This window comes from Cupriavidus sp. BIS7, from assembly GCF_000292345.1.
In the GTDB taxonomy this organism is placed as follows: domain Bacteria; phylum Pseudomonadota; class Gammaproteobacteria; order Burkholderiales; family Burkholderiaceae; genus Cupriavidus.
The window spans coordinates 55551-113031 of record NZ_ALOU01000069.1 but is presented as its reverse complement, the minus strand read 5'-3'; the positions used below and the strand labels follow the sequence as shown (position 1 = coordinate 113031).

51 protein-coding genes and 1 tRNA gene (2 of these 52 only partly in view) are annotated in these 57481 nt (G+C 61.6%); 32 read left to right on the top strand and 20 right to left on the bottom strand.

Features of this window, described 5'->3' with window-relative positions; genetic code table 11:
* From pyrR to B552_RS0122200, 4 genes are all read left to right on the top strand, one after another.
* Nucleotides 1-496 carry the 3' portion of a bifunctional pyr operon transcriptional regulator/uracil phosphoribosyltransferase PyrR gene (gene pyrR / locus B552_RS0122215; RefSeq protein ID WP_019451261.1) on the top strand. It extends 29 nt beyond the left edge of the window, so the window shows 496 of its 525 coding nt (coding positions 30-525); its start codon lies beyond the left edge, outside the window; its stop codon occupies nt 494-496.
* A gap of 63 nt (nt 497-559) precedes the next feature.
* Entirely contained in the window at nt 560-1531 is a 972-nt protein-coding gene (locus tag B552_RS0122210) for an aspartate carbamoyltransferase catalytic subunit (protein WP_019451260.1), read from the top strand.
* Between the two features lie 40 nt (nt 1532-1571).
* The gene (locus B552_RS0122205; protein WP_035880187.1) at nt 1572-2846 is read left to right on the top strand and encodes a dihydroorotase; all 1275 of its coding nucleotides are present in this window, start codon (nt 1572-1574) and stop codon (nt 2844-2846) included.
* A 43-nt stretch (nt 2847-2889) separates the two neighbouring features.
* A complete protein-coding gene (locus B552_RS0122200; RefSeq protein ID WP_019451258.1) occupies nt 2890-3726 on the top strand; it encodes a lysophospholipid acyltransferase family protein in 837 nt (278 codons plus the stop codon).
* Between the two features lie 146 nt (nt 3727-3872).
* Here B552_RS0122200 and B552_RS0122195 read toward each other — a convergent pair whose 3' ends face one another.
* Nucleotides 3873-4733, bottom strand: a complete 861-nt coding sequence (locus tag B552_RS0122195) for a symmetrical bis(5'-nucleosyl)-tetraphosphatase (RefSeq protein WP_019451257.1) — start codon at nt 4731-4733, stop codon at nt 3873-3875.
* Nucleotides 4734-4954: 221 nt separating this feature from the next.
* On the opposite strand from B552_RS0122195, the gene rfbB reads away from it, so the two are divergent.
* The 17 genes from rfbB (at nt 4955) to B552_RS0122110 (ending at nt 23411) form a co-directional block, all read left to right on the top strand.
* A complete protein-coding gene (gene rfbB, locus B552_RS0122190; protein WP_019451256.1) occupies nt 4955-6019 on the top strand; it encodes a dTDP-glucose 4,6-dehydratase in 1065 nt (354 codons plus the stop codon).
* Nucleotides 6009-6926 (top strand): dTDP-4-dehydrorhamnose reductase, encoded by a 918-nt coding sequence (gene rfbD, locus B552_RS0122185; RefSeq protein ID WP_026035932.1) that lies wholly within the window; start codon nt 6009-6011, stop codon nt 6924-6926. The genes rfbB and rfbD overlap by 11 nt, the downstream gene beginning before the upstream one ends.
* Before the next feature lie 9 nt (nt 6927-6935).
* Nucleotides 6936-7814, top strand: coding sequence for a glucose-1-phosphate thymidylyltransferase RfbA (gene rfbA / locus B552_RS0122180; RefSeq protein WP_019451254.1), 879 nt, complete (start codon nt 6936-6938; stop codon nt 7812-7814).
* Nucleotides 7811-8365, top strand: coding sequence for a dTDP-4-dehydrorhamnose 3,5-epimerase (rfbC, locus tag B552_RS0122175; protein ID WP_019451253.1), 555 nt, complete (start codon nt 7811-7813; stop codon nt 8363-8365). The genes rfbA and rfbC overlap by 4 nt, the downstream gene beginning before the upstream one ends.
* 58 nt (nt 8366-8423) lie before the next feature.
* Nucleotides 8424-9701, top strand: coding sequence for a Vi polysaccharide biosynthesis UDP-N-acetylglucosamine C-6 dehydrogenase TviB (tviB, locus tag B552_RS0122170; RefSeq protein WP_019451252.1), 1278 nt, complete (start codon nt 8424-8426; stop codon nt 9699-9701).
* A gap of 46 nt (nt 9702-9747) precedes the next feature.
* Nucleotides 9748-10803 carry an NAD-dependent epimerase/dehydratase family protein gene (locus B552_RS0122165; RefSeq protein ID WP_019451251.1) on the top strand — a complete coding sequence of 352 codons (1056 nt, stop codon included), beginning with the start codon at nt 9748-9750 and terminating at the stop codon, nt 10801-10803.
* Nucleotides 10804-10843: 40 nt separating this feature from the next.
* Entirely contained in the window at nt 10844-12109 is a 1266-nt protein-coding gene (locus tag B552_RS27805; RefSeq protein ID WP_019451250.1) for a lipid II flippase MurJ, read from the top strand.
* Entirely contained in the window at nt 12106-13182 is a 1077-nt protein-coding gene (locus B552_RS27800; RefSeq protein ID WP_019451249.1) for a glycosyltransferase family 4 protein, read from the top strand. The genes B552_RS27805 and B552_RS27800 overlap by 4 nt, the downstream gene beginning before the upstream one ends.
* Before the next feature lie 100 nt (nt 13183-13282).
* A complete protein-coding gene (asnB, locus tag B552_RS0122150; protein WP_026035931.1) occupies nt 13283-15217 on the top strand; it encodes an asparagine synthase (glutamine-hydrolyzing) in 1935 nt (644 codons plus the stop codon).
* Nucleotide 15218: 1 nt separating this feature from the next.
* On the top strand, nt 15219-16334 hold the full coding sequence (locus tag B552_RS0122145) for a glycosyltransferase family 1 protein (RefSeq protein ID WP_019451247.1): 1116 nt from the start codon (nt 15219-15221) through the stop codon (nt 16332-16334).
* Between the two features lie 123 nt (nt 16335-16457).
* Complete coding sequence (locus B552_RS0122140) at nt 16458-17327, top strand: SDR family oxidoreductase (protein ID WP_019451246.1); 870 nt, start codon at nt 16458-16460, stop codon at nt 17325-17327.
* A gap of 25 nt (nt 17328-17352) precedes the next feature.
* Nucleotides 17353-18396, top strand: coding sequence for a polysaccharide biosynthesis protein (locus tag B552_RS0122135; protein WP_019451245.1), 1044 nt, complete (start codon nt 17353-17355; stop codon nt 18394-18396).
* Between the two features lie 4 nt (nt 18397-18400).
* On the top strand, nt 18401-19531 hold the full coding sequence (gene wecB / locus B552_RS0122130) for a UDP-N-acetylglucosamine 2-epimerase (non-hydrolyzing) (RefSeq protein ID WP_019451244.1): 1131 nt from the start codon (nt 18401-18403) through the stop codon (nt 19529-19531).
* Nucleotides 19532-19542: 11 nt separating this feature from the next.
* Nucleotides 19543-20781: a glycosyltransferase family 4 protein gene (locus B552_RS0122125; protein ID WP_019451243.1), complete on the top strand. Its 1239-nt coding sequence runs from the start codon at nt 19543-19545 to the stop codon at nt 20779-20781.
* 286 nt (nt 20782-21067) lie between these two features.
* On the top strand, nt 21068-21628 hold the full coding sequence (locus B552_RS0122120; protein ID WP_026035929.1) for a sugar transferase: 561 nt from the start codon (nt 21068-21070) through the stop codon (nt 21626-21628).
* Nucleotides 21629-21640: 12 nt separating this feature from the next.
* Nucleotides 21641-22222, top strand: coding sequence for a NeuD/PglB/VioB family sugar acetyltransferase (locus tag B552_RS0122115; protein ID WP_026035928.1), 582 nt, complete (start codon nt 21641-21643; stop codon nt 22220-22222).
* Between the two features lie 97 nt (nt 22223-22319).
* Nucleotides 22320-23411 carry a glycosyltransferase gene (locus B552_RS0122110; protein WP_019451240.1) on the top strand — a complete coding sequence of 364 codons (1092 nt, stop codon included), beginning with the start codon at nt 22320-22322 and terminating at the stop codon, nt 23409-23411.
* Between the two features lie 154 nt (nt 23412-23565).
* Here B552_RS0122110 and B552_RS0122105 read toward each other — a convergent pair whose 3' ends face one another.
* From B552_RS0122105 to B552_RS0122075, 7 genes are all read right to left on the bottom strand, one after another.
* Nucleotides 23566-25656 (bottom strand): acyltransferase family protein, encoded by a 2091-nt coding sequence (locus B552_RS0122105; RefSeq protein WP_019451239.1) that lies wholly within the window; start codon nt 25654-25656, stop codon nt 23566-23568.
* Nucleotides 25657-26342: 686 nt separating this feature from the next.
* Nucleotides 26343-27170 (bottom strand): GNVR domain-containing protein, encoded by an 828-nt coding sequence (locus B552_RS0122100; protein WP_019451238.1) that lies wholly within the window; start codon nt 27168-27170, stop codon nt 26343-26345.
* Between the two features lie 85 nt (nt 27171-27255).
* Nucleotides 27256-28392: a glycosyltransferase family 4 protein gene (locus B552_RS0122095; protein ID WP_019451237.1), complete on the bottom strand. Its 1137-nt coding sequence runs from the start codon at nt 28390-28392 to the stop codon at nt 27256-27258.
* Nucleotides 28389-29639, bottom strand: a complete 1251-nt coding sequence (locus B552_RS0122090) for an oligosaccharide flippase family protein (protein WP_019451236.1) — start codon at nt 29637-29639, stop codon at nt 28389-28391. The genes B552_RS0122095 and B552_RS0122090 overlap by 4 nt, the downstream gene beginning before the upstream one ends.
* Complete coding sequence (locus B552_RS0122085; protein ID WP_019451235.1) at nt 29639-30793, bottom strand: glycosyltransferase; 1155 nt, start codon at nt 30791-30793, stop codon at nt 29639-29641. Before B552_RS0122085 ends, B552_RS0122090 begins: the two co-directional genes overlap by 1 nt.
* Complete coding sequence (locus B552_RS0122080) at nt 30793-32121, bottom strand: exopolysaccharide biosynthesis polyprenyl glycosylphosphotransferase (RefSeq protein ID WP_019451234.1); 1329 nt, start codon at nt 32119-32121, stop codon at nt 30793-30795. The genes B552_RS0122085 and B552_RS0122080 overlap by 1 nt, the downstream gene beginning before the upstream one ends.
* Before the next feature lies 1 nt (nt 32122).
* Complete coding sequence (locus B552_RS0122075; protein ID WP_019451233.1) at nt 32123-33316, bottom strand: glycosyltransferase family 4 protein; 1194 nt, start codon at nt 33314-33316, stop codon at nt 32123-32125.
* Between the two features lie 210 nt (nt 33317-33526).
* Between B552_RS0122075 and B552_RS0122070 the strand changes: the two genes are divergently transcribed.
* The 5 genes from B552_RS0122070 to B552_RS0122050 all read left to right on the top strand — a co-directional run bounded on the left by B552_RS0122070 (nt 33527) and on the right by B552_RS0122050 (nt 39637).
* Nucleotides 33527-34912, top strand: a complete 1386-nt coding sequence (locus tag B552_RS0122070; protein ID WP_019451232.1) for a phosphomannomutase/phosphoglucomutase — start codon at nt 33527-33529, stop codon at nt 34910-34912.
* On the top strand, nt 34893-35984 hold the full coding sequence (waaC, locus tag B552_RS0122065; RefSeq protein WP_026035927.1) for a lipopolysaccharide heptosyltransferase I: 1092 nt from the start codon (nt 34893-34895) through the stop codon (nt 35982-35984). Before B552_RS0122070 ends, waaC begins: the two co-directional genes overlap by 20 nt.
* Entirely contained in the window at nt 35984-37258 is a 1275-nt protein-coding gene (gene waaA, locus B552_RS0122060; protein ID WP_019451230.1) for a lipid IV(A) 3-deoxy-D-manno-octulosonic acid transferase, read from the top strand. Before waaC ends, waaA begins: the two co-directional genes overlap by 1 nt.
* Nucleotides 37259-37467: 209 nt before the next feature.
* The gene (locus B552_RS0122055) at nt 37468-38250 is read left to right on the top strand and encodes an META and DUF4377 domain-containing protein (protein WP_035880174.1); all 783 of its coding nucleotides are present in this window, start codon (nt 37468-37470) and stop codon (nt 38248-38250) included.
* Nucleotides 38251-38374: 124 nt separating this feature from the next.
* Entirely contained in the window at nt 38375-39637 is a 1263-nt protein-coding gene (locus B552_RS0122050) for an O-antigen ligase family protein (RefSeq protein WP_035880173.1), read from the top strand.
* Between the two features lie 276 nt (nt 39638-39913).
* On the opposite strand, the gene B552_RS0122045 is transcribed toward B552_RS0122050, so the two are convergent.
* The 6 genes from B552_RS0122045 to B552_RS0122020 all read right to left on the bottom strand — a co-directional run bounded on the left by B552_RS0122045 (nt 39914) and on the right by B552_RS0122020 (nt 46194).
* Complete coding sequence (locus tag B552_RS0122045) at nt 39914-41266, bottom strand: O-antigen polymerase (protein ID WP_019451227.1); 1353 nt, start codon at nt 41264-41266, stop codon at nt 39914-39916.
* A 14-nt stretch (nt 41267-41280) separates the two neighbouring features.
* Nucleotides 41281-42135: a 2OG-Fe(II) oxygenase gene (locus B552_RS0122040; protein WP_019451226.1), complete on the bottom strand. Its 855-nt coding sequence runs from the start codon at nt 42133-42135 to the stop codon at nt 41281-41283.
* A gap of 437 nt (nt 42136-42572) precedes the next feature.
* Nucleotides 42573-44054, bottom strand: coding sequence for a TolC family outer membrane protein (locus B552_RS0122035; protein ID WP_019451225.1), 1482 nt, complete (start codon nt 44052-44054; stop codon nt 42573-42575).
* Nucleotides 44055-44194: 140 nt separating this feature from the next.
* On the bottom strand, nt 44195-44518 hold the full coding sequence (locus tag B552_RS0122030) for a rhodanese-like domain-containing protein (RefSeq protein WP_019451224.1): 324 nt from the start codon (nt 44516-44518) through the stop codon (nt 44195-44197).
* A gap of 13 nt (nt 44519-44531) precedes the next feature.
* Complete coding sequence (locus B552_RS0122025) at nt 44532-45185, bottom strand: protein-L-isoaspartate O-methyltransferase (protein WP_019451223.1); 654 nt, start codon at nt 45183-45185, stop codon at nt 44532-44534.
* 244 nt (nt 45186-45429) lie between these two features.
* Nucleotides 45430-46194, bottom strand: coding sequence for a TetR/AcrR family transcriptional regulator (locus B552_RS0122020; RefSeq protein ID WP_019451222.1), 765 nt, complete (start codon nt 46192-46194; stop codon nt 45430-45432).
* 262 nt (nt 46195-46456) lie between these two features.
* On the opposite strand from B552_RS0122020, the gene B552_RS0122015 reads away from it, so the two are divergent.
* From B552_RS0122015 to B552_RS0122005, 3 genes are all read left to right on the top strand, one after another.
* On the top strand, nt 46457-46756 hold the full coding sequence (locus B552_RS0122015) for a zinc/iron-chelating domain-containing protein (protein ID WP_019451221.1): 300 nt from the start codon (nt 46457-46459) through the stop codon (nt 46754-46756).
* A gap of 13 nt (nt 46757-46769) precedes the next feature.
* Nucleotides 46770-47336, top strand: a complete 567-nt coding sequence (locus tag B552_RS0122010) for a DUF1439 domain-containing protein (protein ID WP_019451220.1) — start codon at nt 46770-46772, stop codon at nt 47334-47336.
* A gap of 84 nt (nt 47337-47420) precedes the next feature.
* Entirely contained in the window at nt 47421-48302 is an 882-nt protein-coding gene (locus B552_RS0122005; protein ID WP_019451219.1) for an undecaprenyl-diphosphate phosphatase, read from the top strand.
* A 99-nt stretch (nt 48303-48401) separates the two neighbouring features.
* Here B552_RS0122005 and trmB read toward each other — a convergent pair whose 3' ends face one another.
* Nucleotides 48402-49190, bottom strand: a complete 789-nt coding sequence (trmB, locus tag B552_RS0122000; RefSeq protein WP_019451218.1) for a tRNA (guanosine(46)-N7)-methyltransferase TrmB — start codon at nt 49188-49190, stop codon at nt 48402-48404.
* Nucleotides 49191-49265: 75 nt separating this feature from the next.
* A tRNA-Gly gene (locus tag B552_RS0121995) sits at nt 49266-49340 on the bottom strand.
* A gap of 175 nt (nt 49341-49515) precedes the next feature.
* Between B552_RS0121995 and B552_RS0121990 the strand changes: the two genes are divergently transcribed.
* A complete protein-coding gene (locus B552_RS0121990) occupies nt 49516-49905 on the top strand; it encodes a DUF5594 family protein (RefSeq protein ID WP_019451217.1) in 390 nt (129 codons plus the stop codon).
* 32 nt (nt 49906-49937) lie between these two features.
* Here B552_RS0121990 and B552_RS0121985 read toward each other — a convergent pair whose 3' ends face one another.
* Nucleotides 49938-50831 (bottom strand): aldose epimerase, encoded by an 894-nt coding sequence (locus tag B552_RS0121985; RefSeq protein WP_026035925.1) that lies wholly within the window; start codon nt 50829-50831, stop codon nt 49938-49940.
* A gap of 98 nt (nt 50832-50929) precedes the next feature.
* Entirely contained in the window at nt 50930-52162 is a 1233-nt protein-coding gene (phaZ, locus tag B552_RS0121980) for a polyhydroxyalkanoate depolymerase (protein WP_019451215.1), read from the bottom strand.
* 271 nt (nt 52163-52433) lie between these two features.
* On the opposite strand from phaZ, the gene B552_RS0121975 reads away from it, so the two are divergent.
* A complete protein-coding gene (locus B552_RS0121975) occupies nt 52434-53090 on the top strand; it encodes a glutathione S-transferase family protein (RefSeq protein ID WP_019451214.1) in 657 nt (218 codons plus the stop codon).
* Here B552_RS0121975 and B552_RS0121970 read toward each other — a convergent pair.
* Nucleotides 53087-55096, bottom strand: coding sequence for an acetoacetate--CoA ligase (locus B552_RS0121970; protein WP_019451213.1), 2010 nt, complete (start codon nt 55094-55096; stop codon nt 53087-53089). The genes B552_RS0121975 and B552_RS0121970 overlap by 4 nt on opposite strands.
* A gap of 81 nt (nt 55097-55177) precedes the next feature.
* Nucleotides 55178-56701 (bottom strand): 4-hydroxy-3-polyprenylbenzoate decarboxylase, encoded by a 1524-nt coding sequence (ubiD, locus tag B552_RS0121965; protein WP_019451212.1) that lies wholly within the window; start codon nt 56699-56701, stop codon nt 55178-55180.
* A gap of 647 nt (nt 56702-57348) precedes the next feature.
* Here ubiD and B552_RS0121960 point away from each other — a divergent pair.
* Nucleotides 57349-57481, top strand: partial view of a lytic transglycosylase domain-containing protein gene (locus tag B552_RS0121960; RefSeq protein WP_026035924.1) — the 5' portion only. The gene runs 932 nt beyond the window's last position; only the first 133 of its 1065 coding nucleotides appear in the window; it begins with the start codon at nt 57349-57351; its stop codon lies off the right edge, out of view.

Below are 57481 nucleotides of genomic sequence, written 5' to 3'. Positions count from 1 at the left end.
GGCGCTGTATCACGCGCTGCGCGACCAGGCCCAGGCCCTGATGCCCTCCAGCGAACGTTCGCGCTGGTCTGTCGCCGGCATTTATTCCGGAGGCGCCTGGATTGCCGAGCGGCTGGCGGCCGACCTGAAGCTCGATGGCCATGGCGTGATCAACGTGGCATTTCACCGCGACGACTACGCCAAGAAGGGCCTGCACAGCCAGGCGCAGTCGACCACGCTGCCGTTCGAAGTGCAGGATCGCAACATCCTGCTGATCGACGACGTGCTGGCCACGGGCCGCACGATCCGCGCCGCCGTCAACGAACTGTTCGACTACGGCCGCCCGGCCCGCGTGGCGCTGGCCGTGCTGGCAGACCGCGGTGGCCGCGAACTGCCGATTGCCGCCGACTTCGCCGCCGTCACCGTGGACCTGCCGCGGGACAAAACGCTGGTGCTGTCGCGCCAGGGCGAGGGCGCAGCCACCCGCTTTGCCTTTGCCACCGAAGCCCGCACCTGATTCGATTCGCACCGCCAGCCCGCCCGCACGCAACACCCAGATAGAACCCGCGCCCGACCTGCCATGACCAAGACGTTCCGCAACCCACAGCTCACCAAGAACGGCGAGCTGAAACACCTGCTGTCCATCGAGGGGCTGTCGCGTGACATGGTCACGCACATCCTCGATACCGCCAGCCAGTTCGTCTCGCTCTCCGACTCCGACCGCGATGTCAAGAAGGTGCCATTGCTACGCGGCAAGAGCGTGTTCAACCTGTTCTTCGAGAACTCCACGCGCACGCGCACCACGTTCGAGATCGCCGCCAAGCGACTGTCGGCAGATGTGCTGAACCTGAACATCAATGCATCGTCCACGAGCAAGGGCGAATCGCTGCTCGACACGATCAACAACTTGTCGGCCATGTCGGCAGACATGTTCGTGGTGCGCCACGCCAGTTCCGGTGCGCCGTACCTGATCGCCGAACACGTGGCCCCGCACGTGCACGTGATCAACGCCGGCGACGGCCGCCACGCGCATCCGACGCAGGGCCTGCTGGACATGTACACGATCCGGCATTTCAAGAAGGATTTCACCAACCTGACGGTGGCAATCGTCGGCGACATCCTGCACTCGCGCGTGGCCCGGTCGGATATCCACGCACTGACCACGCTGGGCGTGCCCGAAGTGCGCGCAATCGGCCCGCGCACGCTGTTGCCGACCGGCCTGGAGCAGATGGGTGTACGGGTCTTCCACAACATGGAAGAGGGCCTGAAGGGCGTGGACGTGGTGATCATGCTGCGCCTGCAGAACGAGCGGATGAGCGGCGCGCTGCTGCCGTCGGCGCAGGAATACTTCAAGGCGTACGGCCTGACGCCGGAGCGCCTGGCGCTGGCCAAGCCCGATGCCATCGTGATGCACCCGGGCCCGATGAACCGTGGCGTGGAAATCGACTCCGCAGTGGCCGACGGCCCGCAATCGGTGATCCTGAACCAGGTCACGTTCGGCATTGCCGTGCGCATGGCCGTGATGGGCATTGTTGCAGGAAATAATGATTGAGCCGGACCCGGATACAACGAACAGCACACACCGACAGAACATGAAGATCCATATCCAGGGTGGCCGCCTGATCGATCCGGCCGCAAACGTCGACGCCGAACAGGACCTGTACATTGCCGCGGGCAAGGTCGTCGGCGTAGGCCGGGCGCCAGCCGATTTCAACGCCAACAAGACCATCGACGCACGCGGCATGATCGTGTGCCCGGGCCTGGTCGACCTGTCCGCGCGCCTGCGCGAGCCGGGCTACGAGTACAAGGCAACGCTGGAATCCGAGGTGGCCGCCGCTACGGCCGGTGGCGTGACCAGCCTGGTCTGCCCGCCCGATACCGATCCGGTGCTGGACGAACCGGGCCTGGTGGAAATGCTCAAGTTCCGCGCCCACAAGCTGAACCAGACGCATGTGTACCCGCTGGGTGCACTGACAGTGGGCCTGAAAGGCGAGGCGCTGACCGAAATGGGCCAGCTCACCGAGGCCGGTTGCGTCGGCTTCAGCCAGGCCGAGGCACCGATTCACGACACCAAGGTGTTGCAACGGGCGATGCAGTACGCGCAGACGTTCGGTTTCACGCTCTGGCTGCGCCCCGAGGACCCGTTCCTCGGTGGCGGCGTGGCCGCCAGCGGCCCGATGGCATCGCGCCTGGGGCTGTCCGGCGTGTCCGTGATCGCCGAAACCGTACGCCTGCATACGATCTTCGAACTGATGCGCACCACGGGCGCACGCGTGCACCTGTGCCGCCTGTCGTCCGCGGCTGGCCTGCAACTGGTGCGTCAGGCTCGCAAGGAAGGCCTGCCGGTGACCTGCGATGTGAACATCCACCATGTTTCGCTGACCGACATGGACATCGGCTTTTTCAACAGCCAGATGCGTTTCACGCCGCCGCTGCGCGGCGCCCGCGACCGTGACGCAATCGTCGCCGCCCTGGCGGACGGCACCATCGACGCGCTGTGCTCGGACCACACCCCGGTGGACGACGACGAGAAACTGCTGCCGTTCGCGGAAGCATCTCCGGGCGCCACTGGCCTGGAACTGCTGCTGCCGCTGACGCTGCGCTGGGCCAGCGAACATAAGGTGCCTTTAGCGAAGGCGCTGGCCCGCATCACCAGCGAGCCAGCACGCGTGATCGGCCTGAACGCCGGATCGCTGACCACCGGCAGCGTTGCCGATGTCTGCATCTTCGATCCGAAACAGGTCTGGAAGGTGGAACGCAGCGCGCTGAAGAGCCAGGGCAAGAACTCGCCATGGCTGGGCTACGAAATGGAAGGGCGCGTGCGCACGACGCTGGTCTGTGGCCAGGTTGTGTACGAGCAGCGCTGAAAAGCTCCGGCAATTCCACCTTCAGAACATTCGGGGCCCCACGATGATCTGGTTACGCAAGGCGCGGCTGGTATTCCATTTCGTACGCGGCCTGCTGGTCTGCGCCACTGTATTCCCGTGGGCGAGCGCTCACCTGCGCGAGCGCCTGATCCGCGAGTGGTCCCGCAAACTGCTGGCCATTTGCGGCATCGAAGTGGAAGTCCAGGGCCAGACGCCGGGACAGGCTGCCCCTAAGGGCGCCATGCTCGTGTCGAACCATATCTCGTGGCTCGATATCTACGTCATCCACAGCTGGCAACCCGTTCGTTTCGTCGCCAAGTCGGAGATCCGAAGCTGGCCCATAGTCGGCTGGCTCTGCGACAAAACGGGAACGATCTTTATCGAACGCGGCCGCAAGCGCGACGCTCACCGCGTGCTGCATCACATTACCGAGGTGATGCAGCAGGGCGACCTGGTGTGCGTGTTTCCCGAGGGCACGACCACCGATGGCAGCAAGGTGCTGCCGTTCCACGCCAACCTGATGCAGGCCCCGGTAGCGGGCCACCTTCCCGTGCAGCCGGTGGGCCTGACATATTTGGACGCCGCAACAGGCAAGCCGACGCTGGCGCCGGCCTATATCGACGATATCTCGCTGGTGCAGTGCCTGAACGCGATTCTGAAGTCGCCGCCGATCAAGGCGAGGCTGGTGATTGGGCCGCAGTTGGTGGCCGGAGCGGCCGGAAGACGGGAGTTGGCGGAGGCGGCGAGGGGGGTGGTGGTGCATCTTTTAGACGGTGCGCATGACGCGGCTCGAGGCACAGCCGATTCGCTTCATATACTGTCTGCCGCGGTCGCGGCGCCGATCGGAATGGGTGATGCCGTGTCGCCTGCGGGTCGCTGACCAATTCGATGCATGGCGGTCGCGGCACCGGGCTGGATGCAGGCGCGAAAGGGCAAGCGTTCGGTCCCGGGGCTTGCCGAGCCGGGCGTGCAACTCTAAAAGGTCGCTGTCGCATCGATACCCCCCCGGTTTCCCGGGGGTAATTTTCAAGTACGGGGGTCCTGGTACTGCGGGCAGTCGACCTGAACGACCGTGCGTTCGTCGGGCCGGGCGGCCAACTTCACAGCGGTCAGCTTGCCTCCCCAGACACAGCCCGTATCGAGCGCAACCAGATTCGGGCGAATCACCAATCCAAGCGTCGACCAATGTCCGCACACCATGGTCACATCGCCGGTACGCCGCTCGGGGGCGTCAAACCACGGCGTGACGCCGGACGGCGCGTCGTCCAGGCCTTCCTTAGTCTTTAGGTCCATGACCCCATCCGCGGAGCAGAAGCGCAACCGGGTGAGCGCGTTGACGATGACCCGATGTCGCTCGATGCCAACCAGATCGTCGCGCCAGCGATCGGCGGCATTGCCGAACACGCCTGCGAGGAACGCCTGCCAGTTGGGCCCCTGCAATTCGGCTTCAACTTCCCGTGCAAGGCTGATGACCTGATCCGGGCTCCACTGCGGCAACACGCCGGCATGCACGATCAGGAAATCGTCTTCGCGGATAGCCAGGGGCTGATGGCGCAGCCAGGTGAGCAGTGTTTCGCAATCCGGCGCACGCAGGATGTCGTCGAACGTATCTGATTTGCCCTTCTTGCGAACGCCAGCGGCGACGGCAAGCAGGTGGATGTCGTGATTGCCCAGCACCGTGCGCACCCGGTCGCCCATGGCCATGATCGTGCGAAGCGTCTCGAGCGAGGCGGGTCCGCGATTGACCAAGTCGCCTACCAAACGGAGCGGCGCATCTTGTGGCAGGTGCTCCAGTAGCTCATGAAGCGAGGGCGCGCAGCCTTGAAGGTCACCGATGGCGATGGATGTGATGCATGAGTGGTGTCTGTCGGCTACGGAAAATTGCATGGTTTTCCAGACATTTGCGATGGATTTCCGGTTAGATTGTGTAAATAGTTACACGGCGCTACAAAAAGTTGAGTGAAGGTCTCGGGAGCTGACTGCGGGTCAGATAGAATACCGCCACTTCAAGAAAGACTTAAAAATGAACCGCTTGTCCTGAGGGTACAAGCGGCGCGGTGGTTTTTGTTGGGAACGCGGACACGTAGATAGGTAAAGGGAGTAAGAGTTTGTCGCACATTCTTGTCACTGGCGGAGCGGGGTTCATCGGCGCCAATTTCGTGCTCAACTGGCTGGCCCAGCCGGGATCGGACAGCGTCGTCAATGTCGACAAGCTGACATACGCGGGCAATCGCAAGACGTTGTCGTCGCTGGACGGCGATGCCCGCCACGTGTTCTCGCAGACTGATATCTGCGATCGAGACACCCTCGACCGGTTGCTGGCCGAGTACAAGCCGCGCGCGGTTGTGCACTTTGCCGCGGAAAGCCATGTGGATCGATCTATCCTCGGTCCGGCCGAATTCATTCAGACCAATATCATTGGCACCTTTACGCTGCTCGAAGCCGTGCGCGCCTATTGGGGCGGCGTGGAAGGTCCCGCCAAGGCGGAATTCCGCTTCCTGCACGTTTCCACTGACGAGGTGTTCGGTTCGCTGGGTCCAGCCGACCCGCAATTCTCCGAAACCACCGCATACGCGCCGAACAGCCCGTATTCGGCTTCGAAGGCCGCTTCCGATCATCTGGTCCGAGCGTATCACCATACGTACGGTCTGCCGGTCCTGACGACCAACTGCTCCAACAACTACGGCCCGTATCACTTCCCCGAGAAGCTGATTCCCCTGATGATCACCAATGCGCTCACGGGCAAGGCGCTGCCGGTTTATGGCGATGGCCAGAACGTGCGTGACTGGCTATATGTCGGCGATCATTGCAGTGCCATTCGCGAGGTGCTGGCGCGCGGCCGTCTGGGCGAAACCTACAACGTCGGGGGCTGGAACGAAATGACCAATCTGGACGTCGTGCACACGATCTGCGATCTGCTCGATCAGCTCAAGCCCAAGACCAACGGATCCTACCGCGACCAGATCAGCTTTGTGAAGGATCGCCCAGGCCATGATCGCCGCTACGCGATCGATGCCCGCAAGCTGGAGCGCGAACTGGGCTGGAAGCCGGCCGAGACCTTCGAGAGCGGTTTGCGCAAGACGGTCCAGTGGTACCTCGACAATCAGCCTTGGGTGCAGGATGTGATGTCAGGTGAATACCGCAACTGGGTAGCCAAGCACTATGCGGACTGAGGCGACCAAGACTCCCATCCTGCTCGTGACGGGCTGTAACGGACAGCTTGGATTTGAGCTTCAGCGCAGTCTGGCCCCGCTCGGATGCGTCGTTGCCTTGGATCGAGCGACTTGCGACTTGACAAGTCCTGACGAGCTTCGCCGGATCGTGCGCGAGCTCAGGCCCGACGTGATCGTCAATGCGGCGGCCTATACGGCCGTGGACAAGGCGGAATCCGATGTCGAGACAGCCTTCAACGTCAACGGTAGCGCGCCTGGCGTGCTTGCCGAGGAAGCCAGGTTGCTTGGGAGCCTGTTGGTGCATTACTCCACCGACTACGTTTTCGACGGAAGCGGCGATGTTCCCTACGCAGAGACAGACGCAGTGGGGCCACAGTCCGTGTATGGCAAGAGCAAGCTGGCAGGTGAGCAGACTGTCATGGCTTCAGGCGCGCCGGCGATTGTGTTGCGCACTTGCTGGGTCGCGGGTGCCCACGGCGGCAACTTCGCCAAGACGATGCTGAAGCTCGGACGTGAGCGTGACTGTCTGCGTGTCATTGCAGACCAGTTCGGCGCACCCACCACGGCCGCCTTGATTGCAGATGTGACAGCGCAGATCGTTGCGCGATTCTGGCTGTTTGGCGAGCGCAGCGCCTTTCCTGGCGGGATCTATCATCTGGCCGCCGCAGGCGAGACGACGTGGCACGGTTATGCGACGGAAGTGCTCGGCTATGCGGCTCACAAAGGCGTCGCGCTCAAGGTGAACCCCGCCGATATCGAGCCGATTCCGGCCACTGCCTATCCTTTGCCGGCGCCGCGGCCGTTGAATTCCCGACTGGATACGCGCAAGTTGCGCGAGACCTTTGGCGTTCATCTTCCGGACTGGAAGCAGGGCATCCGGCATCTCCTCGACCAGATCCTCTCCTGACACCTCACCATGCGTAAAGGCATCATCCTTGCCGGTGGCTCCGGCACCCGGCTTTATCCGATCACCCGATCCGTGTCGAAACAGCTTCTGCCTGTTTATGACAAGCCGATGATCTACTATCCGCTGTCAACGCTCATGCTGGCGGGGATTCGTGACATCCTTATTATCTCCACGCCGGAGGATACGCCCCGTTTTTCCGATATGCTCGGTGACGGCAGCAACTGGGGCATCAACCTCCAATATGCGGTTCAGCCTTCGCCAGACGGGCTGGCCCAGGCATTCATCATTGGCCGTGATTTTGTCGGGAATGATCCGTCAACGCTGATCCTCGGCGACAACATTTTCTTCGGGCATGATCTGGTGCGTCAGCTTGTGCGATCGTCGGGGCAAGACAAAGGCGCTACGGTCTTTGCCTATCACGTGCATGATCCGGAACGCTATGGAGTAGTGGAGTTCGACGAGAATTTTCGTGCGCTGTCGCTCGAGGAAAAGCCGCTGGCGCCGCGATCGAACTATGCTGTAACGGGCCTCTATTTCTACGATAATCAGGTCTGCGATATTGCTGCTGACATTAAACCGTCGGCGCGCGGCGAACTCGAGATCACCGACGTGAACAAGCGGTATCTGGAGATGAACCAGCTCGAGGTCGAGATCATGGGGCGCGGCTATGCCTGGTTGGATACCGGCACGCATGACTCCTTGCTCGAAGCGGCCAGCTTCATCGCCACGCTGCAGAATCGCCAGGGTCTCATGGTGGCGTGTCCGGAGGAGATTGCCTATCGCAGCCAATGGATCAGCGCCGAACAGGTGGAGCGACTTGCAAGGCCGCTGGTCAAGAACGCCTACGGCAAGTATCTGCAGCAGATCATCTCGGAATTCATCAAATGAGCCTGAGTATTATTCGCACGGCGATCCCCGATGTGATGATTATCGAACCGAGGGTTTTCGGTGATGCGCGGGGGTTCTTCCTGGAGAGTTTTAACCAGAAAGCATTTGCCGAAGCCACGGGTCTGGATCTGGAGTTCGTGCAGGACAATCACAGCCGCAGCGGCAAAGGCGTGCTGCGGGGCCTGCATTATCAGATCCAACAGCCACAGGGCAAGCTGGTGCGGGTGGTTCGCGGCCGGGTGTTCGACGTGGCCGTGGACGTACGCAAGCAATCGGTGACCTTTGGCAAATGGGTTGGCGTGGAGCTCAGTGAAGATAATCACCGACAGTTCTGGGTGCCGCCAGGTTTTGCCCATGGGTTCGTGGTCTTGTCCGAGACGGCGGATTTCCTCTACAAGACTACTGATTACTACGCACCTCAGTTCGAGCGGACTATCGCCTGGAATGATCCGGAGATTGGGATCGAATGGCCGCAAATGGACGTGGCCCCTTTGTTGTCCGCCAAGGACCAACTCGGTGTCAGTATTTCCACAGCCGAACTGTTCGAATAAACCGGTCGAGCTGGATGATTGTCCGGCTCGCTAACGTTGTTGCTCCTCTTTGTCACGCATGAACCTGAATCAAGCAAAAATTGCAGTCATCGGTCTGGGCTATGTCGGCTTGCCCCTGGCGGTGGAGTTTGGCAAGAAGCGTCCGGTAATTGGCTTTGACATCAATGCGGCCCGCATCGCCGAGCTGAAATCCGGTCAGGACGGCACGCTGGAGGTCAGTCCCGAGGAGCTTGCCGAGGCGTCTCAGCTGGACTACAGCCACGACCTCGAAGCCTTGCGGGATTGCCAAGTCTTCATCGTCACCGTGCCGACGCCCGTTGACAAGGCCAATCGCCCCGACATGACGCCGCTGGTGAAGGCCAGCGAGACCGTTGGTCGTGTCATGCAACAAGGCGCGGTAGTCATTTACGAATCGACGGTATATCCCGGTGCCACGGAAGAAGTATGCGTTCCCGTACTCGAGAGGTTCAGCGGGAAGTCGTTCAATAAGGATTTCTTCTGCGGGTACAGCCCGGAGCGTATCAATCCGGGTGATAAACAGCACCGCCTTCCGACGATCAGGAAAGTGACCAGTGGCAGCACGCCGGAAGTGGCGGAAGCCGTGGATCAACTGTACGCGCAGATCATTACGGCCGGTACGCACAAGGCCAGCAGCATCAAGGTGGCGGAAGCCGCCAAGGTCATCGAGAACACACAGCGCGATGTGAACATCGCACTGATGAACGAACTCAGTTTGATTTTTCACAGACTTGGCATCGACACGCTCGAAGTACTCGAAGCGGCCGGTACCAAATGGAATTTCCTGCCGTTCCGTCCCGGCTTGGTGGGGGGGCACTGCATTGGCGTGGATCCTTACTACCTGACACACAAGGCGCAGGAAGTAGGCTATCACCCTGAAGTCATTCTTGCGGGGCGTCGAATCAACGACAACATGGCATCCCATGTCGCGGACGAGACCGTCAAACTCATGCTGCGCAAGAACCAGCCAGTGCTAGGCAGCAGAATCCTGGTCTTGGGCATTACGTTCAAGGAGAACTGCCCAGACGTACGCAATACCAAGGTTGTGGACATCGTGACCGCCTTGCGCGGTTATAACGCTGAGGTGGATGTCTATGACCCATGGATCAATCTGGCCGATGCGGAGCACGAGTACGGCCTGAAGTGCCTGGAGGCGCTGCCATCGGCTGGGACTTACGCGGCGATTGTGCTCGCGGTGGGCCACCGCGAGTTCGTTGCCATGGGCGAACAGGGAATCATGTCGCTCGGCGTGCCGGGTGCGGTGCTTTTCGATGTCAAGGGCATCCTTCCCTACGGCGCGGCGGATGGGCGTCTGTAAGACGTCCTCGATCAGTTCAATCCGTGACATTCGAGATGGCAATGCAATGACGACCCCCTTCGAACAATTGAAGCTCCGCCTGACCGGCGAATCGCATACCTGGCTGGTGACTGGTGTCGCCGGCTTTATCGGCAGCAACCTGCTGGAGGCGCTGCTAGAACTAAATCAGCGTGTGGTGGGCCTGGATAATTTCGCGACTGGCCATCAACGCAATCTCGATGAAGTGCGGGAGGCCGTACTGCCTGTGCAATGGGAAAATTTCCAGTTCATCCGTGGGGATATCCGCGAGCTGGATGACTGCCGGCGGGCCATGAGTTTCGTGTCGCCGGAGTCCGGAGCGACGTATCCGGTCGAATATGTGTTGCACGAGGCCGCGCTTGGTTCCGTCCCTCGCAGCCTGCTGGATCCCATTACCACGAATGGCGTTAACATCGATGGATTCCTGAACATGCTTGTCGCATCGCGCGATGCGCAAGTGAAGAACTTCGTCTACGCCGCGAGTAGCAGCACTTACGGTGATCACCCCGGGTTGCCGAAGGTTGAGGACCGGATCGGCAAGCCGCTGAGTCCTTATGCCGTCACGAAGTATGTCAACGAGCTTTATGCGGACGTTTTTGCTCGTTCCTATGAATTCAACACCATTGGCTTGCGCTATTTCAACGTCTTCGGGAAGCGCCAGGACCCGGAAGGCGCCTATGCAGCGGTGATCCCGAAATGGACTGCGGCCTTGATCAAGGGGGAAGAGGTTTTCATCAATGGCGATGGCGAAACCAGTCGCGATTTCTGCTATGTGAGGAATGTCGTGCAGATTAATCTGCTGGCCGCAATGACGGAGAACAGCGAAAGCCTGAACCAGGTCTACAACGTCGCGGTTGGCGATCGCACAACGCTTAATACGCTGTACGGCTTGTTGAAGGAGAACCTGCAGGCGCACGGCGTGGGCGAGAGTGCCAAGCCGGTCTATCGGGACTTCCGCGCCGGTGATGTTCGTCACAGTCAGGCTGATATCACCAAGGCTCGCCAGTTGCTGGGGTATGCACCGACACACCCTCTGCGTGATGGCATCGTCGAAGCCATGCCCTGGTACGTGGCATTGGTTTGAGCAACGGCGGAGGCAAGTCTTGAGGCGTGCTCTGTGGCTCATGGTCATTACCGCGTTGAACACTGGTGCGCTCTTCGTGTACCAGTGGTTTGTCGTCACTCAACTGGGCGCCGGAAACGGAACGGATGCGCTCTTTGCGGGCATGGTCATGCCCCAGCTTGTCCTGAACGTCGTGAGCGGATCGCTGGGATACGTACTGATACCCATGCTGGCCGTGGTCGACAAGGAGGTGCGGTCATCGGCGATCTGGTCGTTCGCAGTTGCGCTGGCGCTTATCTTCGGCGGGCTTGCCGTGGTGCTCTGGGTGCTTGCGCCCTGGTGGGTGCCGCTGTCCGTGCCGGGCTTCGATGCAGTGGCAGTCCAGCAAACCGTGACACTCACGCGCATCCAGTTGATGGGAATGATATTCGCCGGACTGGGCGCTCCATTCAACGCTGCCTATCAGGCCGAGCACCGTTTCATCTATCCGTCCTTCATGGCGTTCCTGGCAAGCGTGCTGGCCCTGTGTTTCGTGGTGCTTTTCCTGGGGCATGCCGGAGTGGAAATCGCTGCGTGGGGTCTCATGCTGCGCGCAGTTTTTCAGTTCGTTTTCCAGGTCCCGGTGGGTTTCCCATTTGCGGCGCCTAACTTCCGGGACAAGAATTTCCGTGAGGCTCTGCGCAAACTCAAGCCTTTGATTGCAGGCACCGTCTACTACAAAACCGACCAATTGCTGGACCGGTTCCTGGCGTCGATGACGCCGAGCGGTTCGCTGTCGTTGCTGCATCTGGCCCAGCAGGTCTACGCTGCAGGCAACCTCGTGCTTACCAACGCCATTGCCATGCCATTGACACCGCGGTTGGCGAAACACGCGGACCATCGTGATTGGGGCAGCTTCCGGCGCGAAGTGTTGCGAACGCTCCTAATCCTGGGTGGGCTGGGGCTGCTGGTTTTCGCGCTGATTGTTTTTCCTGGCCGCTATGTCTTGGAGCTGGTGTTCGCGCACGGAAACTTCAAGATCGAAGCGGTCGATCGGCTCTGGGAAATCATGCTGGCGCTAGGCATGGTGTGGTTGTCGGGGCTTACCGGGCAGGTCCTGTCCACCAGCTTCTATGCGATGTCGGATACGCGCACGCCGACGAAGATCGGGGTAATCGGGTTCACGCTTGGCATCGGGCTGAAGATCGTTGGTCTGATGCTCGGTGGTGTAATCGGCGTGGCCATCGGCTCAGGCATCTATATGGTTTTCAATTCCGTCGTGTCTTATATCCTGCTGTTTCGGCGGCTGGATGCGCCGGCGAATCTGTCACATGAGGGGCAGCAATGAAAATCGCCGCGCTGACCAGTGGCTTGAATGTTCCTTCTGCAAGGTTTCGAGTCAGGCAATACTTGCCCGCCCTGCGCAGGGGCGGCCTCGATGTGACCGAGTATTGCCCGCGTATCAGTCAGGCCGCACGGCTGCCAGGCAAGCTTGGGCAGGTGCGTGTGCGCTATTTTCCTCCGCTGCTTGTCGGGCAGGCCGTCACCAATTTTGTGTGCCGGATTCCCGGCATCGTTGGGAGCTTCAGGGCGGATGTCACTTGGCTTGAGCGAAATTTTGTCCCGGGCCTCGATGATTTGAGCCGGATAGTTCATACGCCTCTGGTGCTCGATATCGACGATGCCATTTGGCTCTATAACCCTTTGGGCGCGAAAACTGTGGGCCGGCTGGTGAGTCGGGCGGAGATGGTACTCGCCGGCAACCAGTATCTGGCGGACTGGTGCTCGCAGTTCTGCGAGAACATCAGAATCATCCCGACCGCGATCGATACGGAGCGATTTCGCCCACGTGAACAGGTCAAGCGCGATGGGGCGCCCTTCGTGGTGGGTTGGACTGGTACATCTGGAAATTTCCGGTTCCTGGAGATGATCGAGCCGGCATTGTCGGCGTTCTTTCGCGACGTGCCGACAGCACGATTCCTGGTCGTCGCCGACAAGCGGCCGCATCTGCCGGCGTTGCCGCAGGACCGGATCGACTTCGTGCCTTGGAGTGCGTCCGCCGAGCATCTGCTGGTGCAGGACATGGATGTCGGCCTGATGCCGATCGATGACACCGATCTTTCTCGGGGAAAGTGCAGCTTCAAGATGCTTCAGTACATGGCCGCGGGGGTGCCGGTAGTGGCTTCGCCATTCGGCATGAACGGCGAAGTATTTGCTGCGGGAGACATCGGATATGCCGCAAATACCAATGCTGACTGGATCGATGCCTTGCATCGTTGCCAGCGGGACAGGGAGCTGCGGATACGTCAGGGGCAGAACGGCCGCGGCATCATTGTGTCGAGGTTTTCGACCGAAGTCGTGGCCAATGCCATCCGGGATTCGTTCTGTTCGATGCAATCTGCCCGGAGCAGCGCACCATGACGTCTAGCAATTTGCAGTTGCGTTTATTGAGGACAGATTCATGGCCGTTGCCGCATTGTGTGCTGGGTGCGCAAACTGTTCAATTTAGCGGAGATCGTTGATGTGTGGAATTGCCGGGTTATTGGCATCGGCGGCGCTCGATCGCAGTGCGGCGCATGTCAGCTCCATGCTTGCGGCGTTGGTTCACCGCGGCCCCGATGATACGGGGATCTGGTCGGGGGATGGCAGTCGCGTCGTGCTCGGGCACCGGCGCCTGGCCATTCTCGACCTGTCTCCCGCGGGGCACCAGCCAATGCCTTCGGCAAGCGGGCGCTACCAGGTTGCGTACAACGGCGAGATCTACAACTTCGAGGGCCTTCGCAGCGAATTGGAGTCTGCCGCACTGGCGCCGCAGTGGCGTGGGCATTCCGACACCGAGGTGCTGCTGGCTGCCATTGAGGCTTGGGGAATCGAGCCCACGCTGCAGCGGCTGGTGGGCATGTTCTCCCTTGCCTTGTGGGATAGGACCGAGCGCAGTCTGACGCTGGCCAGGGACAGGATGGGCGAGAAGCCACTCTATTACGGCTTCATCGGGGACAGTTTTGTTTTCGCGTCCGAGCAGAAGGCAATCCGGGCAGCGTTTGGTGAGCGGCTGCAAATCGACCGGGATGCGTTGGCCGAGTTCATGCGGTTCGGCTATATTCCAGCGCCAAAGTCGATCTACACCGGTATTTTCAAATTGCAGCCAGGGCATTGGCTGCGCGTTGCCCCGCACAAAGGGCGAGAGCTGGATACGCGCCCGTATTGGGTCGTTGACAATGCTGCACAGCAGGATCTGCGCGCGGAATTGATCAACTGCCACGACGATCAACTGATTGATCGTGTCGATCAAACGCTACGCGAATCGGTCCGTCTCGAGATGGTTGCGGACGTGCCGCTCGGCGCGTTCCTTTCCGGCGGCGTCGATTCCAGTACCGTGGTTGCGATGATGCAAGCACAGAGTTCGCAGCGGGTCCGGACGTTCACTATCGGATTTGATGAAGAAGGATTCAATGAAGCGCCGTTTGCAAAGGCGGTAGCCAATCATCTGGGGACCGACCACACGGAGCTTTACGTCAGCGCGCATATGGCGGAATCGGTGATTCCGGACCTCCCGCATATCTATGACGAGCCGTTTGCCGATTCTTCGCAAATTCCCACCACACTGGTGTCGAGGCTGACGCGCGAACACGTGACCGTGTCGCTGTCAGGGGACGGCGGCGATGAGCTCTTCGCCGGTTATCCGCGCTACCCGATCACCGAAGCACTCTGGCAGCGCGTAAGTGGCTACCCCAAGGCGATGCGCAGGTCTGTCGCGGGAGTCCTGTCAACGCTGTCCGCACGCGACTGGGATCGCGTTCTTGGCGTAATGCCTGCGAGTGTCCGGAATCGGGTGAATGGGCGCCGCGTCCATCGTGCCGCACAATTGATGACGGTGTCGAGCCTCGCGGAAATGTACGTGCGGCTGATGTCCCAGTGGCAGCCGGAGGACGACTTGGTCTTGGGTGCTGGGAGACCCGCGGTTTTCGCGCCGCAGTGGGTGGATGAGCAGGATGGTGTTCTGGCAATGCGCCGCTGGGACATGAACCAGTACCTGCCGGACGATTTGCTGGTCAAGGTCGACAGGGCAACCATGAGCGCCAGTCTCGAGGCCCGAGCACCAATGCTCGATCATCGGCTGGTGGAACTGGCCGTGGCGCTTCCGCGGCGGGTATTGGTGCGCGATGGTGTCGGGAAATGGGTGCTGCGCAAGGTACTCGATCGATATGTTCCGCGCGAACTGATCGACCGTCCGAAGGCCGGTTTCTCCATTCCGCTCGCGCAATGGCTGCGTGGACCGTTGCGCAACTGGGCGGAAGCGCTGCTGGATTCGAAACTTCTGGAAGAGCAGGGGTTGCTCGATGCCGGAAAGGTACGGGAAATGTGGCGACAGCATATAGACGGGCTATACGACCGTAGCCTTTTTCTGTGGAACGTATTGATGTTCCAGGCCTGGCTGGCGGCACAAGGAAAATGAAATGAAGATTGTCATCAATGCACTTTCGGCGCGGCAGGGAGGCGGACAGACCTATCTGAAGAACCTGCTCGCCAACCTTCCGGCTGATGCCGATCTCGAGATTCTGGTGTTTGCACCGGCGTCGCTGAAGCTGCCGACGGATGCGCGGATTCGCCGGGGCGTGACGTCGTGGCCTACAGAAAACCCACTCTTGCGCACCGTCTGGGAAAAGCTCGCGCTGCCCGGGGTCCTGCGTGCGGAGAAGGCAGACATCCTGTTCTGTCCGGGAGGCGTGGTTGCGACACGTGCGCCGCGAGGCTGCAAGGTGGTGACAATGTTCCGCAACATGATCCCCTTCGACAAGGATGCGCTGGCGCGAATGTCGTTCGGGCTGCAAAAGCTGCGAGTGCTGATTCTCAGTCGCGTGATGCTGCGCAGCATGGCGGAGGCAGACCTGACGATATTTATATCGGACTACGCACGAGACGTCATCGAGAATCTGGTCAGGGTACCGCACGCCGTGACGATTCCGCATGGCATCAATGAAGCGTTCCGTACACACGGAAAGACGCTCGAACGCCCGGCATGGCTGCCGGAAGGTGAGTACATGCTGTACGTATCAAAGTTCGACGTCTACAAGCATCATCGCGAGGTGGCACTTGCCTATGCGGGCCTGCCCGACGAATTGCGTGCGCGGTACAAGCTGATTCTCGTGGGTGAAACGGACGAAGTCTTGGCCACCGAGGTGAGGAAGCTGGTCAAGGACCGGCAACTCGAGCGCGATGTCATCGTCGCTGGACCACGGGCATATGACGATCTGCCGCGCGCGTATCGGAATGCGACGGTGAACCTGTTTGCATCGTCTTGCGAGAACTGCCCGAACATTCTGCTGGAAGCGCTGGGTGCCGGGCGGCCGGTCCTGTCATCGAATATTCCGCCGATGCCAGAGTTTGGCGCTGAGGCGGCTGGGTACTTTCTGCCAACGAATCCGGAAAGTATCAGGGAGGCCATGGAGAAGGCGCTGGACGATGAGGCTTATCGCGGCAATCTCGCTGAGGCTTCGGCCCGTCGTAGCGACGATTTCAGCTGGGAACTGACGTCACGACGTACCTGGAAAAGCATCGGCGAGCTGGTTTGACCGCGCGCCTCTTTCGTGTCGCGATATGGAAGAGATGCGAATAGGCTTCCAGGGAAATCTGGCTGGGGCATGCGCGCGTAACGCGATCCTGCTCCACGATTTTGAAATGAGGAGTTTGAGTTCATGACGAACAAACCCATGCGCGTTTTGGTGATTGGCGCCTCGGGCATGCTGGGTAGCGCAGTATTGCGCGAATTTGCCCAAAGCCCCGGCTATCAGGCGTTCGGTTCCGTTCGCTCAGCTGGCGCGCTGCGCCTGCTTCCTGGTGAACTGCAAGCGAACTTGCTGACAGGCGTCGATGTAGAGAACTTCGATAGTCTGGCAAGGCTGTTCGCGGAAACGCGGCCGGAGGTGGTGATCAACTGCGTAGGGCTGGTCAAGCAGTTGGCCGAGGCCGACGACGCCCTGGCGGCTATCCCGATCAACAGCCTGTTGCCGCACCGGCTGGCACTGTTGTGCCAGGTGGCCGGTGCGCGGCTGGTCCATATGAGCACCGACTGCGTGTTCTCTGGAGCCCAGGGCATGTATCGCGAAGAAGATGTTTCCGATGCGAAGGACCTATACGGTCGCAGCAAATATCTGGGCGAGGTGGATTATCCGCACGCTGTTACGTTGCGGACCTCGATCATCGGTCACGAACTCGAAGGCGCACGCAGCCTCGTTGGCTGGTTTCTGGCGCAGAAGGGGCCGGTCAAGGGCTTTCGGCGTGCTATCTTTTCCGGTTTGCCCACCGTGGAGATCGCACGTCTCATTCGTGATCATGTGATTCCCCATCCTGAACTGCATGGTATCTATCATGTGTCGGCGGACCCTATCAACAAGTTCGATCTGTTGATGCTGGTGGCGCAGGCATATGGGAAGGTCATCGAGATCCAACCTGACGATCAGCTCGTGATCGATCGTTCGCTTGACTCCACGCGCTTCCGGCAGATCACTGGCTTCCGGCCCAAGTCATGGCCGGACCTGGTTCTGGCTATGCATGAATTTCGTTGAAGATTAGCTGTCGGGAAACCCGAAAATGTTCAAAGACAAAATCTTGTTGATCACCGGTGGTACCGGTTCCTTCGGCAACGCGGTATTGCGCCGATTCCTGGACTCCGATTTGCGCGAGATTCGCATCTTCAGCCGGGATGAGAAGAAGCAGGACGACATGCGCAAGCGCTACAACCACCCGAAGCTGAAGTTCTACATCGGGGATGTGCGCGATGCGCATGGAGTGTCTTCGGCCATGCGCGGCGTGAATTTCGTGTTCCATGCCGCCGCACTGAAGCAAGTGCCATCCTGTGAGTTCTATCCAATGGAAGCGGTGCGCACGAACGTACTCGGCACCGAGAACGTGCTCGATGCGGCCGTGCGTGCTGGTGTCGACCGGGTGGTGTGCCTGAGCACAGACAAGGCCGTGTATCCGATCAACGCCATGGGTATCAGCAAGGCGCTGATGGAAAAGGTCATGGTGGCGGCCAGCCGGAATCTCGAAGGCACGAACACGGTGATCTGCGGCACGCGCTATGGAAATGTCATGGCGTCGCGCGGCTCGGTGATTCCGCTGTTCGTGGACCAGGTCATGGCGGGCAAGGAAATTACCATCACCGATCCGTCCATGACGCGTTTCATGATGACGCTGGCAGACGCTGTGGACCTGGTGATGTACGCGTTCGAGCATGGCAACAACGGCGATATCTTCGTGCAGAAGGCGCCTGCGGCTACGGTGGACGTGCTGACCCAGGCAATTGTTCAGCTGATGGGCAAACCCAAACATCCTGTGCGTGTAATTGGTACGCGGCATGGCGAAAAGCTCTATGAGGCGCTGCTCAGCCGCGAGGAGATAGCCTGCGCGGAAGACATGGACAATTACTTCCGTGTGCCGCCAGATGGCCGAGACCTGAACTACGGCAAGTATTTCGATGAGGGTGAGGTGCGCCTGACCCAGAGCGCGCACGGTGAGGACTACAACTCGCATAACACGACGCGGCTTGATGTGGAGGGAATGAAGGCCTTACTGCTCAAGCTGGATTTCATGCAGCGCATTGCGCGCGGTGAACACGCCGTCGCAGAGGATTGACGCCATGAAGAAGCTCAAGGTGATGACCGTGGTTGGCACGCGTCCAGAGATCATTCGTCTCTCACGCGTGATGGCAAAACTGGATGTGTATTGTGACCACGTCATGGTGCACACCGGCCAGAACTATGACTATGAATTGAACCAGATTTTCTTTGAAGACCTAGGCATTCGAAAACCAGACCATTTCCTGAATGCTGCGGGCGGTAGCGCGGCCGAAACGATCGGCAAGGTCATCATTGCAGTGGATGGCGTGCTGGAATCTGAGCGCCCGGACGCATTGCTGGTGCTGGGGGATACCAACAGCTGCATTTCGGTTCTCCCAGCAAAACGGCGCAAAGTGCCAATCTTCCACATGGAGGCTGGTAACCGCTGCTTCGACATGCGCGTACCCGAGGAGATCAACCGTCGCATTGTCGATCACACCTCGGACGTCAACTTGACCTATAGCACGATCGCTCGCGAATGCCTGCTGCGTGAAGGACTGCCTCCCGATTTAGTGATAAAGACTGGCAGTCCGATGACGGAAGTGCTTGCGTACTACACGTCGCGCATAGCCTCTTCCGATGTACTCGACCGGCTCGGTCTCTCCGCTGGCCAGTTCTTTGTGGTCAGTGCCCACCGGGAGGAGAATGTCGACTCTGAGGCCAATTTCCGCAAGCTGGTCAATTTGCTGAACACCGTGGCGGAGCGCTACGAGTTGCCGGTTGTCGTGTCGACACACCCGCGCACGCAGAAGCGGGTCGACGCTCTCGGCGCTACATTCCATCCCAAGGTGCGGTTGCTCAAGCCACTTGGATTCACTGACTACAACAAGTTGCAGATCTCGGCCAAAGCGGTGCTTTCCGACAGCGGTACGATCAGTGAGGAGTCGTCAATCCTGAACTTCCCGGCGCTCAACCTGCGCGAGGCGCAGGAACGGCATGAGGGCATGGAAGAGGGGGCGGTAATGCTCGTTGGTCAGGACGTCGATCGCGTGATGCAAGGTCTGGCCATTTTGGCGGACCAGCCTCGTGGCGAAGAGCGAATGCTCTGTCTTGTGGCGGACTACAGTGTGCCCAACGTTTCTGACAAGGTGCTGCGCATCATCCACAGCTATACGGACTACGTGAACCGTGTGGTTTGGAAGAAATATTAAGTTACTGATCCATGCGATTGCTGATCGTTACCCAGTATTTCTGGCCAGAGAACTTCCGGATCAATGACCTGGCGGCTGAACTGGTTCGCCGCGGGCATCAGGTCACGGTCCTCACTGGGTTGCCAAACTATCCCGAGGGAGACGTGTTTCCACGATTTCGTGCTGATCCCAAGAGTTTTGCACGCTACGAGGGAGTGGATATCGTTCGCGTACCGATGACGCCGCGCAAGAAGGGAAGCCTGCGCTTGGTCATCAATTACCTAACATTCGCCATCAGTGCGTCAACTGTGGGTTTGTGGAAGCTGCGCGGCAAGAAGTTTGATGCCATCTTCACGTATGCGCCGTCTCCCGTTACGGTCGGTATTCCGGCTGCGGTCGTGCGTGCAGCCAAGCGTGCGCCGATGGCATTTTGGGTGCAGGATCTTTGGCCGGAAACCCTTGAGGCGGTGGGAGTGATCAGGTCGCCGATGATACTGCGTGCTGTTGGCATGCTGGTAGCATCAATCTACAGTCGCTGCGATCTTATTCTTGCGCAATCGCACAGCTTTATCCCACAAATTCGGAAATATGCGTCCAGGAACGCGCGGGTAGAGTATTTCCCCGGCTGGGCCGAATCGCTGTTCGATATGCAGCACGCGGTGGCTGCTAGTGAGGTGCCTGAGAAACCAGACACCTTCAATATCTTGTTCGCCGGGAATATTGGCGTGGCGCAGGATTTTCCGGCAATTCTGGCTGCGGCGAAAGAGCTCAAGGATCACTCTCACATTCGATGGCTGATCGTCGGCGATGGGAGAATGGGTGAGTGGGTCGCCGAGGAGATCAAGAGTCACCAGCTCGAAGATTGTGTACTGATGCTCGGGAGACATCCTCTCGAACGAATGCCGGCGTTTTTCAAACATGCGCAGGCGCTGCTGGTCAGTCTGAAGGACGAGCCGATCTTCTCGATGACGATTCCGAGCAAGCTGCAATCGTATCTGGCCGCTGGGATTCCGGTGGTCGCGATGCTGAATGGCGAAGGCGCATCAGTAGTACAGGACTCCGGTGCTGGCTTGGCGTGCCCGGCCGGCGACCATGAAGGTCTGGCTGCGGCTGTATTGCAGTTGTCGAGGATGCCGTTGAAGGATCGAGAGGCTATGGGTGCCCGAGGGCTTGCCGTCAGCGCACGCGAGTTCGATCGAAATACGCTCATTGCTCGCCTGGAGGCATGGTTCGAGCGGCTACGCGAAGGCAAATCAAGGGAGGCTCCATGATTCTGGGTAAGTGGGTAACTGGAGCGATCCAGCGTGTCCCCGTGCAAGGGCTGGCTCGAAATGGGGTAGTTGCGCACGTGTCTGCGTCCCACAGTGAGGACGTGTCGCCACCCAGTGCCGGGCCGCGTTGCCAGAGTCATTGGCCGAGCGGCGCACTCGTACCCGAGCCTCGGCTGTAGGGAGTGACTGCGATGCTGGGCAAGCGTCATGTCGCGCAAGGGTCGAGCTACGCGACGCCGCTTACGTTAGTTCAAGGCTTGGTGAGAGCGATGGAAGGGCGGATGTTGTGAAGCGATTGTTCGATCTTCTGTTGGCAATGGCGGCCGCTCTGATATTTCTAGTTCCGGCGCTGGTCGTTGCGCTGCTGGTGCGTCTTACTTCGCGAGGCCCTGCCTTGTATTGGTCGGACCGGGTCGGGCGCGACAACAAGATATTCAGAATGCCCAAGTTCAGGAGCATGCGCGTAGGGACTCCCGTCGTGGCGACCGACTTGCTTGTCGATCCCGGGTCTCATCTGACTCCGATTGGATCGTTCCTGCGGAAGAGCAGTCTGGATGAACTACCGCAGTTGTGGAGTATCTTGTCGGGAAGCATGAGCTTCGTCGGGCCGCGTCCGGCGCTATTCAACCAGTTCGATCTGATCGAGTTGCGCACGCGGCAAGGGATACATGAACTGGTGCCTGGGCTGACCGGGTGGGCGCAGGTTAACGGGCGGGACACTTTGCCCGTTGTCGAAAAGGTTCGCATGGACCTTGAGTACCTGAAGCGTCGATCCTTTTGCTTCGACATGCGCATCCTGTGGCTGACGCTCGCGAAAGCCATTCAACGTGAAGGTATTTCGCACTAAGGATCTGGGCACATGACACACTTGTTGATTGTGGGAGCGGGTGGCCACGGAAGAGCCGTTGCCGAGGCCGTTCTGGTGGCTGGTACTTATACGTTGGCCGGCTTCGTGGACGACGGTGCACTGGAATTGCAGCAGGTATGGGAGTACCCGGTCCTCGGGACGACTGCGGAGCTCGAGCGGTGCCGCCAGTATGCAGGGGCGGCGATCGTTGCCATCGGGAATAACACGGTGCGCGAACAGTTGCAGAAGCAGCTGACCGCGTTCGCCTTCGAAGTCGTCACCGTTATTCATCCGCGCGCCGTCGTTTCTCCGCGCGCGATTATCGGGCCAGGCTGTGCGCTGATGGCAGCGGCCGTCGTGGGCACCGAGGCGCGGCTTGGTGCGGGCGTGATCGTCAACAGCGGGGCGGTTGTCGATCACCATTGCGTGATCGAGGATTTCGGGCACCTTGGCACCAATGCCTCTATGGCAGGAGGCGCGGTGCTGGAGCGCTCGGCGTGGATGCAAGCGGGCGCCGCGCTGGGTTATGGCGTCAAGGTGGAAGCCGGCGCTGTGCTCGCGCCTGGTACAGCGCTGCCCCGAGTTGAGCGTTGAGAGTCTATTGATGAATCTAATCACAGTCCAGCTGAAGCTGCGATGTGCCAGGTCTTGCGACCTGAATCAGCGGCGCTAACGGCGCAACAACGACCCTATGTTTACACTGTCCATTGCCTTTGTACTGTCGTTCGTGATTACTCTGCTGGTAATCAGGTATTCAAGTCTTCATGCCCACCTGACAGCGGACTGGGACCTGAATGGAGTACAGAAATTTCATGCCCGCCCGGTACCGCGCATCGGCGGATTTGGCATCGCCCTCGCGCTGCTGGCCGCCGGCGTCGTCGTGCACTTCAAGGACCGGATTGCCGGGCAATCCTTCCTGCTGGTGCTGGTATGTGCTACCCCGGCTTTTCTGGCGGGGTTTGTCGAGGACCTGACCAAGCGTGTGAGTCCGCGCGAGCGACTGGTGGCGACGATGGTTTCGGCGCTGCTTGCCGTCTATCTGCTCGGCGCGCGCGTGGTGCGTATCGATGTGGCCCCGCTGGATATCGTACTGACCTTCCCGTGGATTTCCATCGTCATCACGACGCTTGCCGTGGCGGGGCTCGCCAATGCCGTGAATATTATCGACGGCTTCAACGGCCTCGCCTCGATGGTGGCTATCATGATGTTTGTATCGTTGAGCTACGTCGCTTTTCAGGTCGGAGATACACTTGTCCTCTCGATCGCCTTTGCGATGATCGGCGCCATCCTTGGCTTCTTCATCTGGAATTTTCCCGCAGGTCATATTTTCCTGGGGGATGGAGGTGCGTACCTGATTGGGTTCATGCTGGCCGAATGCAGCATTTTGCTGGTGCTGCGAAATCCGCAGGTTTCGGCCTGGTACCCGGTTCTTATGGTGATCTATCCGATCTTCGAGACGCTGTTCTCGATCTATCGCCGCAAGGTGTTGAAGGGCGTGCCGGCCGGCTATCCGGACGGCGTGCACCTGCACACGCTCATCTACCGGCGCCTCATCCGCTGGGCGGTCGGCAGCCAGGACGCGCGACATCGTCTGCGGCGAAATTCGATGACCTCCCCTTACCTGTGGCTGCTCAGCCTGCTTGCGGTACTGCCGGCGACCTTGTTTTGGAACAACAGAATAGTGTTGCTCTCGTTCGTAATCGTGTTTGTGATCACGTACGTGCAGCTGTATAGGAGGATCGTTCGATTCCGTTCACCGCGTTGGATGATCGTCAAAAAGTGAGATCGACGCAGCCGCACCAGTTCGGACCTGGTAATTACCTGGCTGATACTCCTGACTGGCGCACTGGCGACGACTGGATGCGGATCTACCGCGAGAATGCCGTCGTTGCCAGCGGCATAAGCATGCCCGCCGGTGCTGAAGACGCCGGCGGGCCCTACGCTCGCTGATCTCCGCCAGTTTGGGCTTGACCTTCTGCTGCAGGGGAGGTGCCGGGGCCGGCATCAGGCAGCGCTTGAAGCGCTGGCCCCTCGACGTTGACGTGCGTCACCTGGTACACCATGTACGGAACCACAATCTCGGTTCCAGCAAACGATAGGTGCGCGCCATCGGAATAGACGGGTTCACCGTTCTTGATGGCCACACACTTCTCTTTGTCGCATAGCGCCGTGTTGGGGTCGATGAAGTAGATATTGCTTCCGGACTTCGCAATCGCCATCAGAGCCTTGTTCACGGCCTGGTCATGTCGATCGATGCTTTCCTTGCACTGCCGCGGAATCAGCGCGCTCGATCCTAGGCAGGTGATCGCGTTGAACGATGGGTTGGGCGAACCGATGATAAAGTACCGGCGCTGGCTGCCACCGTCCGCTGCTATGACGCGGATCTCTTTGGCCAGGAATGCGTAGTAGTCCACGTCTCTCTCAAACTTCAGCGGTTTGCCGTCGCGCCGCGCCAGTAGATCTTTGTATCCGGCCCAGTTGAAGGCGATCAGCACATCCTTAGCGGGGTTTGCCGCCAAGGCTTGCTTGATCTTCTGGTACTCCACGGAACAGGATTTGTCTTCCACCCCATCGCGCAGCCGGACGGCGTTCGGCAGGATCATGCAGCCCTGGTGGAATAGGACGTTGAACCCGACATTTCCTGCGGCGGACATCCCGTCGATCGCCTTCGCGTACTGCATCGCGAAGCTGTCGCCGAACATCAGAAACTGCTGCTTCGACGCAGCGCCAAACTGAACAAACTCATTCGTCGGGTACCCTGCGCCGCCCCAAAATTTCAGGTGAAACTCCGATGCCGAGTAAGCGTACTTCGGATCGACGCGCCACTTCCAGCCGTCGAACTTCCAGATGCTGCTGCCGGCAATGAAGACCACCGCGGCGCTCACGAACATTGTCAGTGCGAAGGTGACGTCGGACGCGCTGACCATTCCCGGCATCGGCTTCACCGTAGCCTTGGCGTGCCGGAACGGAGTCTCGATGACGCGGTAGATCAGCCAGCCAGCGGCGATGGACGCGGCGCACATGGCGATCTTTGTGTTAGTGCTCGGCGGGTCGATCAGCCAGTACTCCGTGAAGACAATGATCGGCCAGTGCACTAGGTAGACCGAGTAGCTGATCTTGCCAACGCCGGAAGCCAGGCCGACGATGCGGCCAATGCGACTGTCGCGCCCTGCATAGATCAGTAGCGTGGTGCCGAGGCAGGGCGGGATAGCGTTGAGCCACGGGAAAAGGGTGTGGTCATTGAACGTAAAGATGCCGTATCCGACCAGCACCAGACCGATCAGCATCACGACATCCAGCACCATCTTGCGCTTGGGCTCTAGGAAGCGCTCCAGCCACACCAAGATGCCGCCGAATCCGAATTCGAAGACGCGGAAGGGCAGCAGGAAATACATCGCCGCCTTCCCGCCCGGCAGGTCGGTGGAGGCAAGGAACTGGCCGAGCCCGGTGTTGCCAAAGTCTTTCGCGACCACAGCTTGATTGCCGGCGGCTGCATCGTTTGCCAGTAGGCTGGCGACGCTGACACTGATCAGAATGGCGGGGGCCAACCACTTGCGCCCCCTCATTGCAAGCACAAGCATCAGCGGCCAGATCAGATAGAACTGTTCCTCGACACTCAGCGACCAAGTATGGAGCAACGGCTTCAGCTTTGCGCCAGCATCGAAATAATCAGCCTCCAGCCAGAAGTAGAAGTTCGAGATGCTGGCCATGGCGTGGATCATCTCGCCGCCAAACCGCTCCAGATACTGCGGAGCGAACAGCACGATCGCCGAAACTGCCGTCAGCAGATAGGTGGCGAGCATCGCCGGGAACAGCCGGCGCGCGCGGCGCAGGTAGAAGTTCCCGAACGAGAACGTGCCGGCCGCGACCTGGTCCCTGATCATCCTTGTGATCAGATAGCCACTTATAACGAAGAAAACGTCGACCCCGATGTATCCGCCGCTGAACGCCTGGAAGCCCGCGTGGAAGAAAAGGACGCTAAGCACCGCGATCGCGCGCAGCCCGTCAATATCTGCCCTGTACTTCATCTCTCTTTTGTATTGTTTGTAGCCAAGGCGGTATGGTACGCCAACAATTGCGCCGAGACGCTAATGCGGGTACTGGTTGGATATACAGTGTGCATCGTCACGTCAAGCACCGACTTCCAAGCGCCCGAACCGCCCGTCCCCTTGTACAAGGATGCGCCGTGACTGCGAAAACAGCACGTACCTGCTGCTGCGGTCTTGCGCACATTGGCGGCCAGAATCTCGCACCTAGTGAAGAAAATTTGCGCGGATCGCACCGAATTGATATTTCGGTTGGTAGCGAGCCGGTTTTTTGAAGAGGCGCTGCATGTGCATACAGTGGAAGTCGGGTTTGGGTGATATTGGAAGCCGTTGTCGAGCAGGCAAGAAAAAAAGGCCTACGCCGTGAGGCATAAGCCGTTGATTCCTCTACCTAAAACAGATCGCTCAAACGCCCCACTTCTGGTCGGGTGAATTCCCCCATGCAGGACCGGTGCATCAGGCGTCGGCTTTCTCGGGAACGGCAAGTCTGCCAGCGGCTTCCCTGAGGCGGTAACTTTCGCCTTCAAACTCCCGCAGAGGTCCAGCAAGCCGAAGGTCGTGGCAGCCGCCGCCCGTGTGCCGATTCTCATTGGTGTCAGCGGGCAGTCCCGGCCGTCCCCTCAAGAATTCCCCCAAGCCGGCTGGTACTAGGAAGGCGAAGGCGCCACCTAAGGCTCGCGGCTTGATTGCGCGTGCCGGAAGAATGCAATCGCCAGCCCGACAAACAGACCTAGCAAGGTGCCCGCCGCGACGACAAGGAGCTTGCTCGGCGTACTGGGGCGTTCGGGCACGTAGATGTTCCCCACGACCCGAGTCGAGTAGCTACGCGCGGGATCCAACGCATCCTCTAGTTGTTCCTTGTGCTTCTTTAGCTCGAGAATTTGATTCTGCAGCGTCGAGAGAACGTTCGAAGTGAGGATGTCGCGGGCGCCGGCTGTCCCTGCCTGCGTACTTCTCGCCTTGAGCGCACGATAGGTTTGGTCGTACTCACGTTCGGTATTGGCCAGCCTGGCCCCGGTACTGGCGAGATCCGCCTTCATCCGCTCTAGTGATGGCTGGATGAGACTCAGGTGTGTGCCGTTCAGTAGCGCAACCGATGCCTGCAGTACCTTGGCGGCCTGCTCTCGCGAAAAGGCGGACACCTGAAGATTCAGCAGGTCGCCTGCCCTCGATGGAGTAGCGCTCATCGAATCGAACACGAGCGTAGCTTCCTTGTGACCGATGCCGGGCAATGGCAGGCCCAGCGATTTGAGGACGTCGGTGCGGAAGCTCTGCAGGTTGAGGCGTTCGACTGTGGTCAGCACCGTCTCGACCAGCCTCGGGGCCTGATCGGGAATCGTGATCTGGCCAACTTGAACAGTAACCTTGCCTGTCCACCTAGGCGTCATGGACTGGGCAATTGCTATAGCAATCAACGCACCCAGCACCGTGGCAAGCAACAACTGCTTGATCGAGGCCTGGAAGATCTTCTGGGGGACAGGAGGTGCTGGGTTCACGCTTGATTGAGGGACAGGTTGCATTGTCAATGTGATTTCTTGGGGGCAGGAACTGCTGCTAACACAATATTCTATCGTGAACCGCTTACACGCCGGATTGGTGGCAGAGGCCTGAGCCAGGACTGCCGCTGATCGAGGGAGATCCCCCGGCTAGCAAGGTGTCCCAGTCTGAAATGATCTTCTCAAGGGCATGCTCGCTTGCGTCTTGCCTGCCATGGATTGCCATCGCGGTCGGCAATTCCCCGCCCCGTATCGCCTGCAGTAACCCCAGCGCCAGGGCGTTGGCGTCGTCCACAGGTACCACGACCGCATTTTCTCCAGCGCGAAGCAATTCGCGCGGTCCCGTTTCGCAGTCGGTCGACACGATCGGCAGCCCGAACGCCATGGCCTCGATGAGCACTAACCCGAAGCCTTCATAGCGAGAACTTAGGCAAAAGACCGATGCTTGCTCGTAGGCCTGCTGTGCATCCTGGCAGATTCCGGGCAGGGAGACACTGTCTTGCAGTCCCAGTTGTCTGACCAGAGCAGTGAGCGCCTTGCGTTCTTCACCTTCGCCACGGATAACAAGCTTCCAGTCCGACGCGTCTGCCGCGACACGCTGCCACGCGTGCAGCAGCACGTCGAAGCCCTTGGCAGCCACCAGCCGTCCCATGGCAAGTACTGTTTTGTTCTTGCGGGGAGCCGGCGTTGCTGGAAACGGGAAAGGCAACGGGTTCGGGATGCAGATGATCCGGCCACGCGGTCGTAGCACCTCCACCCACCGCTGCCGGTCCCGTTTCGTAAGCACGACGACGTGTCGACAGTAGTGTGCCGCCAACCACCGCGCCACCCGCCGCGCCCGCCTCCCCAAATCCTCATCAAAATGACAATGCTCCCACGCAATCCTGCGCACCTTCATGCCGAGGGTGGCCGGCAGCGTGAACAGCGTCAGCATCGTATCGACCTCGATCAGCACGTCGATCCTATGTTCGCGCACGAATCGTCGAATCCCGAACACGGTCGAGAAGTACATCCGCTTGAACGAAGGCCTTTCCTCGAACAGCGCATGGTGCTCCACGCCCTCATGCAGCGGGAACACGCTGGCGCTATCCCACAGGCTTAGCACAAACACGCGATACCCGCGCTCCGCCAGCGCATTGGCGATGACGGCGGTCATGCGTTCTGCGCCGGCAAATGCGTTGAGCGTGCCGGTCAGGAAGCAGACGGTCGGCAGGTTGCTCATGCGGAAATCGCCTCCCGCACGGGGCGATGTCGCCACCATAGCGTCAGGCCGACCAGCACGGCTGCGCCATTGCCCAGGGCATAGCCAGCAATGGCGCCCCAGTTGCCATAGCGCGGGATGACGGCAAGGTCGAAGACCAGTGTGGTGCCGAGCACGAGTGCCCACTTGATGGCTACCCAGCGCGGCTTGCGCAGGTAGACCGCCAGCAGCGTGAGTGCGACATCGGCGAAAACCAGCGCCGAGGCCACCGCCGCCACGCGCAGCAGTGTCACGGTTGCGTCGAACGCGCTGCCGTACAGCAATCGCACGATCCACGGTGCGCAGCCGGCAATCGCCAGGCCGCCGAAGAGGCCAAGTGTGCCGATGCCAAGCGCGATGCGGCCAATGCTGGCGTGTGCGTCCGCATAGGCCGTGCGTGCGTAGACATAGGTCGGCGCGATGCCCGCCACCAGGATGCTGGCCACCATCGTGAAGTTGTCGAGGATCTGCATGCACGCGGCGTAGGCGCCAAATTCTGCGGATGGCACGGACGGTTGCAGCACGAGCTGGTCCACGCGGCGCGCGCCCATCATCAGGATGAAGCTGACCCAGAACAGCGCGCCAGCGCTCATCAATTCGCGGGCCTGCGGCGATCGCCACGAGAAGTCGCGGTCGTGGACGCGGACGAAGTAGTAGCTCGTCATCAGGACTGCCAGGACGATGGCTTCGACAGCGAATGCGGCAGCGTAGCCGGTGATCTCGTGCGTGCCGGCGGCAAACAGGCCCCCCACCAGGATTGCCTTGACGGCCAGGGCAGTGAGGCTGAACAGCGTGCCGGGCCGGTTGTTGGTATGTGCCTGCATCCAGGCCGTTACCACGCCGAACGGCTCGCGCAGCAGGATCGCAATGCCCAGCCAGAGCGCGGCGTGCCACACCTCCGTGGCGGGCGACGTGACACCCAGGTAGGCGCACATCAGCAGGTAGCCGCTGACGCCGCCGGCCAGACGAAGCACGAAGGCGTGCGCAAGCAGGCCGTGCTGGGTCGCGGGCGCCGGGGCGGCGACAAGCCGCGGCACTACAACTTCGGCGCCGCAGACGAGCGCGAAGGACGCGGCGATCAGCACGATCGACTGGGCGTACTGGAAGTGGGCGAAGCCCGAAGGGCCGAGCGCCCGCGCCAGCATGGCCACCACGCCGATGCCGATGCCGATCTGGAAGCCGCGCTCGGCCAGCATCCAGAGCAGATTGCCCGCCACGCGCCGGCGCATCAGGCTGCCTCCGAGTGCGGAACCGCCGTCGCGCCGGCCAGGCTGACGTAAATTTCCAGCCAGCGTTGTGCCACGGCGTCGATGGAGAATGTGGAAACCACGCGCGCCCGGCGGGCGGCTTCTTCGTTGGGCGACCCTCGGCCGTGCCGTAGGGCTGCGTCCAGCGCGGTGGCCAGCGCCGCCGCATCGCCGCGCGGGACGATCACGCCCTGGTCGTGCAGCACTTCGCTGACGCCTGGCGCGTCGGTGGCAACCACGGGGCAGCCACAGGCCAGCGCTTCCACCAGCACCATGGGCAGCCCTTCGATATTCGACGACAGCACGAAGGCGTCGGCGGCATTGAGCAGCGCGGGAACATCGTCGCGCGGCCCGAGCAGCGTAACGCGCGACGCCAGGCCCAGCGCCGCGATCTGTTCGCTCAGTGCTTCCCGCAGCGGGCCGCCGCCGGCGATCAGCAAGTGGACCGGCAGCGTGGCAGGGTCGATCTGCGCGAACGCGCGCAGCAGCAGGTCCTGCGCTTTCTCGGGGACCAGCCGTCCGACGTTCAGCGCGAGCCGCGTCCCGGCGCTGATACCGAGCCGTGCGCGCGTGGCGCCGCGCAGTGCGGCATTGGGATGAAACCTGTCAATGTCGATGCCATTGGGCATCACAGAGATGCGCTCGGCCAGCACCGCGCCAGCGGCGACCATGCCCGTCCGGCCGTCCTGGCTGACGTGTGTGGTCAACGCACTCCACCGATCGGTCACGCGATACGCCAGCATCCGCAGGCGACCGCCCTCACGAAAACTGTGCGCCGTGCAAACCAGCGGTGGGCAGCGCACGATGCGGGTCAGCAGTCGCGCGAACACGTTGGCGTGGATCATGTGCGCGTGCATGACATCGGGCTGCCACGACCTGACCAGAACCCTGGCCTGCCACAGCGCACGCGCCATCCCCGTCGGCGTCTTGCGCATGTTGAGTTCGACGACATGCGCGTCGGCTGGGACATCGAGTTCTCGCCCGGGAGACAGGCTCAGGATGGCCACCGCATGGCCGCGCGCCAGGAATGCGCGGGCCAGCGCCACCACCTGGTGCTCGGCGCCGCCAAGCTTCAGGCCGGTAGTGACCAGCAGGATTCGCATCGGCGCGGGTTCCGCAACGGTTGCCGATGCCATCAGCGCGCTCCGTAGCCGGTCAGCAGCGTGCGTATCGTCTTGACGCCAATCAGCAGATCAAGTGCGAACGAGCAGTGCTTCACGTAGTACAGGTCGTAGCTGAGCTTGGTGACCGTTTCCGCATGGGTGCCCACATAGCCCTGCTGCACCTGCGCCCATCCCGACAGCCCGGGACGCACCAGATGGCGGTACGGGTAATACGCAATCGTGTCGGCAAACATGTCGACCATCGGCACCTGTTCCGGACGCGGCCCGATCAGGCTCATGTCGCCCGCCAGCACGTTCCACAGCTGGGGCAGTTCGTCCAGCCGGTATTTGCGAATCACACGGCCCACGCGCGTGACGCGAGGATCGTGACGCTGGGCGAATTGCGCGGCGGCATCGGGTTGCCAGCTCATGCTGCGGAACTTGAGCATCGTGAACGGCTCGCCGAAGCGGCCCACGCGTTCCTGCCGGAACAGTACGGGGCCAGCCGATTCCATCCGGATCGCTAGCGCGGTCAGCGCGGATAGCGGCAACGCAAGCGGCGCCAGGCAGAGCACGGCCGTGATATCGAGCACGCGCTTCACGAACCCATAGAAGTAGTGGCGCGCGTAGTCATCAAGGAAGTTCTCGTCGATATGTTCCAGGCCGACGCGCCCGGTCAGCATCTCGCCAACGCGCTCCACCGAATACATGCGCACGTGGCTCAGTTTCAGGCGTGCCAGTGCGCGCGTGCGTTCGGGGTCGGCGGTGGCGGAGCGGTCGAGCATCAGGCCGTCGCAATGCACGGCGTCCTCGATCGCGCGGATGAACTCGAAGCGCGTCGGGGCCGGTGGCGTGGCGCCTGGCATGGCCAGCACCGCTTCGAGCTGTTCTAGCGCGCTTGGATCGGTGTAGCCGAATACCGGCACATAGTTCTGCACGAAACGCCGGTAGCCAATGCCGCTCCAGATCAGCGTCGTGGCATAGCCAAGCAGCAGCGCCCCGCGCGAGTACTCGATATGGAATGCGGCAAAGACGATCAGCAGCAGGCCGAAGGGCAGGGTGGCGGACACGCCGATCAGGCTGTTGCCCTCGATCGCCGGCAGATGCAGTGAGCGGTGCAGCAGCACGAACGTGCAAAGGTAAGGGACGATCGCCCAGAGCAGCGTTCGCGTGAATACGTACGTGACAATGCCTGAGTGATGCAGATACTCGGCCAGCACGGTATTGACGCCGAACAGCACCAGGCCGAGCAGGGCCCAGGAGAGCATCCGGCTGGCACGGCGGACGGTCTCGGAGCCGCGTGTGTTTGCGGCCAGGGTGCGCTGCGAACCATTCAGGCGAGCTTGCTTGTTGCTGCTCATGTCAGGCGCCCTCCGCCGGCAATACGGCCGTCTGCCTTGGCCCCAGCGCGCGCTGGTACTCCTGCCAGGTGGCTTCTGCCATGGATTCGACCCCGAAGGCCTCGTTCCAGCGCGCACGCGCCGACTGGCCCATGGCGGCACGCCGGGACGGGTTTGCCGCCAATGCGGTCAGTGCATCGGCCATCGCACCCTCATCGTTGCCGGGTACCAGCAGGCCTGCCGATGCCGCGCCGAATTCCTCACCGAATTCCTCACCGAATTCCTCACGAACGCCGGGCAGATCCGATGCCACGACCGGCAGGCCGGCCCGCATCGCTTCGAGTATCGAAACCGGCAGCCCCTCATGGTCAGACGCGAGGATGAAGATTTGCGCGGAGGCCAGCAGGCCGGCGATGTCATCGATGTTTCCGGGCAGGCTGACGCGGCCCGGCGCCAGTTCGTCAGCCACTGCGCGCATGGCGGCACGAGTCGGGCCGTCGCCGGCGATGACCAGTTCGCAGTCGGCGAGGTTTGCGCGGGCAAACGCGCGAATGACGATGTCAGGCCGCTTCGGGGCGGCAAAGCGCGCCACCATGACGATACGGCGCAGCGGGCTGCCCGGATCGGCACGCAGCCCGGTATCGGGAATGCCGTTGTGGATCACGCTGACGCGCGAGGCCGGTACCGGCAGGGCCGCAGCCAGCGCGCGCTCCGAATCGGCTACGCAGATCAGGCGCGTGGTCAGCGGTGCCAGGCACCATTCGGCAATACGGGATGCCACGCGCCGGACCGGCGCCGCCGCCGGCTTGAAGGCGAAGCCATGCACCGTGTAGACCACGGGGACGCCAAGCATCCACGCGGCGACACGACCCAGCGCGCCGGCCTTGGCGCTATGGACGTGGATCAGGTCCGGCGCAACGCGGCGCAGCGCGGCCTTCAACTGGCGCAGCGTGGCAATCGCCTTGAACACCGACATGGCGTTGTCGAGCAGTGAAAGTCGTACGGTTTCCGCGCCAGCGGCCTGAGCCGCCGCAAACAGGGGGCCATCGCCGCCCGCCAGCAGGGTTGCATCGATCCGGCCGCGCAACGCGCGCAGCAGGTCCGCAACATGCGATTGCGCACCGCCGATTTCGGTATTGGTGATGACGTACGCGACGCGGGGCCGGGAGGAGGGCAGGTTCTGCACGAACGCGGAAAAAAGTAGGTAATGAAGCACTGGCAAACGCCCTCGCACAGGGCCGAAACGGGTCTTGCCAGGTCCGTGACGTGGCGCACGGATCGCCCGAGTGTGGGTGGTCGAGGGATTATAAACTGGCGCAGACTTCGCAATCCGGCACAATACGAGTTTTTGGCGCCCTGCCCGCGCCCCGCCCGCCGGATGTATCCGGGCGGTATCGCACCGTGAACTCTGTACTTGGGAAGCCATATGCAAATTGATCCTTCGATCTTCAAGGCCTACGACATCCGTGGCATCGTGGGCAAGACGCTGACCCCGGAAGTGGCCCGTTTCATCGGCCTGTCCTTTGGGTCGGCAGCCGCCGAACAAGGCGAAAAGACCGTCGTGGTCGGCCGTGATGGCCGCCTGTCGGGCCCAGACCTGCTCGGCGGGCTTGTGGAAGGCCTCCGCTCGGCCGGTCTGGACGTGATCGACATCGGCATGGTCGCCACGCCAATGGTGTACTTCGGCACCAATATCGAACTCGATGGCCGCCGCGCGACGTCCGGCATCATGGTCACGGGCAGCCACAATCCGCCCGACTACAACGGTTTCAAGATGGTGCTCGGGGGCAAGGCGATCTACGGCGAGCAGATCCAGGCCCTGCGCCAGCGCATCGATGCCGGCAATTTCACCAAGGGCGCCGGCGGTTACCAGCTTGTTGACTTGCGCCAGCAGTACCTCGATCGCATCGTTGGAGATGTGAAGCTGGCACGTCCGATGAAGATCGCGCTCGATGCCGGCAACGGCGTGGCCGGTGCGTTCGTTGGCGACCTGTTCCGCGGGCTCGGCTGCGAGGTGACCGAGCTGTTCTGCGACGTAGACGGTCATTTCCCGAACCACCATCCCGATCCGGCTCACGTGGAAAACCTGCAGGACCTGATGCAGTGTCTGCGCGACACCGACTGCGAGCTTGGCCTGGCCTTCGATGGCGACGGCGACCGCCTGGGCGTGGTTACCAAGGACGGGCAGGTGATCTTTCCGGACCGGCAACTGATGCTGTTCGCCGAGGAGATCCTGTCGCGCAACCCCGGTGCGCAGGTGATCTACGACGTGAAGTGCACGGGCAAGCTGGCGCCGTGGATTCGTCAGCACGGCGGCCAACCGCTGATGTGGAAGACGGGGCACTCGCTGGTCAAGGCCAAGCTCAAGGAAACTGGCGCGCCGATCGCCGGCGAGATGAGCGGCCACGTGTTCTTCAAGGACCGCTGGTACGGCTTCGACGATGGCCTGTACACGGGCGCCCGGCTGCTGGAAATCCTGTCGCGCCATGCCGACGCCAGCGCCGTGCTGAACGCATTGCCGAATTCCAACTGCACGCCCGAGCTGCAACTCAAGTGCGCCGAGGGCGAAGCGTTCACGCTGCTCGACAAGATCCGCGCCAATGCGAAGTTCGACGGCGCGAAGGAAGTCATCACGATCGACGGCGTGCGTGTGGAGTATCCCGATGGCTTTGGCCTGGCGCGTCCGTCCAACACGACCCCCGTCGTGGTGATGCGTTTCGAGGCCGATAACGATGCCGCGCTGGCCCGCATCCAGGCAGAGTTCAAGCGCGTGATCCTGGCCGAGAAGCCGGATGCAAAGCTCCCGTTCTGAAGCTGTGCAGGCATCGACCGTAGAGACACCGTCGCCATTGGCGGCGGTGTCGCCGTTTGCGCTGCCCGCACGGCCGCGCATCCTGATCGTCAAGGTATCGTCGCTGGGCGATGTGGTCCACAACATGCCGCTCGTGCATGATCTGCGCGCGCGCTGGCCTGAGGCCGAGATCGACTGGGTGGTGGAAGAGGGTTACGTCGACCTGGTGCGACTGCTGCCTGAAGTGGGCCGCGTGATTCCGTTCGCGCTGCGCCGCTGGCGCAAGCGTTTCTGGAAGGGCGAGACCTGGGACGAGATTGGCGCCGTGCGCGATGCCATTCGGGCCAGACCATATGACGCCGTGCTGGAAACCCAGGGTTTGCTCAAGACAGCCATCGTGGCGCGCACCGCGGCCCGCGCTGCCGGGGCACCGGTGATCGGGCTGGGTAATGCCACGCAGGGCTCCGGCTACGAGCCTGCCGCACGATTGTTCTACACTGCGCCGATCAAGGTGCCGCGCCAGACCCATTCGGTACGCCGTTCACGTCTGCTTGGCGCTGCGCTGACAGGCATCGCACCGCCCGAGCCGCCGCGTTTTTTCGGCCCTGCCGCGAATTCTCTGAATATCGACGATCCGCTGTGGGCCGATCTGCCCGCGCGCTTTGCGGTTTGCTTCCATGCCACGGCCGGTGCGAAGAAGCGCTGGTCGGTGGCGAACTGGCATGCGCTCGGGCGCAAGCTGCATGCTGAGGGTTTGACCGTGCTGCTGCCGTGGGGTAGCGAGTCTGAGCGCCGCGACGCCGAATCGCTTGCCGCAGGCATTCCTGGCGCGCGCGTGCTGCCGCGATTTTCGGTCATGCAGGGCTTTGGGCTAATCAATCGCGCGGAAGTGGTGATCGGCGTCGATACGGGGCTGGTGCATATTGCTGCTGCCCTGTGCCGTCCCACCGTCGAGATTTATACCGCCACATGGCGCTGGAAGACGGAAGGCTACTGGTCAGACCGTATCGCCAATGTCGGCGATGACGGCATCGTGCCGACCGTCGACGAAGTCCATGCCGCGTCCATGCGCGTGCGCGGAGTGGCCGCCTGATGCTTCGTTTTGTCTATACCCTGTTGTGGCTGGTGATCCTGCCACTGGCGCTGCTGCGCCTGGTCTGGCGGTCGCGCAAGGAGCCCGGCTATATCCAGCATGTGGGCGAACGGCTCGGCCGGTATGGCGATTTGCCGGCGACCGGCCCGTGGCTGTGGGTCCATGCGGTATCGGTCGGCGAGACGCGCGCGGCGCAACCATTGATCGATGCATTGCTCGCGGCCTATCCGGAACATCGGCTGCTGCTTACGCACATGACGCCGACCGGACGTCAGACTGGCGCACAGCTTTACGGTAGCAACCCGCGCGTCCAGCAATGCTATCTCCCTTATGACATGCCCTGGCTAGTGCGGCGCTTCCTTGCGCACTTCCGCCCTGATGCCGGGCTGATCATGGAAACCGAAGTTTGGCCGAATCTGGTGCACGTGACGCGGCGCGTTGGCGTGCCACTGTTCCTGGTCAACGCGCGCCTGTCGCCGCGCAGCTACCGGCGCACGGCGCGCTTCGGCAGCGCAGCCGCTTCGCTGTACAACGATTTCACGATGGTGCTGGCCCAGACCGCCGGCGATGCCGAACGCTATCGGGCGCTCGGCGTGAAGTCGGTGCAGATCACGGGCAACCTGAAGTTCGACATGCAGCCGCCGGAGACTGGCGTTGCACGTGGACAGCTTCTGCGGCGCGCGTTTGGCAATCGGCATGTGCTGGCCGCGGCAAGCACGCGCGAAGGCGAGGAGCCGCTGATCCTGGAGGCCTTTTCGCGCTGGCCCGGAGCCGATCGTCCCGCTTTGCTGCTGGTGCCGCGTCATCCACAGCGCTTCGACGAGGTGGCCACGATGGCCACGCGTGCTGGATTCAGCGTCCAGCGGCGCAGTGCACTCGATATCGAGCAGATCGACTCCGCGATCACTGCCGACGTCGTGCTCGGAGATTCGATGGGCGAGATGGCGATGTATTACGCGGCCTCGGACATCGCCTATATCGGCGGCAGCCTGATCCCGTTGGGCGGGCAGAACCTGATCGAGGCATGCGCCGTCGGCACGCCAGTGCTGATGGGGCCGCATACGTTCAATTTCGCGCAGGCGACCGAGGATGCGATTGCTGCTGGCGCCTGCGAGCGTGTGGCCAATGCGGATGAGTTGATGGCCGCTGCCGCCGCAGTGCTCGACGATCCGGTGCGGCTGGCGGACATGCGCGGCCACGCATTGACGTTCGCGGGGCTGCACAGGGGTGCCACGGCGCGCACACTGGGCGCGCTGGCGCCAGTGTTGCGCTGACATACGGGCGCGATGCGTTTCAGTAGACTAATTCTTGCCTGAGGCTTTTGATCCGCTTGCCCTCTCCTGACGGTGCTTCAAAGAGCGCTGGTTCGCTCCCCTCTCCCGCACGGCGGGAGAGGGGTTGGGGGAGAGGGCAGGCGCTTGAGCCGCGCAGGTGCTTCAAGCAAAGGAGCAAATCGATGCAACATGTTCTCCGATCCTTGGTCATGACACTAGCCCTTGCTGTCACCGCCGCGATTTCAGCTTGTACTATGGGGCCGTTGCCCAATACCCCTTCAGCCACCACCAGCCTCAACGAAACCCGCTCTAGCGGCCCCAGCCGATGGGAACTGGTGCGTTGGCAACAGGCCGATGGCTCGCTGCGCGATATTCCCCACGGCGACAACGGCCAGCCGATCGTCTTCGACTTCAGTGACGGCATCGATTCGCAGCAAGGCACGGTGAGCGGCACCAGCGGCTGCAACCGCTTCACGGGCGGCTATGGCAAGACCGCCACCGGCATTCGCTTCGACCACATCGCCGGCACGCGCATGGCCTGTCCTGGGCCGCGCATGGAACTGGAATCCGCGCTGCTCAAGGCGATGGCGGCGTCGTTCACCACGGTTGGCACGCAGCCATCGGCGGGGTCGACCGGACGGCAGATCATCTGGAAGACTACCGACGGCGACCTGCTGCAGTTCGTTGAACGCGAGGGCGTGGGCCAGCGCGGCGCGAAGATCGATGCGGCGTCGGGCAGGGAGAAGATCGTCTACATCGATTCCCAGCGCGTGGAATGCTCGGGCGTAGGCCGCATGCAGTGCTACCGCTGGCGCGAATCGGCGGATGCGCCGTGGCAGCTCTGGTATGGTCCGATCGAAGGGCTCGATTTCGAGCCCGGCGTCAGCTACAAGCTGCGCGTGCGCGAATACCAGGTGCCGAACCCGCCGGCCGATGCGTCGTCGATCCGGTGGCAATTGATCGACGTGGAAGAACGCATACGGGCGAAGTGACCAGCGGCGACCGCGCCGAGAGGTGGGCACCGGGGATGGGTGGGTGCCCGATCGGATAGAATCCGGCCAGATTTCAGACGTGCCACAACACAGTGGCGCTACCGCCGCTTCACGAAGTCCCAATATGACCGACAGCAACAAGCTCCTCTCGAGGATGGCAACCGTCCTCGTTTTCGCCTTTCCTGTGTTGATCCTCTGCGTGCCCCGAGGAGCGGGCGTATTTCTGGCGGGAGTCGGTGTGCTGGCGTTGGTTGGCTGGCGGGGTATGGGGCAGGCGTGGCGCGAGCATGCCGATGTCCTCAAGCCGCTGGCCATCGCGGTGCTGGCGTTCATGGCCGTCTACGTTGGATCGAAGCTCTACTTCCACACGCCGTGGAACGTGCTCGACAATCCTTCGCGAACGCTGCTGGCGATCCTGACATGCTGGGTCATCGCCCGCACGGCGCCCAACCCGGCGAGGTTGTGGCAGGGAATCACCGTCGGCTTGTGCCTGGCACTGCTGATTGTGATCTGGCAGAGGTTCGCGCTTGCAACCGAGCGGCCTTCTGCATTTGTGCAGGCGATTGCTTTTGCCAACATGGTGGCAGCGCTGGCGCTGGTTGGCTTTGCGCGCCCCGGTCACAGCCGCGCGGCAAATGCTATCGCCTGGTTCAACATCGTTTGCGCGGTGCTGATCCTGATGCTGAATGGCACGCGTGGATCGCTGTTGGCAATGCTCGTGACACTGGTGCCCATGCTTCTGGCTCGCTACCGGCGCTTCAGCATGCGCATGTTCGTAGTGGCAGCAGCAAGCATTGCGGTACTGGGCGCGGCAGCGTGCATCGTGCCTGGCAGCCCACTTGGCAAGCGGGTCGACGAGGTTGTTTCGGAAATCCGCCAGTTCGATCAAGGCAACCCAGAATCTTCGATAGGCGCGAGATTGATGATGTGGGGCGCCGGTATGCAGTATTTCGCCTCGCATCCGTGGACGGGAATTGGGGTCGGACAGTTCGCCCGAATCCTGCAGGCAACGCCGTACTGTGAACAGATCAGTGACCCCGTGGCGCGCAGTCATTCCATCGTCTGCGTGCTTGAGCATGCGCACAACGATATCGTCGAAGCTGCTGCTACCACGGGCCTGCCCGGATTGCTCACCATGCTCGGGCTGTTCCTTGTGCCTGCCGCGCTGTTTGTACGCACGCTTCGCATATCGCGGACCAGGGGGAACGCACAGGGCATCCATCTGGCCGGTGCTGGACTGGGCGTGGTGATGGCCAGCATGATCAGCGGATTTACCCAGGTGACCACGGCTCATCAGGCCAACGTCGTCTTCTATGCGGGGCTTATCGGTTTGCTGCTGGGGATGGCAGGGCGCGAGGCCTATGCGGCCAGCGCCGACGGGGCTTGAACATGCGCGCGGTCAGCTTCGCGGCGTAGCGCCAGGAGCCAGGCTCTCGCGCCGGCCGCGCTCACCGCGTGGCGGCATCGGAGAGGGCGCGGCGCCCCCCTCGTGTTTCCGGACAACCAGACGGCTTTTGGGGGCTATAGCGTGGGCGGACACGCTCATCGCTACTCATGAATTGCACGCTTAGGACGGCGATTGCCTTGAGCTGATCTATGTTAGCCCTGCAGCCTACTAATAGTGGTAGGCATGAGAGACGCAAAACCTGCCACCGTCGTCGATTCAAGCAGCGCGCACAGCGTCCGAATGTTGAGCCTGATGGATTGCTTTCCCACCAAACCAAAGTTCCCGTGCTCCTAAGAGTCGCGTCAGTGCGCATATGAAGACCAACGGGAAGGCCAGATCTCGCAAGAGGAAGGTGTCGGAAAGCACAGACATAACGCACGTGTACGCAACATAGCCCGCAGCATAGACTGCTATCACGGCACCATTTCTGACGGCCCACAGGTAGATGATCGCAAACAGAAACGACACTGCGATAACGGCCGGAATCATGCCGAGTAAGCCCAGATCCTGATAGAAGGAGCGCGCAGCGGTGTAGATGTTTGTGTACACGGGCTCGTAGACGTACTCCCCGAAATTTCCTAGCTTCACATGGCACAGGCCAACAGCATTGCATATTCTGTATGCCTCGGTCATTAGATTTACCATCGGAGGCGAATCTGACATATAGACGTCGTAGCCACCAGGCTGCACGAAGACGTCTTGGTCTTCTAGGACGACTACTGGATTCGAGCCGGAACCCGAAACGAAATTGTCGATGCCTGACCATGCGCCGGCCACGTAATTGTAGAGATTGCCCCCCCCCTCTTCGCCTTGACCTCTGATGATTGGCATCAGCACGACAAAAATTGCCACCAGTGTGACAAGCCATGATCCAAGTCGCAGCAACTTGGCCACTTTGATTTCGAACATGAACAAGTAGGCGTACAGCGTCAGTATTAGGATGCGCATCAAGCCGGAGCGCTCAAGGAAACAAATCGGGTACAGAGAAGCCAAAACTATCGAAGTTGCTACCTTGGCACGCGAAACATGGCCCGCCCTGAGCAAAGCCAGCATTGCGACTGGGGCGATGTAGTTCACGTACCGCAGTTGGCTGAGCAGCCTGAACGGCAGTGGCACATCGTACTTCTGGGTGGCCAGCACGCCGCGCAGAGCCGACATGTTTGGGTGGGCGTCCAATGGCATCCCCGCAAAGGCCGCCGCACTGATCAAATACGATAGTGCGGAAACGGCCGCCAGTACCTGCATGGCCAGTAGAACAGCGCCAATACGGCGTCCCCGTCTTTGGTCTATCAACAGTTCCGAACGGGCAATCGCTGCGTGCCCTCCCATGGCGGATGTGAGCCACACGCCGGGGACTACGAACGACAACCAGAAGATCAGGAGCACATAGAGTGTGTCCTCCCGAAGGAAATCCTCACCTGCAAGATAGATCAGGCTGCTAGCAGCCCAAGCGCAGGAGAAAATGACTACGGGGGAAAGAATGAATATCTTCCGGTTCTTGAGGACGGTAAACGCCGCCAGCAGTAGCACTGCGGCCAAGATGCACAGGATAGCTAGAAGAGTACCCATTTCATTGCGCTGAGTTAGCGACGACGTAGTGCGCGCATGACAATCGGAGGCATCAAATCGTTGATAAGTTGGCTTGCCGCAACCCGTGCCTTGCCTTTGCGGTTTTCCATGCTTTCGCCCGGGCGAAGACGATAGTCCGTAGTGTTGTCCGGGACTTCGTCATAGATTGCCTTGGAGGCAGTGTAGTAATAGAGAGCGATGGACTTTCGCGTCACTCCTGGAGGGCAGGCCAAGTCATCTGGGTGGCCGTGGAAGCTCGTGGCATCCGTATTGAAGACTACACAACGATTGAAGATCGGCGACACCTTCTTGACGCAGCCTTTCATCCCCCGATCCCACAGTTCCAGGCGGCCACCCCATTCGTCCTGCCAATCTTTGTTCAGGTAAATCAGCACATTCATGCGGCGCTCTAGACTCAATCGTCGCTGGATGCGGAAATCGGCATGGATGCCCAGTTTGCCAGCCTGCGAAATTTCATGCAGACCGCCACCGTCAAAAAATGGATCGGCGATAAGCCCCTTGATTCCCGTCATTCCCTCCAGAAAATCAATGAACGGTTCGGAGTTCAGGAAGTGGAACAAGGATCTGATATAGGTCGATGTCAGGAAAGTAGGATTGTACTGGGCCTTGCCCTTCCCGCCGACATAGCCTTGATTATAAACTTTGGCGCCTGTGAGGTCCCCTTTTGGGAACTCCTCCAGAACTCGATCCAATACGGACTGTGGCAGGAAGTCGTCCAACACAATATGCGGGAACGGCTCGGCATTCGTGTACTGGTCCAGCATCAGTTCACCTGTCGCACGAGCAACCTGTGGTTCAAGGAAGAGGGGATCGCTTTCGCGACCAAGGGCAAGCACCGGCTCGATCATTGTTGCTACTCCGAGATGTATAGTTTTTGCTGTGGCCCGCTATGGTACAGCCTCAGTGTCGATAAGGTCCGCACTGATCCCAAGGAATGGCATTTAGTGATGCTGCTGGCTCTTTGTAGAGGGCTGGGCTTTGCGTCTAATCGCCACTTTTCGGTTCGACTTCTGCGTTTGCGTGACCGTTAGCAGTTCGCGCGGATGGCGGGACAAATATGAATCCGCAAATTCGACTGGGTCGGGCATCGGGTCGATGGAGCCAAGTAATGTCACGATCTCCCCGTTGGTTGTCGCTTCAGCGGCCTCTTTTAGGTCAAAGCACGCACATAAGACCCCCCGTTTGGTACGAGTTAGAGATATAAGTGATGCTTTTGCTGGTAATGCTTGTGGTCCCAGTCGCGACACCTACGGCGCGCGTCAGCGGCGCCGGAAATTGAACGCGGTCAGGTTCGCGGCGTAACCCCCGGAGCCACGCTCTCGCGCCGGCCGCGCTCGCCGCGTGCCGGCTTCGGTGCGGACGTTGCGCCCACGCTCGTCTTCCCCGGCAACTTGTACATCGCCCCCGGCGCCGACGTCAGCAGCGTATTGATCTGCACCACGTCTTCCTCCGACAGCACGCCTGTGGAAGCCTTCAGGCGCATGCCGTTCATGATCGTGTCATAGCGGGCCTTGGCCAGATCCCGCCGGGTCTGGTATAGCTGCGCTTCCGCGTTCAGCACGTCGATGTTGATACGCACACCGACGTCGTAACCAAGCTGGTTCGATTCCACTGCGCTTTGCGCCGAGCGTTCGGCGGCCTCAAGTGCTTTGACCTGGGCCAGGCCGTTGTACACGCCGGAATAGGTTTGCCGCGCGCTTTGCGCGGCGGTGCGGCGGGCAAACTCAAGATCGCTGGCGGCCTTGTCGGCAAGTGCCAGCGTTTCGCGCACGCGTGACTGGATAAAGCCGCCCGAGTAGATCGGAATGCTCAGCTGCACGCCCACGACGCCGGAGTTATAGCGGCTGCCGATATTGCTGAGCTGCGTGGCCGTGCCTTGAGCGTTGGTGTAGCCGTAAGACGCGACAAGATCCACGGAAGGGAGATGGCCGGCTTTGGCCTTGTTTGTCTCACGCTGAGCGGCCTCGAGGTTGTAGCCCGCGATGCCCACCTGTGGGTTGCTTTGCTCGGCCTGCGATGCCCATGCGTTCACGTCGGCCGGCGCTGGGCCCGGGATTGCCGCTTCTGGGCGCAGGCCCAGCAGTTCTTCAGCAGGCTTGCCGGTGATCTGCTGCAACGTGGCACGGGCAACTTCGAGCGCGCTCTGATAGGAGATTTCCGTGGATACGGCCAGGTCGTAGCGCGCCTGTGCGTCATTGGTGTCGGTGATCGTCGCGGTACCGACCTCGAAGTTGCGCTTGGCCTGCTCGAGTTGCTGTGCGATGGCCTTTTTCTGTGCGCCGGCCAGGTAGAGGTTGTCCTGCGCGGCCAGTACATCGAAATACGCCTGCGACGCGCGCGTGATCAGGTCAAGCTGGGCCTGCTGGAACGTGACCTCGCCGGCCATGACGGCCAGTTCGCCCTGCTTGTAGGTTTCCCAGCGATCCCAGCGGAACAGTGGCTGCGTCAGCTGCAGCGCCCAGGTGTTGGCATTGAAGTAGCGGGTGACGTCGACCGGCGAAGTGTAGTCGGCCATCGTGCGTTGTGCCCCGGCCGTGCCCAGGACCTGCGGCAGCAAGCCCGACCGGGCCTGCGGCAGTTTCTCGCGCGTGGCCAGCAGTTGCGCGCGCGCACTGGCGAACTGGGCGTCATTGGCTTGCGCGTCGCGGTACACCTGCAGCAGATCGGCCGCCCCGGCGGCAGGAAAGTGCAGCAGGGCGGCAAGAGCAGCCGCGAGCGCCAGGGAATTCCTGGCCGCACCGGGCACGGCGGAAAGCGCAAAACTCATGACATCTCCAGCGCGGCCAGCTCTTTCGGCGCGGCCATCGTTCGGTTACATCGACGGGTGGTACGGCAAGAAACTGCGGAGGTGCTGCTCGGCGGGGTGACCCCGGGCAGCGCGGTTCGCCGCCCGGGACCTGTCCGTGGTCAGTACTGCGGGACGGACGGATCGACTTGCGTCGACCAGGCGTGAATACCGCCGGTGAGGTTGAAGACCTTGGCATAGCCCTGACGCTCAAGGAAGTTCGCCACCTGCATGCTGCGCGCACCGTGGTGGCAGATGCAGACGATATCGGCGTCTTCGTCGAGTTCGTTCAGACGGGCCGGAATCTGGCCCATCGGGATATGCGTGATACCGGGCATCGCGGCGGTGCGGATCTCGATGTCCTCGCGCACGTCCAGCAGCACTGGCTTGGCACGGCTGGCATCAGCCAGCCATTGTGCGAGTTCGGGAGCGGAAATGACCTGCATGTCGAGCTTCCCCTCAGAACTTGAAGCGCGACGGCTGAGCGGCGCCTTCCAGCGGCTTGGCCACGGTTTCGAACAGGTTGACCACCTGGTACTCGGTTTCGGAGACGCGCGTGATAATGCGGGCTTCCATGACCGGGGCCTCGCCAACGATTGCGGCGATGCGGCCGCCAACCTTCACCTGGGACAGGATCGACTGCGGAATCTCTGGCACCGACGCCGAGATGCAGATCACGTCGTACGGTGCTGCCACGGCCCAGCCGTCTGCAGCGTTGCCTTCGGCCACGTCGACGTTGGTGATGGCTGCCTTGGCCAGGTTCTGGCGGGCCAGCGCGGCGAGCTCGCCGTGGATGTCCACGGTCAGCACGTGGCGGGCGCGGTTGGCCAGCAGGGCGGCCATGTAGCCCGAACCGGCGCCGATCTCGAGCACGTTTTCATGCTTGCGCACGTTCAGGTCCTGCAGGATGCGCGCTTCCACACGCGGCGCCTGCATGTTCTCGCCGCACGGCAGCGGGATCTCCATGTCGACGAAAGCCAGTGCGGCATAGGCCTGCGGCACGAACTGCTCCCGCTTGACCACGGCCAGCAGGTCCAGGATTTCCTGGTCCAGCACGTCCCACGGGCGGATTTGCTGTTCGATCATGTTGAAACGGGCTTTTTCGAGATCCATCTTGCCTTTCCTTCCAGATACTTGCGGGGTTGCGCTGCCAGTCAGCGTGCTGCGTGACGTTCAGCGCTGTTGTTGCGGTTGATGCCGGGTGACGTCCCGACCGGTGCCGAAGCCGCCGCCTGTCGGGAGGTTACGCAAAAGCGCACTATTTTACTCCCTTGCACCGGGTTGGCATGTTTACAAAGCATTAGAAACCGGGCGGACTTCGTGCCCTGGCGGTGCCGGGGCAAGGCTCCGCTGACGCTCATTGTTCCGTGTCCTCCGGAAGCGCCTGCGCGGACGCCTGTTCTGCCAGCATTTCGTCCCGGATCCGCTCCCACGCAAAGGGCCCTTGAGGCGGAGGCAGCGGAGCATCGCGCGCCGGGCCGGTGGTCAGGCCGAACAACAGCACGTGCAGCAACTGGTCGATGAAGGCGTCGGGGGCGATGGCACGCACGTCGATCTGGCTGAATGCGCTACGCCATAGCATCAGGAACACCAGCGGCGCGCAGATCAGCGTGGTGGTGGGATTGGCCGGGGCGGCGCGGAACTCGCCACGCGCCACGCCGCGCTCCAGCACACGCGCGAACATTTCGTCGCCGGGGCCCATCACCTCGTCCTGGTAGAACTGGGCGATGTCCGGAAAATTGCGTGACTCCGCCATGATCAGCTTGGTCAGGCCCGCCACGGGTGTGGAGCCGATCAGGCCCCACCAGCCAAGCAGCAGTTCGCGCAGCAACTCCGGCGTGGAGCCTTCGTACCTGTCGACCAGGTCGATGCCCCGTGCGAGCGCCGGCACCATGTTCTCGCGGACCACGGTCTTGAAAAGCTCTTCCTTGTTTGCGAAGTACAGATAGACCGTGCCCTTGGATACCCCGGCCGCTGCGGCAACATCCTCGAGTCGCGTGGCCGCATAGCCGCGCTCGACAAACAGGTCCAGCGCGGCGGCGACCAGTTCCTGGGGGCGGGCGGCCTTGCGCCGGCTCCAGCGTCGCGCTTCAGGATCTTTCTTGGGGAGTGCAGAGGTCACGGGTATGCGGGGCGGCGGTGTTCCTGTCGCGCTGCGGCAGGAGGAAAATTAATAACCTTTGGGTCATTAATGTAGAGGAGCCGTTACATACGGTCAAGCAGAGCGGGTTGGCGGGCTATGAGTGCAGCCGGCATCTCAAGTTGCCCTTTGTTTCAGGTGCCTGTGCCACTGTGAGGCACAATTGCGCCTTTCTCCGGTCTGATGGGGTCGTATCGGATTCCTGTCTTGCCGTATTGACGGCAGTTGCCGCACAAACTTCACCATGTCCTGCCAGTCTGACCTCTCATGCCGCGCCGGCTGCGGCGCCTGCTGCATCGCGCCGTCGATCACCTCGCCGCTGCCGGGCATGCCGCAAGGGAAGGCAGCGGGACAGCCATGCGCCCAATTGCTGCCCGACATGCGTTGCGCGGTCTTCGGGCGCCCGGAACGCCCGGACTTTTGCGGTGGCCTGCGCCCCTCGGTCGAGATGTGCGGTGATTCGCGCGACTCGGCGCTCGTGTGGTTGACGCGGCTGGAGGCCATGACCGCGCCGGCATCCAGTCCGGATGGCGGCCGTATCTGATGGAGGTTGATGGATGATTGCGATGACGCGCCGGCGCTGGCTGGCTGCAGCGGGTGTTGCCGCGCTGGCCACGGCCGGCTGGCTTGGCGGTTGCAGCGTGTTCCGTGACGAATACACCTTCTCGCAAAGCCAGTTGCAGTCCGCGCTGGAGAAGAAGTTTCCGTTCAACAAGCGGTACATGGAGCTGTTCGATATCCAGCTTGCCAATCCGCAGCTCACGCTCGACGCCGCGCACAACCGCGTGACAGTGGCCTTCGACGCGACGATCGACAATCGTCTGTTCTTCCGCCAGCCGCTGACGGGGCGATTCGCGCTGGACAGCGCGTTGCGGTATGACCAGCCCTCGCGCTCGGTCGTCCTGCAGGACCCCGAGGTCAGGCAATTCGACGTGCAAGGATTGCCGAGCCAGTTTTCACGCCAGCTAAATGCGCTTGGCGGAATCCTCTCGGAGCAGTTGCTCCAGGGCTATCCGCTCTACACGTTCAAGCCTGAACAGCTTCGGCTCGCTGGCACCAACGTGGAGCCCGGTACAATCACGGTCTTGCCGGACGGTATCAACGTCAAGATTAATCGGCCGTAAATCCGGTTCAACAATAATGCATGCGCCCGCGCTGTGCCGGCGGGTCTTGCGCTTACTTTTCGCGCCTCCCTTTCCTGATTCCGCATGGATATTGCACTCGCCCTGAAAGCCGTCATCCTTGGCATTGTCGAAGGACTGACTGAGTTCCTGCCTATTTCCAGTACTGGCCACCTGATTCTTGCGGGGCAGTTGCTCGACTTCAACGACGAGAAGGGCAAGATCTTCGAGATCGTTATCCAGTTCGGCGCCATCCTGGCCGTCTGCTGGGAATTCCGGCATCGCATCGGCACCGTGATCAGCGGCCTGACCAGCGACGTCAAAGCGCAGCGTTTTGCCATCAACGTGATCGTGGCCACGATACCGGCCATCGTGCTGGCCCTGGTGTTCGGCAAATGGATCAAGGCCCATCTGTTCAACCCGATCACCGTGGCGACGGCCTTCATCGTCGGTGGCGTGGTGATTCTATTGGCCGAATGGCGGGAGGCGAAGCGCGGCACGGTGTCGCGTCCTCAAGGCAATGCGTTGCTGGAGGCTGCCAAAGCCGGCGCACCGCGCATCGAATCCGTCGACGACCTCAACTGGCGTGACGCGCTGAAGGTTGGTCTCGCCCAGTGTTTTGCGCTGGTGCCGGGCACGTCGCGCTCCGGTTCGACGATCATCGGCGGCATGCTGTTCGGCCTGTCACGTCAGGTGGCCACGGAGTTCTCGTTCTTCCTGGCGATTCCCGTGATTTTCGGCGCCACGGTCTACGAACTCTACAAGGCGCGCGCGCTGCTGTCCGCCGATGACCTCGGGATCTTCGCGGTGGGCTTCGTATTCGCGTTCCTGTCGGCGTTTCTGTGTGTTCGCTGGCTGCTGCGCTTTGTGGCTACGCACGATTTCAAGCCGTTTGCTTGGTACCGGATCGCCTTCGGGATCATCGTGCTGGTGACGTGGTGGACAGGTATCGTGTCCTGGCACGCCTGATGGGCTGATGGGCCGATGGACCTGAAGCCCTGATCGCCTGAATGCAAAAGAGGGGCTGTTGCCCCTCTTTGTCTTGCTGCTTCCGACTTACTTTCCGAATTACTTCTTCCGGAACACCACGTCCCACACCCCATGACCAAGGCGCAGGCCGCGCTTTTCGAACTTGGTCACCGGCCGGTAATCGGGCCGCTCGGCAAATCCACCTTGCGCCGTCGACGTATTCTCCAGCGCCGATTCGCCCGACAGCACCTCTACCATCTGGTGCGCATACTCTTCCCAGTCGGTTGCGCAGTGAATGTATCCACCCGGCTTGAGCCGGCTGGCAAGCAGCTTCACAAGCGGCGGCTGCACCAGGCGGCGCTTGTTGTGGCGCTTCTTGTGCCAGGGGTCGGGAAAGAAGATGTGCACGCCATCGAGCGAATTCTCGGTGAGCATGTGTGCGACGACTTCCACCGCGTCGTGCTGCATGATGCGCACGTTCTTCAGGTCACGCTCGCCGATCAGCTTGAGCAGGGCGCCGACACCAGGCTCATGCACCTCGCATCCCAGGAAGTTGTCTTGCGAACGCAGGCCGGCGATATGGGCCGTCGTCTCACCCATGCCAAAGCCGATCTCAAGAATCGACGGTGCCTCGCGCCCGAACGCGGCCGTCCAATCGAGCGGCTCGGGATTGTAGGGCACGACAAACGTCGGACCCAGATCGTCGATGGCCCGCTGCTGCCCGGTGGACGTGCGTCCGGCGCGCCTGACGAACGAACGGATCCGGCGCGGATGCGCAACTTCGTCTCCCGGATTCTGGGTGGCGTTGGAAGCGTCAGTGGACTGCCCGGAAGTGCCTTCGGCGTCGTCGCCCGGCACCGGCTCGGTAATGATGTCTTGGGGAAGCATGGCAACAAAAAGCCGCCGGGCGGACTGCCGATCATCGCGTTGACCGGGTGCCAGAGGCGGCTTGTGTAGTGAGAGTGGAGCGGGCGATGGGAATCGAACCCACGTCTTTAGCTTGGGAAGCTAAGGTAATAGCCATTATACGACGCCCGCGAACCGGCAATTCTATGCGGGAATCCGCAGTTGGTGCAAGCATGTGATGCTTTCGCTGCATACAAGGGTGGCGTCGCCTTGATCATCGCCACGTTTGCCCATTCGCCTTGTCCCACTGACTTCGTGGCCCAACCCGGCGCACAATATCCGCTTCCGACACAACCAGCGCCCCCCCGTGCACCCGATACCTGCCCACCGTTTCAACACCGAACTGCTGCCCCGTATCGCCGAACGGGTGCAAGCGCTTTCCCGTGGGACGCTGCAAACCGACGTCCTGCCATCGGCGTCACCCGACCAGCCGGCTCGTCTGCGCATTTGGGCGGTGGCGCGTGCTGGAGGCGGCCGCTATGCCCATCCAATCGATATCACGCTGTCGTGGGACAGCTATGAGGTGGACCGGCTGTTCGCAACGGGTGGCGATCTGAGGTTCGCCGAGTATCTCGATGCCTTGCCCGGCAAGCTCGATGCGTGGCAGGAGGCGCGGCAGGTCGACTTCAGTTCGCGCACGCAGGCCGATCCCACCGTGCTGCTCGGCGGGCTCGATTTCGAGCATCTGCTTCGATAGCCTGCGCACGCTCCCGGCGCTTTGCGAACGGCTCAGGGCTTCACCAGCAACCTGCAGGTCGCACGCTCTTCGGCGCCAGCGTCCAGCCAGCGCAATCCTTGCCCGTGGCCGATGGCATTCGGCAGGCCCAGCCACGGTTCCACGCAATAGAAATCGGAATCGTCGCGCTCTGTCCATGTGGTGACTGCGTACCATGGCGTCGTGTCGGCGTCGTTTAACCCGATCTCGATCGTGCGGGACGGCATTGCAAGGCGTACGGGCCCGGCGGCGCGGAGGACGTGAAATGTGTCCTGCAAGCGCGGATCGTCAACGGTGTACGTCCCATCGCCGGTTTCGGGGGTGTTCAGGCTGCCGTCGCCATTCTGGCGAACGCGTACCGAGGGCGGCATCGACAAGCGGCTTTCCGCGCGCAGCGCATGGGGAAGGTCGAAGTAGAAGTGGTGGCCCGCGTAATAGGGCAGCGGCTGGTCGCCCGTATTGCGCGTGGCAAGCGTGGCTTCAAGCCCGTCGGTGAGCAGCCGGTAGGTCACGGTGAAATCGAAACTGTAGGGATAGCCTGGCCGGGTGGCGTCGGACGATGCCAGTTGCAGGCTCACGGCGGATTCCGAGGCTTCCACGACCTCAAATGGCAAGTCGCGCGCAAAGCCATGCTGGGGCAGTGCGTGAACCGTCCCGTCGCGGCTGCGCCATTTTCCCGCTTCACCGTCGACGAAGTGACGTCCGATAAACGGAAACAGCAGCGGATTGCCGCCGCGTACCTTGGCCACGCGGGACCAGTCGGCATCATCCGGCCAGAACAGGATGTCCTGGCCGTGATGGACCCACCGTACAAGCCGGCCGCCGTGCTCGGGGGCGAGCAACAGGTAGCAATCTGCGTCTCCAATCCGGAGGAGGTCCTGTCCCTGGTATTGCTGCGTTGATGTCATCGTCGCGCGGTCTGCGGAAAGTCCGGGAAACGGAAGGTTAGCGCATGCCACCGCCTTGTGGCGGCACGGCATTAGCGCAGCGACGGCCTCCTCCAGGCTCAGCCGAACATCTCGTCGCTCATGTGGATGGTCTCCCGCAGCAGCGGGTAGACCTGGCCTTCCCAGCGCTTGCCGTTGAACACGCCGTAGTGGCCCACGCCGGTCTGGATGTGATGCATGCGCATGTACGGGCGCAGGCTTGCGCACAGGTCCTGCGCGGCCATGGTCTGGCCGATGGCGCAGATATCGTCACGCTCGCCTTCCACGGTCAGCAGCGCGGTGCGGCGGATCGCATCCGTCGACACGCGGCGCCCCGCAACGTCCAGCAGTTTCTGCGCAAGCAGGAACCGCTGGAACACCAGGCTGACGGTTTCGAGATAGAACTCGGCCGTCAGGTCCATCGTCGCAAAGTACTCGTTGTAGAAGGACTGGATCTCGTCGGCTTTCGCGTGTTCGCCGCGCATGCGCAGGTCATACAGGTCGCGCAGCGCCTGCTCGTGGCGCTCCCGATTCATGCTCATGAACGCCAGCAGTTGCAGGAAGCCTGGATACACGCGCCGCATCGCGCCCGGGAAGCGCCACGGCACGTAACCGATCAGGGTGCTCTCGAACCACTCGATCGGGCGGCTAGTGGCCAGTTCATTGACCCTGGTCGGGTTCACGCGCGCATCGATCGGACCAGCCATCAGCGTCAGGCTCGGCGGTTGTGCGGGGTCGCCGTCCTCGGCCATCAGCGCAACGGCGGCCAATGCTGCCACTGTCGGCTGGCACACGGCCACAACATGCGTGTTGCCGCCCAACGCGTGCAGGAAAGCGATCAGATGCTGCACGAATTCATCGAAGCCAAAGCGGCCACAAGCCAGTGGAACGTCGCGCGGGTTGTGCCAATCGGTAATGTAGACGTCATGGTCGCGGAGCATCGTCTCCACGGTGCCACGTAGCAGCGTGGCGAAGTGGCCGGACATGGGTGCTACCAGCAGCACACGTGGCTGCTGCGCCGCCCCTTCACGGCGAAAGCGAAGCAACGTGCAGAATGGTGTACGTGTGACGACTTCCTCGATCACGGGAACGTCGTCGCCGTGACCATTCACCTTGACGTGCTCGATGCTGAATGGCGGGCGGTAGTGGGTCAGCCGAGCGAGCGCCAGCACCTCGCAGCCGGCGCGCAACGAGCGCAGCGACTCGCTATCGTCGGCACGGCGATAGCCCGCGATCAGCGTGGCGATGATGTCGGCCAGCGAGCATGCCGGCTGCATCATGTCCGCATAGGTCTGGTAAGCCTGGTAGAGCATGGCTCGGTCCCCCCACTTTCGTCGAGCCCCATTGCCGCAATATATATGCCATCGGTACCCATGTTGGCACGCGGCTTGCAAATTTCGTGCGCGAGGGCACGTAAAGTGGGCAACGCTGCCCGCCGGCGCTTTGACGTGGGGATGCGCGGCGTCGCACTGGTGCTCGTCCCCGCCGCAGCGCACCGCGCGGGTGCGTACTGGCGGAACGCGCGTGCGCCGCCGATACTGCTTAGCGAACATCGCACAATGCCCCGGGGGCAGAGGAGGCACGATGTCGAAGACAACGCTGACGATCAGCAGCAAGACATATTCGTCCTGGTCACTGCGTGGATGGCTGCTGGCCCGCTTTGCCGGGCTCGAATTCGAGGAGGTGCTGGTGCCGCCGGATGATCCTGCGGCGCGTGCAGAAATCCTGTTGCTGTCGCCATCGATCCTGGTGCCGTGTCTGCGCCATCAGGGTGTCACCGTTTGGGACACCCTGGCGATTGCCGAGTACCTCAATGAAATCCGGCCAAAGGCGAAGCTGCTGCCCGACGATCTGGTGGCACGCGCGTATTGCCGGGCGATCTGCGGAGAGATGCATTCCGGCTTTGCCGCGATGCGCGCAGCGCTGCCGATGAATCTCAAGGGGCATTTCCCGGGCCTGAAAGTCTGGTCGCGTGCGCAGGCGGATATCGACCGCATCACCGAGATCTGGACCGAGTGCCTGCAGCGCTACGGCGGCCCGTATCTGTTCGGCAAGCATCGCACCATGGCTGACGCGATGTACGCGCCCGTTGTCACGCGCTTCGTAACGTATGGCGTGAAACTGGAGGCGCCGCTCGTCGAGTTCTGCAAGACGATACTGGCCATGCCCGAGATGCAGGAATGGATTAGTGCCGCGCGTGAGGAACCCGACGAGATCACCGAACTCGATGTCGAGTTTTAGGCCGCCTGCGTCGTGCGAGAGAGATAGTCGGCCGCGTAAGCGAAGTACCAGTCCAGGCACTCGGGGTTCGCCATTGCGTCGCGATTGGCGATCTTCTCCGGCGCGTGGCCAAGCAGCAGCTTCTTGATCGGCACTTCCATCTTCTTGCCTGACAGCGTGCGCGGCACGCCGTGCACCTGCAGGATCTCGTTCGGCACATGGCGCGACGACAGCGCCGTGCGAATCCGGGCGCGCAGTGTCTCGCGCAGCGCATCGTCAAGGGTCACCCCTTCGCGCAGCACCACGAACAGCGGCATGTAAGATTCGCGGCCCAGGTATTCGAGATCGACCACCATGCTGTCGAGCACTTCGGGCAGCTCTTCGACTACGCGATACAACTCGCTCGTGCCCATGCGGATGCCATACCGGTTGATCGTCGCATCCGAGCGGCCATAGATGATGGCGCCGCCGCGCGGTGTGATGCGGATCCAGTCGCCGTGGCGCCACGCGTTCGGGTAGGTGTCGAAATAGCTGTCTCGGTAGCGTTTGCCGTCAGCGTCGCCCCACAGGAACAGCGGCATCGAAGGCATCGGCTCGGTACAGACCAGTTCGCCCACCTCGTCGATCATCGCGCGGCCATGGTCATCGAACGCTTCCACCTTTGCACCCAGGCAGCGGCACTGCATCTCGCCCGCGTAGACGGGCAGCAGCGGGCATCCGGCCACGAACGATCCGGCAAAGTCGGTGCCGCCTGACATCGGCACCAGCCAGATGTCCGAACGCACATGTCGGTAGACCCAGTCGTACGCTTCCTCCGGCAATGGCGATCCCGTGGAGCCGAGCCCACGCAGGCGCGAGACATCGGCGATTTTCGCAGGCTCGACGCCAGCCTTCATGCAGTTGGTGAAGAACGCTGCGCCCGCGCCGAACATCGTCACGCGTGCTTCATCGACAAAGCGCCACAACACGCCGGCGTCGGGCCAGGCGGGGTTGCCGTCGTAGAGCGCGATGGTCGCGCCGAGCATCAATCCCGCCACCTGTGCGTTCCACATGATCCAGCCGCTGCTGCTGTACCAGTGGAACACATCGTCGGGGCCGAGGTTGTTATGGAGCGCCATCAGCTTGATCTGTTCGATCACGACGCCGCCGTGACCGTGCACGATCGGCTTGGGCATGCCCGTGGTGCCGGACGAGTAGACGATCCACAACGGATGATCGAACGACACCGCAGTGATCTGCAGTGGCACGTCGTGCGCCAGCGCGTCGGCCCAGGCATGGCGGCGCACGCGCGGCTCGACAGTGATGTCACTGCCTATCGACGGCACGATCAAAAGATCGGTCAGCGACGGCAGCGCGGCGACGAGATCTGCGATCACAGGTGCCCGATCGTACGTCTTGCCGCCATAGCGGTAGCCATCGACGGCGATCAGCACCTTCGGCTCGATCTGCCGGAAGCGGTCAATCACCGCCACCTGGCCCATGTCGGGCGCGCAGCCGGACCAGATTGCGCCCACGCTGGCGGTGGCCAGGAACGCGACGATCGTCGCCGGCACATTGGGCAGGTAACCAGCCACGCGGTCGCCGCGCGTAACGCCCATTTGCCGCAGGGCATGAGCGACGGACGCAACCTGCGCTTCCAGCGTGTCCCAGCTGATATCGGCCAGCGGTTGCGCTTCGCCTGCATGGCGAATGGCCGCGCGTTGGCGTGCAACGCCCGTGCCTGCGTGGCGAAATACCTGCTGGACGTAGTTGAGCGTGGCGCCTTCAAACCAGCGCGCTCCCGGCATGGTGCGGCGATCGAGCACGCGCTGCGCAGGGGTGTCGAAGCGCACGTCGAAGTAATCGACGATGGTCTGCCAGAACGCTTCGATATCGGTGACCGACCATTGCCAGAGGCTGGCGTAGTCCTTGAAGTCAAGGCCGCGCTCGCGGCGCAGCCATGCCATGTACGCAGCCAGGCGGCTACCTTCGGCGAACGCGGCCGACGGCGTCCACAGTGGCTTCCCAGCCTCCGTTGCAACGGTCATCTGTCTCCTCCGCAGCCCGTCTGCGCGGGCCATTAGCGTGGTTGTTGTCGTGTGGATTGCCGATGATAGCGGGCAATCGCGCTATTTGCTGGTGCCTGCCTCGAACAGTGAGCCCCACAGTTCATCCACGCGAGCCTTGACCGCCGGGTCCATGGTGATCGGCGTGCCCCATTCGCGTGTGGTCTCGCCGGGCCATTTGTCGGTGGCGTCGATGCCCATCTTCGATCCCAGCCCCGAGACCGGCGATGCGAAGTCGAGGTAGTCGATCGGCGTGTTGTCCACCATCACGGTGTCGCGGGTCGGGTCCACGCGCGTGGTGATGGCCCAGATCACTTCCTTCCAGTCGCGCACGTCGATATCGTCATCCACCACAACGATGAACTTCGTGTACATGAACTGCCGCAGGAAGCTCCAGACGCCGAACATCACGCGCTTGGCATGGCCCGCGTACTGCTTCTTCATGCGGACCAGCGCCATGCGGTAGCTGCAGCCTTCGGGCGGCAGATAGAAGTCGGTGATCTCCGGAAACTGCTTCTGCAACAGCGGCACGAAGACCTCGTTCAGTGCCACGCCAAGCACGGCCGGCTCGTCGGGCGGCTTGCCCGTGTACGTCGAGTGATAGATCGGGTCACGCCGCATGGTGATCCGGTCGATCGTGAAGACCGGGAACCAGTCCTTCTCGTTGTAATAGCCGGTGTGATCGCCATACGGCCCTTCCAGCGCGTGCTGGTAGCCGGACGGATGGTTCGGATCGGGCTGGATGTGGCCTTCGAGAACGAATTCGGCGGAGGCGGGTACCGAAAGCTCGGATAGTGTGGGCGTGATGCAGCCGGCCAGCGCGGTGCGGCTGCCACGCAGAAGGCCGGCGAACTGGTACTCGGAAAGCGTATCGGGTACCGGGGTGACGGCGCCCAGGATGGTGGCGGGGTCGGCGCCAAGCGCCACGGCGATCGGGAACGGCTTGCCCGGGTTGGCCAGCGCATGCTCGCGGAAATCAAGGGCGCCACCGCGATGGGCCAGCCAGCGCATGATGACCTGGTTGCGGCTGATCACCTGCTGCCGATAGATGCCAAGATTCTGGCGTTTCTTGTGCGGGCCCTTCGTCACGACCAGGCCCCACGTGATCAGCGGCGCGGCATCGCCGGGCCAGCACGTCTGGATCGGCAGGCGAGCGAGGTCCACGTCGTTGCCTTCCCAGACGATTTCCTGGCAAGCGGGGCTGCTCACGCGTTTGGGTGCCATGTCCCATACGGACTTGGCCAGCGTGAACAGCTTGCCTGCCTCACGCAGGCCGCGCGGCGGCTCGGGTTCCTTGAGCGCGGAAAGTACACGTCCTATATCGCGCAAATCTTCTAGCGACGATGCGCCCATGCCCAGCGCCACACGTTGCGTCGTCCCGAACAGATTTGCCAGGACTGGCACTTTATATATATCGCCACTGTCGCTACGCGGCTGCTGGAACAGCACGGCCGGGCCGTTCGCGCGCAGCAGCCGGTCGCAGATCTCGGTCATCTCGAGGTTCGGGGATACCGGCGTTGCCACGCGTTTCAGCTCGCCGCGCTGTTCGAGCTGACTGATGAAATCGCGCAAGTCTTTGTATTGCATAGTGAAATCGGTTCGGGATGCGGCGTCGCGGCAAGCTTCGGCGCGACGTTTCCAATGTGTGTGACGATACACACGCCGCCTCAAAGGCGCAAAAAAATCGTACCTGCGGGCAAATCGAAATTGTAAGTAATTTGCGAGGTCAGCCAATCGGGCAACGGTACGCAATGCTAGGCCTGGCCTGTGATTCGGGGTTTGCAGGTGCAGCACGGATCGCGCAAAAGGCGCCGTTACATATTTCAAAAAGTAGTATGTTTTCGTTTCGTTATGCTTGACGGGTTATAAAAGCGTTCCTACAATCCGCTCTGCTCTGTGAGGTGTTGCGTTGCAGCATGTCTTCTGATCCTCTGTCAATAGGGTGACGACGAATTAACTGCAAATACAACAACTCAATCGACTGCCATCAAGAGGCTCCCGGGAGGTGCCCAGATGCGTGGTCCCCTGGTGGGACGCCAGGGCGTTGATGAGTATTTAGTGGCAGGGTGCGGCTCCCCAGGTTCGTACCCTGTTTCTCGTTGGGCGCATGGGGAGCGCCTGCCAACAGATGCTGGACACCCCTGCTAGGTGGCGCAGCATCCTTACTTGAGTACGTTGAGATCGGGCACGCGCAGTTGTCAGGCGCGCGCAGCGGGCAGCGGATGGAGGTAAGTATGAGCGGTTGGAAAACCCTTCATCTTCCCGGCATCGGGCGGGCATTGCAGGTCCGCTTCAGACAGCCGGTTCCCGGTGTGAGCCGTGCACTGCAAGTGCGACTGGCCCATCCGGTGGCAGGTCGCGCGTTGC

Coding starts and splice junctions, on each gene's coding strand:
- B552_RS0122070 (WP_019451232.1), top strand. CDS start 33,527: ATGCAAATTGATCCTTCGATCTTCAAGGCCTACGACATCCGTGGCATC.
- B552_RS0122095 (WP_019451237.1), bottom strand. CDS start 28,392: ATGAGCAACCTGCCGACCGTCTGCTTCCTGACCGGCACGCTCAACGCA.
- rfbC (WP_019451253.1), top strand. CDS start 7,811: ATGAGCCTGAGTATTATTCGCACGGCGATCCCCGATGTGATGATTATC.
- B552_RS0122085 (WP_019451235.1), bottom strand. CDS start 30,793: ATGGCATCGGCAACCGTTGCGGAACCCGCGCCGATGCGAATCCTGCTG.
- B552_RS0122125 (WP_019451243.1), top strand. CDS start 19,543: ATGCGATTGCTGATCGTTACCCAGTATTTCTGGCCAGAGAACTTCCGG.
- B552_RS27800 (WP_019451249.1), top strand. CDS start 12,106: ATGAAAATCGCCGCGCTGACCAGTGGCTTGAATGTTCCTTCTGCAAGG.
- trmB (WP_019451218.1), bottom strand. CDS start 49,190: ATGCTTCCCCAAGACATCATTACCGAGCCGGTGCCGGGCGACGACGCC.
- B552_RS0122005 (WP_019451219.1), top strand. CDS start 47,421: ATGGATATTGCACTCGCCCTGAAAGCCGTCATCCTTGGCATTGTCGAA.
- B552_RS0122165 (WP_019451251.1), top strand. CDS start 9,748: ATGACGACCCCCTTCGAACAATTGAAGCTCCGCCTGACCGGCGAATCG.
- rfbA (WP_019451254.1), top strand. CDS start 6,936: ATGCGTAAAGGCATCATCCTTGCCGGTGGCTCCGGCACCCGGCTTTAT.
- B552_RS0121970 (WP_019451213.1), bottom strand. CDS start 55,096: ATGACCGTTGCAACGGAGGCTGGGAAGCCACTGTGGACGCCGTCGGCC.
- B552_RS0122145 (WP_019451247.1), top strand. CDS start 15,219: ATGAAGATTGTCATCAATGCACTTTCGGCGCGGCAGGGAGGCGGACAG.
- B552_RS0122010 (WP_019451220.1), top strand. CDS start 46,770: ATGATTGCGATGACGCGCCGGCGCTGGCTGGCTGCAGCGGGTGTTGCC.
- asnB (WP_026035931.1), top strand. CDS start 13,283: ATGTGTGGAATTGCCGGGTTATTGGCATCGGCGGCGCTCGATCGCAGT.
- B552_RS0122140 (WP_019451246.1), top strand. CDS start 16,458: ATGACGAACAAACCCATGCGCGTTTTGGTGATTGGCGCCTCGGGCATG.
- B552_RS0122080 (WP_019451234.1), bottom strand. CDS start 32,121: ATGAGCAGCAACAAGCAAGCTCGCCTGAATGGTTCGCAGCGCACCCTG.
- B552_RS0122135 (WP_019451245.1), top strand. CDS start 17,353: ATGTTCAAAGACAAAATCTTGTTGATCACCGGTGGTACCGGTTCCTTC.
- ubiD (WP_019451212.1), bottom strand. CDS start 56,701: ATGCAATACAAAGACTTGCGCGATTTCATCAGTCAGCTCGAACAGCGC.
- B552_RS0122210 (WP_019451260.1), top strand. CDS start 560: ATGACCAAGACGTTCCGCAACCCACAGCTCACCAAGAACGGCGAGCTG.
- B552_RS0121975 (WP_019451214.1), top strand. CDS start 52,434: ATGTCGAAGACAACGCTGACGATCAGCAGCAAGACATATTCGTCCTGG.
- B552_RS0122035 (WP_019451225.1), bottom strand. CDS start 44,054: ATGAGTTTTGCGCTTTCCGCCGTGCCCGGTGCGGCCAGGAATTCCCTG.
- B552_RS0122105 (WP_019451239.1), bottom strand. CDS start 25,656: ATGAAGTACAGGGCAGATATTGACGGGCTGCGCGCGATCGCGGTGCTT.
- wecB (WP_019451244.1), top strand. CDS start 18,401: ATGAAGAAGCTCAAGGTGATGACCGTGGTTGGCACGCGTCCAGAGATC.
- B552_RS0122030 (WP_019451224.1), bottom strand. CDS start 44,518: ATGCAGGTCATTTCCGCTCCCGAACTCGCACAATGGCTGGCTGATGCC.
- waaA (WP_019451230.1), top strand. CDS start 35,984: ATGCTTCGTTTTGTCTATACCCTGTTGTGGCTGGTGATCCTGCCACTG.
- B552_RS0122200 (WP_019451258.1), top strand. CDS start 2,890: ATGATCTGGTTACGCAAGGCGCGGCTGGTATTCCATTTCGTACGCGGC.
- B552_RS0122195 (WP_019451257.1), bottom strand. CDS start 4,733: ATGCAATTTTCCGTAGCCGACAGACACCACTCATGCATCACATCCATC.
- phaZ (WP_019451215.1), bottom strand. CDS start 52,162: ATGCTCTACCAGGCTTACCAGACCTATGCGGACATGATGCAGCCGGCA.
- B552_RS0122045 (WP_019451227.1), bottom strand. CDS start 41,266: ATGGGTACTCTTCTAGCTATCCTGTGCATCTTGGCCGCAGTGCTACTG.
- B552_RS0122205 (WP_035880187.1), top strand. CDS start 1,572: ATGAAGATCCATATCCAGGGTGGCCGCCTGATCGATCCGGCCGCAAAC.
- waaC (WP_026035927.1), top strand. CDS start 34,893: ATGCAAAGCTCCCGTTCTGAAGCTGTGCAGGCATCGACCGTAGAGACA.
- B552_RS0122025 (WP_019451223.1), bottom strand. CDS start 45,185: ATGGATCTCGAAAAAGCCCGTTTCAACATGATCGAACAGCAAATCCGC.
- B552_RS0121985 (WP_026035925.1), bottom strand. CDS start 50,831: ATGACATCAACGCAGCAATACCAGGGACAGGACCTCCTCCGGATTGGA.
- B552_RS0122050 (WP_035880173.1), top strand. CDS start 38,375: ATGACCGACAGCAACAAGCTCCTCTCGAGGATGGCAACCGTCCTCGTT.
- B552_RS27805 (WP_019451250.1), top strand. CDS start 10,844: ATGGTCATTACCGCGTTGAACACTGGTGCGCTCTTCGTGTACCAGTGG.
- B552_RS0122115 (WP_026035928.1), top strand. CDS start 21,641: ATGACACACTTGTTGATTGTGGGAGCGGGTGGCCACGGAAGAGCCGTT.
- B552_RS0122040 (WP_019451226.1), bottom strand. CDS start 42,135: ATGATCGAGCCGGTGCTTGCCCTTGGTCGCGAAAGCGATCCCCTCTTC.
- B552_RS0122055 (WP_035880174.1), top strand. CDS start 37,468: ATGACACTAGCCCTTGCTGTCACCGCCGCGATTTCAGCTTGTACTATG.
- B552_RS0122110 (WP_019451240.1), top strand. CDS start 22,320: ATGTTTACACTGTCCATTGCCTTTGTACTGTCGTTCGTGATTACTCTG.
- tviB (WP_019451252.1), top strand. CDS start 8,424: ATGAACCTGAATCAAGCAAAAATTGCAGTCATCGGTCTGGGCTATGTC.
- B552_RS0122015 (WP_019451221.1), top strand. CDS start 46,457: ATGTCCTGCCAGTCTGACCTCTCATGCCGCGCCGGCTGCGGCGCCTGC.
- B552_RS0122090 (WP_019451236.1), bottom strand. CDS start 29,639: ATGCGCCGGCGCGTGGCGGGCAATCTGCTCTGGATGCTGGCCGAGCGC.
- rfbD (WP_026035932.1), top strand. CDS start 6,009: ATGCGGACTGAGGCGACCAAGACTCCCATCCTGCTCGTGACGGGCTGT.